General features: G+C 43.1%; 54 protein-coding genes and 1 tRNA gene (1 of these 55 running past the window's edge). 21 read left to right on the top strand and 34 right to left on the bottom strand.

Going from position 1 to position 57,671, the window contains the following annotated elements; genetic code table 11:
* The 3 genes in view from D0T57_RS08560 to D0T57_RS08550 are tightly spaced (at most 2 nt apart) and all read right to left on the bottom strand, a layout consistent with a single transcriptional unit that may run on beyond the window.
* A protein-coding gene (locus D0T57_RS08560; protein WP_163272848.1) for a tetratricopeptide repeat protein crosses the window boundary here: on the bottom strand, positions 1–156 show its start. Its footprint begins 2,838 nt before the window's first position; only the first 156 of its 2,994 coding nucleotides appear in the window; it begins with the start codon at positions 154–156; the stop codon falls past the left edge of the window.
* Positions 153–674 carry an NUDIX domain-containing protein gene (locus tag D0T57_RS08555; protein ID WP_163272846.1) on the bottom strand — a complete coding sequence of 174 codons (522 nt, stop codon included), beginning with the start codon at positions 672–674 and terminating at the stop codon, positions 153–155. The genes D0T57_RS08560 and D0T57_RS08555 overlap by 4 nt, the downstream gene beginning before the upstream one ends.
* 2 nt (positions 675–676) lie before the next feature.
* Complete coding sequence (locus D0T57_RS08550; RefSeq protein WP_163272844.1) at positions 677–1,267, bottom strand: DUF3109 family protein; 591 nt, start codon at positions 1,265–1,267, stop codon at positions 677–679.
* Between the two features lie 228 nt (positions 1,268–1,495).
* On the opposite strand from D0T57_RS08550, the gene D0T57_RS08545 reads away from it, so the two are divergent.
* Positions 1,496–1,567: transfer RNA gene (locus D0T57_RS08545), tRNA-Arg, on the top strand.
* A 60-nt stretch (positions 1,568–1,627) separates the two neighbouring features.
* Here the strand turns inward: D0T57_RS08545 and priA are convergent.
* The 3 genes from priA to D0T57_RS08530 form a co-directional block, all read right to left on the bottom strand.
* A complete protein-coding gene (priA, locus tag D0T57_RS08540; protein ID WP_163272842.1) occupies positions 1,628–4,066 on the bottom strand; it encodes a primosomal protein N' in 2,439 nt (812 codons plus the stop codon).
* A 15-nt stretch (positions 4,067–4,081) separates the two neighbouring features.
* On the bottom strand, positions 4,082–4,705 hold the full coding sequence (locus D0T57_RS08535; protein WP_163272840.1) for a porin family protein: 624 nt from the start codon (positions 4,703–4,705) through the stop codon (positions 4,082–4,084).
* Positions 4,706–4,881: 176 nt separating this feature from the next.
* Complete coding sequence (locus tag D0T57_RS08530; RefSeq protein ID WP_163272838.1) at positions 4,882–6,021, bottom strand: aldose epimerase family protein; 1,140 nt, start codon at positions 6,019–6,021, stop codon at positions 4,882–4,884.
* Positions 6,022–6,274: 253 nt separating this feature from the next.
* Between D0T57_RS08530 and D0T57_RS08525 the strand changes: the two genes are divergently transcribed.
* The 6 genes from D0T57_RS08525 (at position 6,275) to D0T57_RS08500 (ending at position 11,433) form a co-directional block, all read left to right on the top strand.
* Positions 6,275–7,243, top strand: a complete 969-nt coding sequence (locus tag D0T57_RS08525; protein WP_368666908.1) for a polyprenyl synthetase family protein — start codon at positions 6,275–6,277, stop codon at positions 7,241–7,243.
* Between the two features lie 32 nt (positions 7,244–7,275).
* Entirely contained in the window at positions 7,276–7,983 is a 708-nt protein-coding gene (locus tag D0T57_RS08520; RefSeq protein WP_163272834.1) for a hypothetical protein, read from the top strand.
* Positions 7,970–8,740 carry a TatD family hydrolase gene (locus tag D0T57_RS08515; RefSeq protein WP_163272832.1) on the top strand — a complete coding sequence of 257 codons (771 nt, stop codon included), beginning with the start codon at positions 7,970–7,972 and terminating at the stop codon, positions 8,738–8,740. The genes D0T57_RS08520 and D0T57_RS08515 overlap by 14 nt, the downstream gene beginning before the upstream one ends.
* 120 nt (positions 8,741–8,860) lie before the next feature.
* Positions 8,861–9,709 (top strand): sulfite exporter TauE/SafE family protein, encoded by an 849-nt coding sequence (locus D0T57_RS08510; RefSeq protein WP_163272830.1) that lies wholly within the window; start codon positions 8,861–8,863, stop codon positions 9,707–9,709.
* A 4-nt stretch (positions 9,710–9,713) separates the two neighbouring features.
* Positions 9,714–10,127, top strand: a complete 414-nt coding sequence (locus D0T57_RS08505; RefSeq protein ID WP_163272828.1) for a DUF1634 domain-containing protein — start codon at positions 9,714–9,716, stop codon at positions 10,125–10,127.
* Between the two features lie 310 nt (positions 10,128–10,437).
* Positions 10,438–11,433: a M20/M25/M40 family metallo-hydrolase gene (locus D0T57_RS08500; RefSeq protein WP_163272826.1), complete on the top strand. Its 996-nt coding sequence runs from the start codon at positions 10,438–10,440 to the stop codon at positions 11,431–11,433.
* Between the two features lie 7 nt (positions 11,434–11,440).
* Here D0T57_RS08500 and dprA read toward each other — a convergent pair whose 3' ends face one another.
* The 8 genes from dprA to D0T57_RS08460 all read right to left on the bottom strand — a co-directional run bounded on the left by dprA (position 11,441) and on the right by D0T57_RS08460 (position 20,557).
* Positions 11,441–12,562, bottom strand: a complete 1,122-nt coding sequence (gene dprA, locus D0T57_RS08495) for a DNA-processing protein DprA (protein WP_163272824.1) — start codon at positions 12,560–12,562, stop codon at positions 11,441–11,443.
* Positions 12,543–13,235, bottom strand: a complete 693-nt coding sequence (locus D0T57_RS08490) for an ABC transporter ATP-binding protein (protein WP_163272881.1) — start codon at positions 13,233–13,235, stop codon at positions 12,543–12,545. The genes dprA and D0T57_RS08490 overlap by 20 nt, the downstream gene beginning before the upstream one ends.
* A gap of 76 nt (positions 13,236–13,311) precedes the next feature.
* On the bottom strand, positions 13,312–14,631 hold the full coding sequence (locus tag D0T57_RS08485; RefSeq protein ID WP_163272821.1) for a UDP-glucose/GDP-mannose dehydrogenase family protein: 1,320 nt from the start codon (positions 14,629–14,631) through the stop codon (positions 13,312–13,314).
* Between the two features lie 173 nt (positions 14,632–14,804).
* Positions 14,805–16,136, bottom strand: a complete 1,332-nt coding sequence (locus D0T57_RS08480; protein WP_163272820.1) for a TolC family protein — start codon at positions 16,134–16,136, stop codon at positions 14,805–14,807.
* Between the two features lie 12 nt (positions 16,137–16,148).
* A complete protein-coding gene (locus D0T57_RS08475) occupies positions 16,149–17,273 on the bottom strand; it encodes an efflux RND transporter periplasmic adaptor subunit (RefSeq protein WP_163272818.1) in 1,125 nt (374 codons plus the stop codon).
* 32 nt (positions 17,274–17,305) lie between these two features.
* Positions 17,306–18,562, bottom strand: a complete 1,257-nt coding sequence (locus D0T57_RS08470) for an ABC transporter permease (RefSeq protein ID WP_163272816.1) — start codon at positions 18,560–18,562, stop codon at positions 17,306–17,308.
* Between the two features lie 22 nt (positions 18,563–18,584).
* Positions 18,585–19,844, bottom strand: coding sequence for an ABC transporter permease (locus tag D0T57_RS08465; protein WP_163272814.1), 1,260 nt, complete (start codon positions 19,842–19,844; stop codon positions 18,585–18,587).
* Between the two features lie 14 nt (positions 19,845–19,858).
* Positions 19,859–20,557, bottom strand: a complete 699-nt coding sequence (locus D0T57_RS08460; protein WP_163272812.1) for an ABC transporter ATP-binding protein — start codon at positions 20,555–20,557, stop codon at positions 19,859–19,861.
* A gap of 372 nt (positions 20,558–20,929) precedes the next feature.
* On the opposite strand from D0T57_RS08460, the gene D0T57_RS08455 reads away from it, so the two are divergent.
* From D0T57_RS08455 to gldN, 6 genes are all read left to right on the top strand, one after another.
* A complete protein-coding gene (locus D0T57_RS08455) occupies positions 20,930–21,481 on the top strand; it encodes a plasmid pRiA4b ORF-3 family protein (protein WP_163272810.1) in 552 nt (183 codons plus the stop codon).
* A complete protein-coding gene (gene miaA, locus D0T57_RS08450) occupies positions 21,481–22,389 on the top strand; it encodes a tRNA (adenosine(37)-N6)-dimethylallyltransferase MiaA (protein ID WP_163272808.1) in 909 nt (302 codons plus the stop codon). Before D0T57_RS08455 ends, miaA begins: the two co-directional genes overlap by 1 nt.
* A gap of 71 nt (positions 22,390–22,460) precedes the next feature.
* Complete coding sequence (locus tag D0T57_RS08445) at positions 22,461–22,919, top strand: hypothetical protein (protein ID WP_163272748.1); 459 nt, start codon at positions 22,461–22,463, stop codon at positions 22,917–22,919.
* Positions 22,920–23,203: 284 nt separating this feature from the next.
* Positions 23,204–24,154, top strand: coding sequence for a type IX secretion system membrane protein PorP/SprF (locus D0T57_RS08440; RefSeq protein WP_163272806.1), 951 nt, complete (start codon positions 23,204–23,206; stop codon positions 24,152–24,154).
* An 86-nt stretch (positions 24,155–24,240) separates the two neighbouring features.
* On the top strand, positions 24,241–25,665 hold the full coding sequence (locus D0T57_RS08435; RefSeq protein ID WP_163272804.1) for an SUMF1/EgtB/PvdO family nonheme iron enzyme: 1,425 nt from the start codon (positions 24,241–24,243) through the stop codon (positions 25,663–25,665).
* 4 nt (positions 25,666–25,669) lie between these two features.
* Entirely contained in the window at positions 25,670–26,731 is a 1,062-nt protein-coding gene (gene gldN, locus D0T57_RS08430) for a gliding motility protein GldN (RefSeq protein WP_163272802.1), read from the top strand.
* 18 nt (positions 26,732–26,749) lie between these two features.
* On the opposite strand, the gene D0T57_RS08425 is transcribed toward gldN, so the two are convergent.
* From D0T57_RS08425 to D0T57_RS08330, 20 genes are all read right to left on the bottom strand, one after another.
* A complete protein-coding gene (locus D0T57_RS08425; RefSeq protein ID WP_163272800.1) occupies positions 26,750–27,346 on the bottom strand; it encodes a YigZ family protein in 597 nt (198 codons plus the stop codon).
* A 186-nt stretch (positions 27,347–27,532) separates the two neighbouring features.
* Complete coding sequence (locus D0T57_RS08420) at positions 27,533–28,072, bottom strand: glutathione peroxidase (RefSeq protein WP_163272798.1); 540 nt, start codon at positions 28,070–28,072, stop codon at positions 27,533–27,535.
* A 180-nt stretch (positions 28,073–28,252) separates the two neighbouring features.
* Positions 28,253–28,876 carry a 16S rRNA (guanine(527)-N(7))-methyltransferase RsmG gene (gene rsmG / locus D0T57_RS08415; RefSeq protein ID WP_163272796.1) on the bottom strand — a complete coding sequence of 208 codons (624 nt, stop codon included), beginning with the start codon at positions 28,874–28,876 and terminating at the stop codon, positions 28,253–28,255.
* Positions 28,877–28,891: 15 nt separating this feature from the next.
* On the bottom strand, positions 28,892–29,731 hold the full coding sequence (locus D0T57_RS08410; RefSeq protein WP_163272794.1) for an RsiV family protein: 840 nt from the start codon (positions 29,729–29,731) through the stop codon (positions 28,892–28,894).
* 120 nt (positions 29,732–29,851) lie between these two features.
* A complete protein-coding gene (murI, locus tag D0T57_RS08405; protein WP_163272793.1) occupies positions 29,852–30,679 on the bottom strand; it encodes a glutamate racemase in 828 nt (275 codons plus the stop codon).
* Positions 30,680–30,701: 22 nt separating this feature from the next.
* Complete coding sequence (locus tag D0T57_RS08400) at positions 30,702–31,223, bottom strand: OmpH family outer membrane protein (protein WP_163272791.1); 522 nt, start codon at positions 31,221–31,223, stop codon at positions 30,702–30,704.
* A 192-nt stretch (positions 31,224–31,415) separates the two neighbouring features.
* Entirely contained in the window at positions 31,416–34,283 is a 2,868-nt protein-coding gene (gene infB, locus D0T57_RS08395) for a translation initiation factor IF-2 (protein ID WP_163272789.1), read from the bottom strand.
* A gap of 128 nt (positions 34,284–34,411) precedes the next feature.
* Positions 34,412–35,674 (bottom strand): transcription termination factor NusA, encoded by a 1,263-nt coding sequence (gene nusA / locus D0T57_RS08390; protein ID WP_163272787.1) that lies wholly within the window; start codon positions 35,672–35,674, stop codon positions 34,412–34,414.
* 6 nt (positions 35,675–35,680) lie between these two features.
* Positions 35,681–36,151 (bottom strand): ribosome assembly cofactor RimP, encoded by a 471-nt coding sequence (rimP, locus tag D0T57_RS08385; RefSeq protein WP_163272785.1) that lies wholly within the window; start codon positions 36,149–36,151, stop codon positions 35,681–35,683.
* A gap of 114 nt (positions 36,152–36,265) precedes the next feature.
* A complete protein-coding gene (locus D0T57_RS08380) occupies positions 36,266–36,859 on the bottom strand; it encodes a Plug domain-containing protein (RefSeq protein ID WP_163272783.1) in 594 nt (197 codons plus the stop codon).
* 85 nt (positions 36,860–36,944) lie between these two features.
* A complete protein-coding gene (locus D0T57_RS08375) occupies positions 36,945–39,200 on the bottom strand; it encodes a bifunctional (p)ppGpp synthetase/guanosine-3',5'-bis(diphosphate) 3'-pyrophosphohydrolase (protein WP_163272781.1) in 2,256 nt (751 codons plus the stop codon).
* A gap of 94 nt (positions 39,201–39,294) precedes the next feature.
* Positions 39,295–41,268, bottom strand: a complete 1,974-nt coding sequence (locus D0T57_RS08370) for a LysM peptidoglycan-binding domain-containing protein (protein ID WP_163272779.1) — start codon at positions 41,266–41,268, stop codon at positions 39,295–39,297.
* A 142-nt stretch (positions 41,269–41,410) separates the two neighbouring features.
* The gene (locus D0T57_RS08365) at positions 41,411–42,097 is read right to left on the bottom strand and encodes a DUF5683 domain-containing protein (protein WP_163272777.1); all 687 of its coding nucleotides are present in this window, start codon (positions 42,095–42,097) and stop codon (positions 41,411–41,413) included.
* Positions 42,098–42,125: 28 nt separating this feature from the next.
* Positions 42,126–43,034 (bottom strand): ParB/RepB/Spo0J family partition protein, encoded by a 909-nt coding sequence (locus tag D0T57_RS08360; protein WP_163272775.1) that lies wholly within the window; start codon positions 43,032–43,034, stop codon positions 42,126–42,128.
* 47 nt (positions 43,035–43,081) lie between these two features.
* The gene (locus tag D0T57_RS08355; protein WP_163272773.1) at positions 43,082–43,846 is read right to left on the bottom strand and encodes a ParA family protein; all 765 of its coding nucleotides are present in this window, start codon (positions 43,844–43,846) and stop codon (positions 43,082–43,084) included.
* 134 nt (positions 43,847–43,980) lie between these two features.
* Positions 43,981–45,138 (bottom strand): glycosyltransferase, encoded by a 1,158-nt coding sequence (locus tag D0T57_RS08350; RefSeq protein WP_163272771.1) that lies wholly within the window; start codon positions 45,136–45,138, stop codon positions 43,981–43,983.
* 4 nt (positions 45,139–45,142) lie between these two features.
* A complete protein-coding gene (gene hemH, locus D0T57_RS08345) occupies positions 45,143–46,102 on the bottom strand; it encodes a ferrochelatase (protein ID WP_163272769.1) in 960 nt (319 codons plus the stop codon).
* Between the two features lie 81 nt (positions 46,103–46,183).
* Entirely contained in the window at positions 46,184–47,158 is a 975-nt protein-coding gene (locus tag D0T57_RS08340) for a type I phosphomannose isomerase catalytic subunit (RefSeq protein ID WP_163272767.1), read from the bottom strand.
* Positions 47,159–47,474: 316 nt separating this feature from the next.
* Positions 47,475–48,041 (bottom strand): elongation factor P, encoded by a 567-nt coding sequence (efp, locus tag D0T57_RS08335; RefSeq protein ID WP_163272765.1) that lies wholly within the window; start codon positions 48,039–48,041, stop codon positions 47,475–47,477.
* Positions 48,042–48,165: 124 nt separating this feature from the next.
* Complete coding sequence (locus D0T57_RS08330) at positions 48,166–50,304, bottom strand: M3 family metallopeptidase (protein ID WP_163272764.1); 2,139 nt, start codon at positions 50,302–50,304, stop codon at positions 48,166–48,168.
* 252 nt (positions 50,305–50,556) lie between these two features.
* Here D0T57_RS08330 and D0T57_RS08325 point away from each other — a divergent pair, with 252 nt between their 5' ends.
* The 8 genes from D0T57_RS08325 to D0T57_RS08290 all read left to right on the top strand — a co-directional run bounded on the left by D0T57_RS08325 (position 50,557) and on the right by D0T57_RS08290 (position 57,082).
* On the top strand, positions 50,557–50,910 hold the full coding sequence (locus D0T57_RS08325) for a DUF805 domain-containing protein (protein ID WP_163272762.1): 354 nt from the start codon (positions 50,557–50,559) through the stop codon (positions 50,908–50,910).
* A gap of 158 nt (positions 50,911–51,068) precedes the next feature.
* A complete protein-coding gene (locus D0T57_RS08320) occupies positions 51,069–51,515 on the top strand; it encodes a YhcH/YjgK/YiaL family protein (protein WP_163272760.1) in 447 nt (148 codons plus the stop codon).
* 243 nt (positions 51,516–51,758) lie between these two features.
* A complete protein-coding gene (locus tag D0T57_RS08315; RefSeq protein WP_163272758.1) occupies positions 51,759–53,768 on the top strand; it encodes an alpha amylase C-terminal domain-containing protein in 2,010 nt (669 codons plus the stop codon).
* Between the two features lie 36 nt (positions 53,769–53,804).
* Entirely contained in the window at positions 53,805–54,503 is a 699-nt protein-coding gene (gene radC / locus D0T57_RS08310; protein ID WP_163272757.1) for a DNA repair protein RadC, read from the top strand.
* Between the two features lie 134 nt (positions 54,504–54,637).
* Positions 54,638–54,952, top strand: coding sequence for a metal-sulfur cluster assembly factor (locus tag D0T57_RS08305; protein WP_163272756.1), 315 nt, complete (start codon positions 54,638–54,640; stop codon positions 54,950–54,952).
* A gap of 11 nt (positions 54,953–54,963) precedes the next feature.
* The gene (locus tag D0T57_RS08300; protein WP_163272754.1) at positions 54,964–55,779 is read left to right on the top strand and encodes a UDP-2,3-diacylglucosamine diphosphatase; all 816 of its coding nucleotides are present in this window, start codon (positions 54,964–54,966) and stop codon (positions 55,777–55,779) included.
* A gap of 267 nt (positions 55,780–56,046) precedes the next feature.
* Positions 56,047–56,406 carry a CidA/LrgA family protein gene (locus tag D0T57_RS08295; protein WP_163272752.1) on the top strand — a complete coding sequence of 120 codons (360 nt, stop codon included), beginning with the start codon at positions 56,047–56,049 and terminating at the stop codon, positions 56,404–56,406.
* Positions 56,390–57,082: an LrgB family protein gene (locus tag D0T57_RS08290; protein ID WP_163272750.1), complete on the top strand. Its 693-nt coding sequence runs from the start codon at positions 56,390–56,392 to the stop codon at positions 57,080–57,082. Before D0T57_RS08295 ends, D0T57_RS08290 begins: the two co-directional genes overlap by 17 nt.
* Positions 57,083–57,671 lie beyond the last annotated feature (589 nt).

Genomic DNA, 57,671 nt, shown 5'->3' with positions numbered 1-57,671 from the left:
TTCGAGGGTATTGATGGCTCCTACATAATTATTGTCGAGGTACATTTCCTTGCCTTGCGAGTAGAGCCTGTCGGGCATTTCCGTATAGGCAGATTTTTGAGCATAACCTGATTGAACACTGATTGCAACAGCTAAAGCAACAAATAGTTTCTTCATATTTTCATCATTTGTATTTCCTTTACAACTTCTTTCACAGATAGTAAACCAAATAGTTCGGGGTTAAGTTCAGATATTTTTATAAATTGCAGGTTGGCGACATCGTCTTCTGCTTTCATATTCGACAAGTCGTCGACCATGCACATGTAAACCAAATCCAGTGTATGTACTTCAAATCCAGAGTAAACATAAATATTTGGTATCGAAAACAGGTATTTCACTTCATTTACGGTCAAGCCTGTTTCTTCTTTTACTTCACGTATAACAGCTTGCTCGCCTGTTTCGTTCATATCGACAAATCCGCCGGGCAGGTCGAGTGTGCCTTTTACGGGTTCGTGGGCGCGTGTGGCTACCAACAATTCTTTATTGTTGTTGATGATGAGGGCAATGGTTGACGAACATGAGTTGAAGTAATAGACAAAGCCGCACGATTCACATCTTTTCGACTTAAAGTTGTTTTCTACAAAATGGTTTGACCCGCATTTGGGGCAGTACTTGAACTGGGCTAATGGGTGCATGGTTATTCGTTTTTATCCTGATTCTGTTTGTTGTATTCCTGGGCTATTAATACCAACTCGTTGTACCAATCTTCGCCGAAACATCTGATAAGGGGTTCTTTGAGGAACTGATAGATTTTCAGTCCTTCTTTGTTCCCTAATTCTACGGCCGGCTTGCATACGCGCCAACGATGGTAGTTTACGGCTACAAATTCCTTGTATTTTTGCAGGCGGATAGGATAGAGGTGGCACGAAATGGGCTTGTAGAAGTCTGTTTTACCCTCGCGGTATGCTTTTTCTATAGCGCATTTGCATACTCCGGTTTCATCGTAATATGTGAAAACGCAGTCTTTGCCGTTGACGATAGAGGTTACCATCTCCCCGTCGTGGTCTTCATAGGCTACGCCTTGTTGTTCTATTACTTTTTTTGCCGGGTCAGAGAGGTCGTCCCACACTACGGGCAGTAAATCTTCTATAACTTTCACCTCTACATCTAAAAGCGGTGCACCCGAGTCTCCTTCTACACAGCACTCACCTTTGCAGGCACACAGGTTACACAAAAAATTCTCTTCTATAATATCTAAAGAAACAATGGTGTCGTCTATCTGGATCATTTTTTGGGGAATCTCCTTAAATTTTTATTAAAATACGTTGGTGTAAAGATACATTCTTGTATTCAAATGTTAAAGATATTCTGCTGATAATCTTTATTTACTAACATTTTTTAGGGAGATGATACAGAAGAGAATATTGTTGATATAATAAATAATTTTGTACCAATGTTGGCTTATACCGGATTTTCTTTTATTTTTGTACTGCGTTTAAGAAAATGCAAGCCAGATGGCGCAGTAGTTCAATGGATAGAATAGAAGTTTCCTAAACTTTAGATTCAGGTTCGATTCCTGGCTGTGCTACAAAAATACACCGGATACGATGCTCCAGTAGCTCATTCCGGTGTTTTTTTATACTCCTGCTTACTGTGGGTCGACATCGTAATGCAACAATATGCCTTTGAATGATGCGTTGGCGAACAGTTGCGATTGATGATGTATAATAGCATCGCGCACCTTTTGTATCGAAGCGTTATTCTCTACTTTTAGTAAGATAGTGCGGATATATAACGACTGAATACGTGAGATAGGGGGCTTGCCCGGCCCTAATACCCGTTCGCCGAAAGATTGTTTCAAATACTTGGTGAAACTCATAGCTGCTTCATCAAGAACCCGCTCGTCGCGTCCGCGTACAACGATGGAAATGAGCCTGAAAAACGGCGGGTAGCGAAATAGCTTACGTTCATCTATTTGCGACTGGTAGAAAGCTTCGTAATCGTTTTGTCTTACATAAGAAATTATAGGGTGGGAGGGATGAGCCGTTTGCAATAACACAAGCCCTTGTCTGTTCTTTCTTCCTGCACGCCCACTTACTTGCGTCATTAGCTGGTAAGCTTTCTCGTAGGCTCTGAAATCCGGATAATTCATCAGGTTGTCGGCATTCAGGATACCTACTACCGATACCTTGTCGAAGTCTAAGCCTTTCGATACCATCTGCGTACCTATCAATACATTTGTCTTGCCCGTTTCGAAATCGGTAATAATTCGCTCATAAGCCTTTTTGCCACGTGTAGTATCCAAGTCCATACGGGCAATTGCCGCTTCGGGCAGTTGCTCCCTAACCTCTTCCTCCACACGCTCCGTTCCGTATCCGTGATTGTCGAGTTCGGTAGAATGGCAATCGGGACACTCGGCAGGCACGGGATATGCCGCGCCGCAATAGTGGCAAAGCATCATACGCTGTCCCTTGTGGTAAGTGAGGCTTACATCACAGTTTACACAGGTGGGTGTCCACGAACAGCTTTTGCATTCCAAAACGGACGAAAAACCCCGCCTGTTCTGGAACAATATTGCTTGTTCTTGTTTCGATAAAGTATTCTTAAGCCTGTCGAGCAAGGGTGGCGAAAGGATTGATTTCATCAGCTTCTTGCGCCTCAGTTCTTTTGTGTTGACAACCTCGATTTGCGGAAGTTCTATATCTTCGTGCCTTTTGGTTAGCTTTACCAATCCGTATCGTCCTTCAAGGGCATTATAATAAGTTTCTACCGATGGGGTTGCTGTGCCCAGCAATACTTTTGCACCGTACATATTAGCCAACATGGTAGCGGCATTGCGTGCATTGTAGCGGGGGGCGGGCTCTTGCTGCTTGTACGAACCTTCGTGCTCTTCGTCTACTATTATCAGCCCTAAGCTAGTGAAAGGAAGAAATATAGCCGATCGTGCTCCCAATACCACCTGTATCTCACTTTTGGTAAGTAGTTTTGTCCATGTCTCTGCCCGTTCGTTGTCATTGAATTTGGAGTGGTAGACAGCCAGCCGGTTGCCGAATACGGCTTTCAGCCGGTTGGTTATCTGCGTGGTAAGCGCGATTTCGGGCAATAGGTATAGTACTTGTTTTTCCTTGCTTATAGCATCTTTGATAAGCTGGATGTATATTTCTGTTTTTCCGCTCGATGTCACTCCATGCAGGAGGGTTATGTCTTTTTCGGCGAAAGAATCGTTTATCTCACTATATGCCTTCTGTTGATGGGGGTTGAGCGTATATGCTTTATCCAGATTTGTCTCGCCATAATCGAATCGCCCTGTTTCGAAATCGTATATTTGGAGGATATCCTTTTTTACAAGTTCCGACAAAACTGCCGGCGATACCTGTGCCTCATCGAGCAGTTTTTTTTTGAATACAGGCTTATGCGATTCTTGCAGGTGCAGGAATATAGCCAGTAAGTGCTGCTGCTTTTTTGCCCTGCCCAGATCATCGAGCAGTGCGCTAAGTTCGCCATCGGTAAATGCTTTCGACAAACGGACGGCAGGTTGTGTTTTTGCCGAATAAGGGTTGTTTACATATTCGCTTGTATAGGCTGCATGTTTGTCTACCAGAGCCTTTATTACCGGGATTACATTCCGTATGCCTGATAGTTTTTCTATTTCGGATATATTGAGGGCTTTGGTTGCCGATAAAACATAGAAGACCAGCCTTTCTTTTTCCGATAAGGGTTCATCGCTTTCAAAGTCGGGATTCAGTAATATCTGAGTTTCGCTTTCTAGTTTTAGTGCTGATGGCAGTGCTGCCCTGTACACGTCTCCCAGCGAACACATATAATAGAACGATATCCATTTCCAAAATTGCAACTGGGAAGGAGTGACAATCGGGTAGTCTTCGAGGGTAGAGACAATTTCTTTGACGTGCGGTATTTCGCTTTCGGGTTTATATGCCTTGAAAACGATAGCCGTATAAAACCTCTTTTTGCCAAACTGCACAATAACCCTGCTTCCTGCCGTTACTTTGTCTTTTAAGCCGTCGGGAATAGAATAGGTGTAAAGTCCTTGCAGTGAAAGGGGTAATACTACGTCAGCGTATAACATTGGTTGTGTGAAACGTCAGAAAAAGTATGTAAGGGCTACAGACCAAGCCTCGTTTTTCTTGTTTTGGAAGATATCTTCGCTGAAGTGTTCATCTCCGTACTTGTCGGTGAGCGCCCTGCGGTAATACATTCCAACATCGAGGTGGCCTAATAAAGAGACTCCGGCTCCGGCATTCAGCCCGAAAATAAAATTCTTTGTCTTATAGTCATCTATTACGTCGGCTATATGTACCTTGCCGCCACCTACTTTTACATCGCCATATACTCCTGCCGAAATGAATATACCAACCGGAGATAAAGGTCCCAGTCCGAAACGCTTTTTCAGGTTGAGGGGAATGCTTATATAATCGAAGTCGGAAATAGAGATATCTGCCTCTTTGTCGTCTATTTTATATTCTTTGCGGCCATACAGAAGCCCTGCGTCTACACCAAATCCCGAAGCGGGGGATATAAATTCTACCACTGGGCCAACCTGATAGCCTAGCCGGTTTTTTGCTTTTATTATATTCAGGTCGAGCTTATTGCTTATAACATCGAATCCGCCACGAACTCCGACTCTGAATTGGGCATTGGCTTTCTCTACAAACAATACCGAAGAGAGTAACAAGGCGAGGATAATGGAAAATCTGATTGGTTTCATTTTGTTCTTTTTTTATTACTGATAGTACTTATAGTAACAAACATATATAAGAACATGTTTATCAGAAGCAAAAGTAGTAAAAATTACTTGCTCCAAAAGCTTTATCCTGCTATAAAAAAAGACGGTGCCCCAAAAGTAATAAAGGGCACCGTCTTTCCTTATGGAGTATATCCTGTTTATTTATTTACAGAAAATTTGAAAATCGTTTCGCTTTGGTATTTTTCACCCGGGCGAAGTGTAGCCGAAGGCCAGTCTTTCTTGTTAGGAGTATCAGGGTATTTTTGAGTTTCGAGGCAAACAGCGGCGCGTTGTTGATACACGATGCCTTTTTTACCCTTAACTGTTCCGTCGAGGAAGTTGCCTGTATAAACCTGTATTCCCGGCTCGGTAGTATATACATCCAGCACGATGCCTGTTTTAGACGATTCCAGTTTTGCTGCCAGCTTGGTTATATCGCCTTTGGTATTTAGCACCCAATTGTGGTCGTATCCGTTTCCGTTTTTAAGTTGTTCGAATGCATAATTGTCGATTCTTGCACCTACGGCAGTCGGTGTGCGGAAGTCCATGTCTGTATTTTCCACTTTGAGTATCTCGCCCGTAGTCATAAATGTAGAGTCTACCGGAGTGTATTCGTCTCCGTTTATAGTTAGCAGCCAGTCCGAATTTTTTACGTTTGCATCACCGTCCAGATTGAAATACGAGTGGTTAGTCATGTTTACGATGGTCGGCTTGTCTGTTTCTGCTTCATATTTCATGCGGATTGCATTGTCTTGACCCAAGATGTATGTTACCTTGCAAGTCAGGTTGCCGGGAAAGCCCTCTTCTCCGTCTTTGGCAGTGTATGTTAGCTCCAGCACCTTGTCGTCTAGTTGATTTGCATCGAATACTACATATTGGAATCCGTTTGGCCCGCCATGAAGCGTATGTCCGAAGTTGTTTTTAGGTAAATCGTATTTTACGCCATCCAGTTCGAAGGTGCCTTGTCCTATGCGGTTGGCATAGCGGCCTATTGCAGCACCAAAGTCGCTAGGGATGTTTACATAATCTTGTATCGAGTCGAATCCCAATACTACGTCTTTCATGTTGCCGTCTTTGTCGGGCACCATTACAGATACAATGCGTCCTCCGAAGTTGGTGATGCAGACTTCCATTCCGCTGTCGTTTGTCAAAACATACAGGTCGGTTTTCTTTTCTTTCACTTCCGTTTCGAAATTCTTTTTGTTCAGTCCCGATAGCGTAAGTTGCTCTACGGGTTTGTTTTCACCGCAACTGTATAGTAGAGCTGTGCTGATTAATGTCAAAAATACTTTTCTCATGTTTTAATAAATTATATTGAAGATTAAAATGTTATCAATCTGTTTCCGTTTGATTTCCTATTCGTACATAATAGCGATATTTTTTAACGTAAAGCTAAAAAATATTTCGTTTTTTTTAGCTTTTAACAACGTATTATTTTGATTTTTTATACGAATAGCTTAACTTTGCTTGCATACGCAGCGATATTCGCAAAAGACCAGACTCTTTTTCACAAACATAAAATTTATATCAAACATACTCGGAATGAAATCAATATATAGTTTTAATGAAATCTTAGAGATTGTTAATGAGAATATAGGTGAGATAAAATTTGACCATAAACCGGAATCTCTTTACGAGCCTATCTCATATATCCTTTCTCTGGGAGGAAAACGGGTTCGTCCGGCGCTGGTGCTGATGGCATATAATCTTTACGCCGGTAATCTTGAGAAAGCCATACCCACAGCACTAGGCATAGAAACATTCCATAACTTCACCTTGCTGCACGACGACCTGATGGATAATGCCGATATCCGCAGGGGGAAACCGACTGTCCATATCAAGTGGGACGATAATACAGCAGTATTGTCGGGCGATGCCATGCTGATAGAAGCCTATAAACTGATAGGTAAGACCGATGCTAAATATTTCAGCCGGATATTCGATTTGTTTTCGGATACTACGACCGAAATCGTTTGCGGGCAACAGTTCGACATGGAGTTTGAGAAGCGGATGGATGTCACTGTCGACGAATATATAGAAATGATCCGTTTGAAAACTGCGGTATTGTTGGCGTGCGCCCTAAAGTGTGGTGCGATAATAGCAGATGCTTCGGAGCAAGATGCTGACAATTTGTATGAGTTTGGTATCAATATCGGGCTTGGCTTCCAGTTGAAAGACGATTTACTGGATGTATATGGCGACAGCAAAACATTCGGCAAGAGAATAGGCGGAGATATTCTGTGTGATAAAAAAACATACCTGTTGATCAGTGCTTTGAGAGACAATTCTGCCAAAGAGGAACTGGCGGCATGGATCGGCAAGGAAGAATTTGACGAAGAAGAAAAGATAAAAGCTGTTACAGCTATTTACGATAAGCTTGGATTGAAACAGCAATCGGAGCAACTGATTAAAGAATACTATTTGAAAGCCGTAGCCTGTCTGGATAAAGTAGAGGTAGACAAGCAGGTAAAAGCAGAATTGTATAAACTGGCAGAAGATTTGACTTTGAGAACGACATAAACTAACATACACAAACTAAACTACTTGCGCTTATGCCATACAGAAGATTGCCAAATACTGATAATGCGCGTATAAGAGCATTGAGGGCTATTATTGATAAGAATAATGCCCTTTTTGGGAAAAGTGTAGTGTCATATAATATGCGTAATCTGGAGCTCATGCTCCGGAATATAGAAAATGCACAGATGCGCTACAAACTTACTCTGGAAACCCAGGTGGAAGCCAACCGCAAATTTCAGCGATTGATAAAGAATGCCCGGCTGTATGTCTCACACTTTATCCAGGTGCTTAACCTGAGCGTGATAAGGGGCGAGATAAAAAAAGATGCCAAAAAACTTTACGGGATAGATCCCGACTGCTTTGCAGTACCCGACCTTACGAGCAACGAAGCCCTCGTTTTGTGGGGCGATAATATAATAAAAGGAGAGCAAGCCCGCATAGCGCAAGGCGGCGCACCAATATACAACCCGACAATAGCGCGTGTGAATGTTGCTTTTTCGCAATTTAAGGACGCATATTTCACCCAGAAAACCCATCAGGGTTCTACCGCCCGGCAGTTGGACCAACTGAGTTGCCAGCGGCAGGAGATAGACGATGCATTGACTACCCTGTGGAATCAGATAGAGGCTGCATTTGCCGACCTGCCTGCACCCGAACGTATCGAGCGATGCAAGGAGTATGGCGTGGTCTATTACCTGAGGAGGGAAGAAAAACTAAAACTGAAAAGTGAGAATAATTGATACCCATTCCCATATCTACGCAGAAGAATTTGATGCAGATATAGACCAAGTGATAGAAAGGGCTAAAATTGCCGGTGTAGAAAAAATCCTGCTTCCCAATATAGATGTGTCTTCTATAGAGAGGCTGCATGGTCTGGCTAACAGGTATTCCGGATATTGCATCCCGATGATGGGGTTGCACCCGACAAGTGTAGGCGACGATTGGAAAAGCCAACTGTCTGTAGTCGAAAGCCAACTGTCGCAAAGGTCTTATATTGCTATCGGCGAGATAGGTATCGACCTGTATTGGGATAAGACATATGCCAAAGAGCAAGCCCTCGTTTTTGAAGAACAACTCAGATGGAGCATCCGGCTAGGGCTGCCTGTAGCCATACATTCGCGTGATGCTATTGCCGAATGTATAGCCAGCATCCGCAATGTAGGGGCAGAACAACTGAGGGGTGTCTTTCATAGCTTTGGTGGTACAGAGCAGGAATTGGATGATATATTGGCATTAGGCAACTTCATGCTGGGTATCAATGGGGTTGTTACCTTCAAGAATTCAACTCTGTCTCAGGTGTTGAGCAAAACAAGCATCGACAATATTATAATAGAAACAGACGCGCCTTATCTTGCCCCTGTTCCTTATAGGGGGAAACGGAACGAGTCGTCTTATACCATCAAGATTGCAGAAAAATTGAGCGAAATATATAACCTGCCGTTTGATGAAGTAGGTGAGGTTACTACCCGCAATGCCGAAAGGTTGTTTATGCTCTAAAGTCTGTTTAATTTTTATAGCAAATCTTTTTCGTTATTTCAGCCATTTTTCCCATAAATAAACAATTTCCATATTTATAGGTTATTATCTTTGTATAGTTTTTCGACCAACAACATTGAAATGGATTTGAATATTGAGCTTTTTTCACTGATTTTATTTTTCGGAGCATGCTTTGCCGGGCTGATAGGTTCGCTTACAGGCCTTGGCGGAGGGGTTATTGTTATACCCCTGCTCACGCTGGGTTTTGGGGTAGATATGCGTTATGCCATAGGAGCGGCATTAGTAACCTCGATAGCCACCTCGTCGGGTGCGGCGGCAGCGTATATCAAGGAAGGTATAACCAATATGCGTATCGGTATGTTCCTCGAAATAGCTACTACTACGGGTGCAGTGATTGGGGCAATAGTGGCTATGTATCTCGACAAGATGTATATTGCACTTATTTTTGGTGTGGTACTTATATTCTCGGCAGTGAGGTCGGTGATGAAGAAAGAAGACGATATAGACTTTTCAGCACCGGGCGATAAATTGGGAGTTGTGTTGAAACTCAACGGTTCGTACCCTACAAAGGATGGCAAAATAGAAAAATATAATGTACACAACGTTGTGGGCGGTTATTCTCTGATGACATTGGCAGGAGTGCTTTCGGGCTTGCTGGGTATTGGCTCAGGCGCACTGAAAGTACTGGCGATGGACACGGCTATGAAAATTCCGTTTAAAGTGTCTACTACCACCAGCAACTTCATGGTTGGGGTAACGGCCGCAGCCAGTGCAGTTGTATATCTACAGCGCGGGTATATCGACCCCGGATTGGCTATGCCGATTGTAGTAGGGGTGCTGATAGGTGCTTTTTTCGGTTCCAGGATATTGCCGAAAACCAATGTGAAAAAACTTCGCCTGTTGTTTAGTGTAGTCATTTTTGTTTTGGCAATATCTATGATATATAATGGTTTGACGGGTAAACTGTAAAGATATGAATATATTCTCACGGCAATTCTGGACAGAAAGGGATATGGAACTCCTGGTAGGTAAGCTTCTGCGCTATGGCGTGATGCTGGCCTGTGGTATTACTTTGTTTGGCGGGGTGGTTTACCTTTTTCAGAATCATGGAGTTTCGATGGAACACTATAAACCGACACCGGACGGAATGCCTTTTCCCGGTACAGAATATTACCTGCGTGAACTATCTACCATCATTCCCCGGATTTTAGCATTCGACGGGGCGGCGATTATACAGTTGGGTGTATGTGTGTTGATAGCAACGCCAATTCTACGGGTAGCCTTTTCGGTATTGGCTTTCCTTATCGAAAAAGATTATATGTATGTGGCGATTACGTTAATTGTGCTTTGTATCATCATTGCCAATATGCTTTTGGGGCTCCATTAAAATCAATTATTTTCATATTCAAAGAAAAAAGTAACACCTAAATGTGATTTTATTCCTATAATTTTATCTATTATTATATAGGTAATAAGGTTGTTATACGAAAAAGGTAACAGTATTAAAAAACAAGCGAAAAAGTGTTACATGTGTTACTTTTTAACAAAAAAAGAATTGATTATTAGATGAATAACTTATTTTAGGAAAATAGCTGCTGTTACTTTTGCTGCAATTTGTTATTTAAGTCTTATATTTAGTTGATAATTTGCAATAGATACGTTTATACTAAACTTATAAATTAAAACATTAAATAGTTATGCTGCATAGAATTATCGTTCTGTTTCTACTGATTATTCCTGTCTGCTCTTTTTCTCAAACCCCTTTAGAAAAAGGCTTGTCTTCTATAACCAAGCAAAAAGCCGAACTCTATATCGGTTACTTGGCAAGCGACAGCCTCGAAGGGCGCGAAAGCGGTAAACAGGGCGCAAAATTAGCCTCCGAGTACATCAAGGATAGGTTGCAGGAAATGGGAGTAAAACCGTGGAAAGGAAAATATTTCCAGAATTTTGACCCTATGCATGGTGCAGATGCGTGGGCTAAATCGAGACGTGAACCGTATGCCGGGCGCGAAATGCGCAATGTGGTTGGTTGCATTCCGGGAAAGAATACCGATGAAGTAGTTATTATCGGCGCGCATTACGACCATATAGGCATTACCTCTCCCAACAACCTGAATGACAGTATAAATAATGGTGCAGACGATAATGCGTCGGGCGTTTCGGCTGTATTGCAGATTGCCGAGGCTTTTATTGCTTCCGGCCAGAAACCGGAACGTACCGTAGTTTTTGGTTTTTGGGATGCAGAAGAAATTGGTTTGGTAGGATCTTACCATTTCGTCAACGACCACTTTGACAACGTGCCGATACCGCGAATGTTTCCACAGGTTATCAAGGCATATATCAATTGCGATATGATAGGACGCGACAAGGATGCTACAGCGTTCAATCATGTAATAGCGTATTATACCGAGGGAGCTCCGGTTCTGAAAGAATGGATAACCGAGGATATTGCAGTGCATCACCTGAATCTGGCTCCTGAATTTAAGACCGAACAGGGTTTCGGTGGTAGCGACCATATGCCTTTTTCCGAAAAGGATGTACCTTATATATTCTATTTTACCGATTTGCATCCTGACTACCACAGGCCGGGCGACCAAGCGGATAAAATCAATTACAATAAGGTAACGGAAATTACCAAAGTTGCTTTTCTCAATTTGTGGAGGATGGCCAACCTGAAAAAGCTGTATATATAACGGGGCATCAACTCAGGCAGAATAAATTGCCGGGTAGGTTTTTGATTATGCCTTTCATTTCCATTTCGAGCAGTGTGGAAAACAAAGTATAGGTAGGAATACCTAACTCGCGTGCCAATTGGTCGATATGCAACGATTCTGTTTTAGAGAGTGTATCAACTATCTTTTGCTCCTCTTCGGTGAGTACTAAAAATAAGTCTTGTTGGCGTGGAGCCTTCTTCTGTTTGGCAGAAGCTTTGTCCCATCCCATTTGCTGGAGGAAATAGGAGGTGGAGAGAAACAGGTCGGCCTTGTGCGAGGCAATCAGTTTGTTGCAGCCTTTCGAATATTTGTCGGTAGTCTTGCCCGGAGTGGCGAAGACATCTTTGCAATATGAGTTAGCGAAATCCGCTGTAATGAGCGATCCGCCTTTTTCGTCCGATTCTACTACGATAATGGCATCAGCCATACCGGCCACAATCCTGTTACGGCGAACGAAGTTGAAGCGGTCGGGCTGGGTAGTACTGGGGAATTCGGTCAGCAGTCCGCCGTTTGCCAGCATCTCGACAGCGGTTTGCCTGTGCTGCGCGGGGTAGATGATATCAAGCCCGTGGGCGAGAACCCCTATAGTCGGCAGGCCATGTTTCAATGCCGCCCTGTGCGCATTTATATCTATGCCATATGCCAGCCCGCTGATGATAAGTGTGCCGGGCAGCGAAGACGAGATTTCTTCCAGGAATGTGTCGCAGAACTTATTGCCATACGCTGTGGACTGGCGGGTGCCGACAATGCTTATCACTTTCTCATTGTTGAAGTCTACATTGCCTTTGAAGTACAGCGCAAGCGGAGCATCGGAACACTCTTTGAGCCGTGTAGGGTAGGCATCGTCGGCTATGAAATAGAAGGATAGTTTATTCTTGTCGATAAAGTTTAGCTCTTTTTCTGCATTGAGGAGAACCTCTTTCTTTAGGATTTCGTCGGCTATGCGCGCCGGTATGCCTTTGTTTATAAGGGTTTTCCTGTTTGCCTTGAAAATAGCCTCGGCGTCGCCTCCCATCACTTGCAGGAGGTTGCGCCCGATAATATCACCGACTCCTGCTATCTTGGTCAGTGCAATCTGGTAGAGTCTTTTATCTGATGGCTGGCTCATTTGTTTGCAGTAAAGGCATGTTGTCAACAATCATTCCGTCGCGCATATGTATGGTGCGGTCGGTGATGGAGGCGAGGTTTTCGTCGTGGGTCACGATAACGAAGGTCTGTCCAAGGGTATCCCTTAGCTTGAAGAAGAGTTGGTGCAGTTCCTCTTTATTCTCGGTGTCGAGGCTGCCCGAAGGCTCATCGGCGAGTATTACAGCCGGGTTGTTTATCAATGCCCTGGCTACAGCTACGCGCTGTTTTTCGCCACCCGACAATTCATTGGGCTTATGCTCTATACGGTCGGATAAGCCGAGCATATCCAACAGTTCTTTCGCTCTGGTTTTGGCCTGCGATTCTTTTGTCTTTCCTATCAGGGCAGGAATCATGACGTTCTCCAGCGCAGTAAATTCAGGCAATAGCTGATGAAACTGGAATACGAATCCGATGTTCTTGTTCCTGAAGTCTGATAGCTTCGAGTCGTTGAGCTTGTTTACATTTATGCCGTTTATCAGTATGCTTCCGCTATCGGCTTTATCGAGTGTACCGATGATTTGCAAAAGGGTGGTCTTGCCGGCACCACTGGCACCCACTATGGATATTATTTCCCCTTTTCTTACTTCAAGGTCGATGCCTTTAAGGACTCTGAGCGAGCCGAAGCTTTTGGTTATACCTTCTACTTTTATCATTCGGTCTATTTTAAATAAAACAAGCTGCACAAAGATATAAACTTTTATGCAGCCTGTATATTGTTGCCGGAAAGAATTACTGTATGCCGATTCCGAAGTAGTCGAAACCGTTTTCTTCCATTTCCTGTTTGTTATAGATATTTCTGCCATCGAATACTACGGGCCTATTCATCGTTTTCTTGATTACTTCCCATGTAGGCAGGCGGAACTCGTTCCATTCGGTTACCATTAAGATCGCATCGGCATCCAGCGTAGCATCGTAAATGTCTTTTGCATAGATGATAGAGTCGCCCAGATGATGTTGTGCTTCGTTCATAGCAACGGGGTCGTAGGCTCTGACTTTACCGCCGGCTTTGATAATCTGGTCGATCAATACCAGTGAAGGAGCTTCGCGCATATCGTCGGTTTTAGGCTTGAAAGCCAGTCCCCATACAGCGATGGTCTTGCCTTTGATGTCGCCATTGTAGTATTTCATAAGCTTGTCGAAGAGTATATGCTTTTGTTTATCGTTTACCCTTTCCACAGCTTCGAGTATCTGCATATCGTGTCCGAGGTTCTTTGCGGTCTTTATCAATGCTTTCACATCTTTAGGGAAGCAACTACCTCCGTATCCGCATCCTGCATACAGGAACTTAGAACCTATGCGTGCGTCTGCTCCTATGCCCTTGCGCACCATGTTCACATCTGCTCCTACTATTTCGCAGAGGTTGGCTATGTCGTTCATAAAGCTGATACGCGTAGCCAGCATGGCATTGGCTGCATATTTGGTCATTTCGGCCGATGGTATGTCGGTGTATATGATGCGGTAATTGTTGAGGGTGAAAGGTTTGTATAGTTTCTCCATCAATAGCTTTGCTTCTTCCGATTCTACGCCTACTACAACGCGGTCGGGCTGCATGAAGTCGGTGATGGCAGCTCCTTCTTTTAGGAACTCAGGATTAGAGGCCACATCGAATTTGATATCGGATTTCCCCCTTTTGTCCAATTCTTCCTGTATTGCCTTTTTTACCAGACGGGCTGTGCCTACGGGAACTGTACTTTTGGTGACGATAACCATGTATTTGTTCAGGTTTTTACCTACTGTACGGGCAACGTCTAAAACATACTTGAGGTCGGCACTACCATCTTCGTCGGGAGGAGTTCCTACTGCCGAAAATACGATGTTCACGTCGTTGAGGATGGAGCTAAGGTCTGTTGTGAAATGAAGGCGTCCGGCCTTGTAGTTCCGTTCTACCATTTCGTCCAGTCCCGGTTCGAATATCGGTATGATACCATTTTTCAGGTTCTCAATCTTCTTTTGGTCTATGTCTACACAATAGACATCAGTTCCCATTTCTGCAAAGCAGGTTCCTGTAACCAAACCTACATAACCTGTACCAACAATAGCTATTTTCATTTATCTCAAGTAATGTTAAGTAGAAAAAAGTCTTTTAATTAAGGATACAAAGATAATATAAATCTTTTATATTGGCTAATCTTGCCCGAAGCTATTGTCAAATAGTAAAAGCCCTGTATTTCTTTTGGATACAGGGCTTCTTACAGGGTGGTAGTGTTCACTAAACTTGAAAATTATCTTAGGTCTATTTCTTTACCTTGATAGAAATCCAGAATCTTAGCCCTGAATATAAAGTCGTATTTGGCTTGTATTTGCTCCGACCTGCTGGTGAGTAGTTTGGTCTGGGCTTCGTTCAGTTCGAAAACGGTGGATTTGCCTACATCGTAGCGTTCTTGCGCATATTTAAAGGCTTCTTGCGAGGCTTCTAATGCTTTCTCAGTGGAGTTGAATTTTGCCTGAGCCGATGTTGCGCTTTGGTATGCCTGTTGAATTTCTTTGTATAGGGCTAGTTTTATATTGTCTAAAGCTAGTTCCTGGTTTTCGATGCTGAGGCGTGCAGCCCTTACCTGGTTGCGTGTCTGGAAACGGTTGAAGATAGGGATGGACAGGCTTAAGCCGATAGATTCGCCTCCTTCGTTGTTCAACTGGCGGAAAAAACCGGGAGCCGATTCTCCAAAGACTTTATTGTAGGATGTTCTGTAACCAGCCGAAAAGTCCAGTTTAGGCCAGTATCCCGATTGGGCAACTTTTAGTGTTTTCTTACTGCTCTCTACTTTGTATTGGGCTTCTTTTATCTGAGGCTTGATGCCAAGTGCCCTTTGGTAAACCTGGTCGGGAGGTATGATGCTTGATATGTTGTTGTCGATAGGATTCTCCATAGTCGGCTCTATGACATCAAAGTTGTCTTGTTGGGGCAGGTTTAGCGACTGCGACAAATTGAGCAAGGCAAGATCCAGGTCATTTTTCGACATGGTGACATTCAGTTCATCTTTAGCCGATTGTGCTTTGATGTCGTATAGCTGAGAGGCCGGGACTTTACCCGATTGTACTAATATCTGAGTGCGTTCTACTTGCTGGTTGCTAAGGGTTAGCTGATCTTGGTATGCTTTTAGTATTTCCTTTTTGAATAACACTTCAAGAAATAGGGATACGACCTGCAATTCGAGGTTTTCCCTGGCTTTGCTGAGGCCTTCGGTGGCAGCTAGCAGGTTAAATTCGTCTCTCTTTATTTCGTTGCTGATACGGAATCCGGTGAATAAGGGCAGGGAGGTGGAAACCGAAAAGTTAGTTCCCGCAGCATTTCTCGATTCGTAGGTATTTGTGGCATAGTTCATACTACGTCCGAAACCGAAAGACTGGTCTACGCTGGCATTCAGATTGGGTAAGCGGCTGTTTTTACTTGTGCTCAGATCTATTTCGGCATTCTTTACATTCAATGCCTGCTGTTGTAGTTCTATATTGTTTTCTACGGCGTAGTCGACACATTCTCTGAGCGTCCACTTCTTCTGAGCCATTGAAGGCAGGCTCAGAAGGAGTACGGAAGCATATATTATATATTTTCTCATATTATGCTGTTTTTATTTCTTAGCGTTTAAGTTTTGCTTGTCTGATATTTCGTTCCCTCTTATCTTATCACCCAATTTCAGCCCGCTTTTTACTTCTACTTTTATTCCGTCGGACAAACCTATCTGGATGTGTTTTTTCTCAAACTCCTGTTTGTTGTCTGTGGTATCGGTCAGAAGCTGGATGAATGTGGAATCATTGCTGAATGTAAGGGTGCTTTCGGGGATAAACATTACTTTCTCTGCTTTAGCCACAACGATTTCTGCATTGGCGCTATATCCGGCTCTTACAACAACAGTGTCGGGGATTCTGGCGGCAGCTTTGATCTCGAAGAGGATAGCACCGTTTTCTTCTACTCCTTTAGGGGCAATGTATTCGAGAGTGGCATCGAATTTTTGTCCTTCTATTGCACCAACCGATAGCTTTATCGGCATGCCTGTATGTACGCGTCCAACTTCTGTTTCATCTATTTTTCCGATGAATATCATATCGTTCATATTGGCAACAGTGGCTATGGTAGTACCATCGTTGAATGTATTGGCTTGGATAACAGAGTTCCCCGCCTTGATAGGCACATCGAGTATCATCCCTGTTATGGTAGAACGTATCTGCGTGTTGCTGTATTGGGCGGTTTTCTTCGAGATACCTGTCTTTACTATATCGAGGTTGTCTTTGGCATTTTGCAACTCTTCTTGTGCCTTTTTGTATTCGGCTTCCGATTTGTCCATCTCGTCTTTGGCTATAACGCCTTTGTCGAACAACTCTTTCTGCCGGTTATATTCGGCTTTTATTTGCGTCAGACTGATTTGTGCCAATGTAACGCGCGATTCGGCAGAGTTGAGTTGCGAAACATCGGGCACAACTTTTACGGTGGCTATAATATCGCCCACCTTTACATAATCGCCGGCTTCTTTCAATACTTCCGAAACGATTCCCGATATCTGAGGTTTTATCAGGATTTCGTCGCGGGGAGAAACTTTTCCTGTAGCCACAGTTGTATTTTCCACAGTTCCTTCTTCTACTGTGACTATTTCATACACTTGTTTCTTTGGTTGAGATTTCTTAAAAAGGAAAACAAGCGTACCTATAAATATAATCGCTAAGATTGCCAACAGTATGATCCTAAGTGCTTTTTTCATATTATATAATTTTTTATTTGTTCTTTATATGTTTATTCTTCCCTGATAGCATCTATAGCCTTTACGCTAAGTGCGCGCAATGCCGGCATTATTCCGGATAAAACCCCTGCTACAATCAATACTATAAGTGCTTTTATCGCTGTCCAGAATGATACGAAAGGTGGTATAAGCATCGTATCTTCTCCGGCATTCTGGCTCATGGCTACAGAAATTACTTCTATAAGAAGGATGCCTCCGAAGAAGCCTATCAGTCCTGCAATGACGGTTAATACAAGACTCTCGTTCAATATCTGGTTCAATATCACTGTCGGTTTTGCACCTAGTGCCCGCCTTACGCCGATTTCGCGTGTGCGCTCCTTCACTGTTACGAGCATGATGTTACTGATGCCTATAATTCCCGACAGTAGAGCGCCGCCGCCTACAAACCAGACAAGGAAATTGAGCCCGATGAAAAGATAGCTGAATATCTTAAATTCTTTTTCTATGTTGAAACTCCGCATAGCTTTATCGTCGTTGGGGGCAATGTCGTGCGCCGCTTTTACTATTGTTTTCACTTCGTCTTCTACCATCTCTCCCGTATATCCGTTTTTGATGGTGCAGGCAAGGAAGTGTATAATATCTCCTTGGTTGAATGCTCTTTGCATTGTAGAGAACGGAATAAATACCGTAGACTCCACATCTCCCCCGATAGAGGCCTGCGATTTGGGTAAGATTACGCCTATTACCTGAAAGTAGATGCCGTTTACACGTATATATTGCCCTACGGGGGCTTCGCCGGGCTGGAAAAGCGTTTCGTATACTTCTTTTCCAATGACGCATACTTTCCTGAAGTTTTCTATATCGAGGTCGTTGAACAGGCGTCCTGCCAATACATGCTGTTGCTCTATAAGGAAGTGGGCGGGATAAACACCTCTGGTTCCGTACGAACCCGATTTCGGCCCGTGTACTACATTCTTGTCGCCACTATTGCCGAAGAGTACAGGGGATATCAATTCTACCGAACGTGCTTTTTCCCTGATGAGGGTCAGGTCGCGGTTGTTCATATTCCACGATCTCCCCTTGCGGTATCCTTTATGAGCTTCGCCAGTGCGGTCGGTGAAGAAGAAGCACGAATTGGATGCAAACCCGCTGACGTTCTTCAGCATTCCTCCTTCAAAGGAGTTACCCAGTCCGATGAGGACGATGAGCATAAAGATACCCCACGATACACCCAGTCCGGTAAGTACACTACGGAACTTGTTCCGGGTGATGGTCGCCCATATTTCCTGCCAATTATCTAAGTCAAACATTGTGTCTTTTTTAATTCGTTTTTTATTCGGCTCTCATCGCTTCTATCGGGCTTACCCTTGTGGCTTTCAAGGCGGGGATCAGCCCGGCTACTGTACCTGCTATTATCAGGGCAAGGGTTGCTATTACTACAGTGGGCAGGTCGACAGTAGGGTCTTTGAAAATAGAAGGCCCATCAGAACCGCCGCCTGAGGCAGCAATCATATTGCTTATGGCTTCTGTTATCACTACTCCTGCCACCAGTCCCAGATAGCCGGCAATGGAGGTTATCAATATAGATTCTAATATGATAAGTTTTAGCACCGAAAATGGTGATGCTCCCAACGCTTTGCGTATTCCTATTTCGCGCGTCCTTTCTTTTACGGTAATCAGCATGATATTGCCCACGCCTACTATTCCGGCAAGAAGGGATGCTATCCCGATAACAATAATAAATACGGTGATAATGAAAAATATACTTTCGGCTTCGAGCATATCCTGCGCCGTATTCCTTATATAGAGGGCAGAACGGTCTTTAGGGTCGAAGTTGTGAAGCTTAGCCATTTGTTCGCGAAGGCGTTCTATAAATTTCTCATTCTTCTCATTGGTGTCCAGCCCTTTTACTGTAAAATCCATATTGCGGAATCCCCAACCCTTATTATATAGCATCTGTGCTGTAGTAAAGGGGATATAAGCCGGCGGATTGTTGCTGAAATTGTTGGAATCGTCATACACGCCTATTACCTGGTAGGCTATGGTGTTGTCAGCAATTACATATTTGCCGATAGGATCCTGATCCTTGAATAGCACTTTTTTCATGTCGGGGCTGATAACGACTACCTTGCGACGGTTCTGTACATCCATCCTGTTCAGAAAACGTCCTTCACCGTCTTTTACCTCTATATTATTGATGTAAGCAGCTTCTTCGGTAACGCCGTTGAGGCTCCACGAACCATATTCTTTTTCGTATGCTACGGTTGCTGTCTGGCTTACACGTACCGATACATATTCTACTTCGGGAATACGGTTCCTTATCAGGTCATAATCCTTATAGTCGAATTTTATATTCCTGTTGGAAGGCATACCATTGTAAGGCATAGAAGTCCATCCCGGCCATAGTGTCACCGAGTTTTTTGCGCGGTGCGAGAAATTGGCTGTTACACCGTTCTTTAGCCCGTTTCCTGCCCCCAATAGTATAATGAGCATGAAGATACCCCATGCCACAGCTACTCCGGTGAGGAAGGTTCGCAGCTTGTTTTTGCTTATGGTAGAAAGTATTTCGCGAAGCGAGTCGAAATCAAACATAGTTTCTTGTTGAATTACATTTCTATTACTGGATTCTTATTTACCTCAATCGAGCCTATTACTCCGTCTTTTATATGTATTACCCTGTCGGTAGCATTGGCTACGGCTTGCTCGTGGGTTACGATGAGCATCGTTATGCCGTCTTTGGCATTTATCTCCCTGAGCAGTTCCATCACTTCTTTCGAGGTCTTACTGTCGAGTGCGCCAGTAGGCTCGTCGGCGAGTATGATTTGAGGTTGTGCAATCAAGGCACGGGCTATGGCTACGCGCTGCTTTTGTCCTCCCGAAAGTTCGTTGGGCATATGTCCGGCATGGCTTGCCAGCCCCATCTTGCCAAGGTATTCGAGTGCGAGAGCGTTTCTCTTTTTGCGCTTTACGCCTTGGTAATAGAGTGGGAGGGCAACGTTCTCCAGCGCATTTTTGAACGAGATGAGGTTGAATGACTGGAATATAAACCCTATTTTCTTGTTCCTCAATTCGGCAGCATAAGTTTCGCTGGGTTTCTTTATAAGTACATCGTCGAGATAGTATTCTCCGGTATCATAATTGTCGAGTATTCCCAAGATATTCAACAATGTAGATTTACCCGACCCGGAAGCACCCATAATGGATACCAGCTCCCCTTTCTTAATATCCAGATTGATTCCTTTCAATACATGAAGCGGGTTAGGGCCATTATAGTACGATTTGTTGAGGTTGTTGATTCTTATCACGTTTTCCGTCGTTTTGGTACATTTACTGAGTTCCTAGATTTTGTGTAAAGATACTGTTGTAATACAGTTTCGTTCTTTACTATACATATATGTCGCAAAAGAATAAAAAAGGTTACAATATTTTTTTATTTTAACATTTTTAAGTACAGTTGATTCTTAAATAACGTGATAAAGGTAGCATAGTTCAGCTAGTATCCTCCCTGTCATCCTGAATTACGAAGCAATCGGGAACTAAACAGACTAGCCTTTACTCTGCGGTTAATAAAAGTCAACACGATTCCAATGTCAAGACAACGAAAATATCCGGCTATATATGCACTTTCTGAAAAAATTGCTACATTTGAAAACAAAATATAAATAAGGAAATAAGAGATGATATTTCGTTTTTTACTATTATCGGATGAAGTAGACGACTTCAAGCGTGAGATTCAGATAGATGCAGACGCAACATTCTTCGATTTGCACAAAGCCATAATAAAATCGGTAGGCTACAAGGAGGGTGAAATGACTTCCTTTTTCCTTTGCGACGACAACTGGGAAAAAGAAAAAGAGATCACGTTAGTAGAAATGGATACTAGCTCGGAAGAGGATTCTTATACAATGGAAGCTTCTACACTGAATGATTTTCTGGAAGACGAAAGGCAAAAGCTTATGTATGTGTTCGATTACCTTACCGAACGTGCCTTTTTTATGGAACTACGCGAGATAATTACAGGAAAAGACCTCGACGAAGCTGTTTGTACAAAATCAACAGGAGAGGCACCTACCCAGTTTGTAGATTTCGATACCATATCTAGTTCTTCCGATAGCTTCGACCTGGGAGAGAACTTCTATGGCGACGAAAGCTACGATGAAGACGAACTGGACGCAGAAGGTTTCGACGGGCTTGACAATATGGCTGCTCCCGAAGAAGGCGAGTATTGATGAAAAAGCTTATTATGCTGCTTGGCCCTACCGGTGTAGGTAAGACGGAGTTGAGCATAAACCTTGCAGAATATTATAAATCGGCAATTGTATCAGCCGATTCGCGCCAGTTTTTCAGAGGGCTCGAAGTAGGGACTGCTGCTCCTACCCGCGAACAGAAAGAAAGAGTTCCTCATTTTCTGGTGGGTATGCTCGACGTTGCGGATTACTACAGCGCCAGCGAATTTGAACAGGATGCACAGAGAATAATAACAGAGCAACACAAGACGGGCGATGTGGTAATAGCATCGGGTGGTTCTATGCTATATATAGATGCCCTTTGCAATGGGATAGACGAGATACCTACGATAGACGACAACCTACGAAATGAGGTGTATAAGTTGTACGAAGAAGAGGGCTTAGAACCTATCAGGGCGCAACTGAAAGTGCTCGATCCTGATTTCTACAACGAGGTAGATCTGAAAAATTATAAACGTGTAATACATGCTCTTGAGGTATGCCTGATGACGGGCAAGCCTTATTCTTCATTTCGTACCAGAACAAAAAAGCCCCGTCCTTTTCAGGTAATTAAAATTGGACTTAAACGCGAGCGCGAAGAACTTTACAACAGGATAAACAAGCGCGTAGACGAAATGATTAGAGGCGGCTTGTTGGACGAAGCCCGCACATTTTACCCGCAACGCCATCTTAATTCGCTGAATACAGTGGGTTATAAGGAGCTTTTCAAATATCTTGATGGTGAGTGGCCGTTCGATTTTGCCATCGAAAAAATAAAGCAGAATACGCGTATTTATTCCCGCAAACAAATGACATGGTTTAAGCGGGATGAAGAAATCAATTGGGTAAATCTTTCAGAAGTATCGGGAGAAAAGGCGTTGAATTCCATCATAAATATTATTGCCGGTTAAACCAAATGCCCGCTATCTTGTCATATAGTTAAATGACTGATCTTTTTAAATAATTTAAATTAAATATTATCATGAAAACAAGATTATGTAAGTTTTTATTAGTGTCGTTTATTGCAGTAGCCGGGTTTTCGTTTGCGGGATGTGGCGATGACATTACGGAAGAACATTATTGGACCGGTGCTGATACGCATTCTGTAGATTTTACAGTAGAAGCTGATGCCTGGGATTTTAATGAGGTTAAAGAACGCTATGAGTATGAATTTGCTTTTAAAGAATTAGATGCGGATGTATTTAATGATGGAGCTGTTCTAGGATATATATATGTTCAGGAAGGAGGAGTGCTTAAACAAAAGGTACTACCATATCTTCAAACTTATTATGAAGATGGGGAGATTTATACGGAAAATATCGGATTTGAGTTATCGTTAAATCCAAAGAAGATATTATTCTATATACAGTCGAGCGACTTAGGAGGTGTTTATTTACCAACTTATAAGTTTAAAACCACTTTAATCTGGAGAATCGAATAAAACAATAAAGCAATATTAAAAAAAGCAGGCAATTCCAAGCCTGCTTTTTTGTTGCTTTTACCTCTATGAAACAAGGTGATGCCGATTTCCTCTCCATTAAGGAACAGTTAGAAAGAGAGGTAAATCGGAAGCGTTGAAAAAACTCTCAAAATCGACATAACTACACAATTTGCAAAGCTATAAGCCGTTCTTTATTAAAAGCCTGTTTAATATTTGCTGCAAAATTTAAGCAGACTCTAAATAAATTGTCGTTACTTTGCACAGCGATTGACTCTGTTGATTGAATGAAAGTTAGATATATAAAAACACTCATTATATTACTCTGTACCTTCAGTTCTGCTGCCGTCTATGGACAATGGGATCCACAGATAAGCCAGTACTGGAGGATGAAGAATTTCTACAACCCCGCATTCATCGCCGAAACCAATAATATAGAAAGCACCATGCTTCACCGCCGCCAATGGGTAGGGATGGAAAATGCACCCAATACGTCGGTTGTGTCATTTAATATGCCTATGAAATTTCTGGGAAAAGAACATGGCGTAGGGATGATAGTGACAAATGAAAAAGTAGGGCTGTTTTCCAATACCTATACAATGGGGCAGTATGCCTACAAATTCAAATTCAAGAACAATAAGTACCTGCATATAGGCTTGCAAGCAGGGCTGATGAATATAGACTTCAATGCCTCGGAGATACATATTCCCGATAGTGACTACCACGATCCCAACGACCCGGCTAAGCCTACAGGCGGCGGCGATAAGACTATAGATGCCGGATTGGGGGTAGCGTGGATAACTCCCAAATACTATGTAGGCCTTTCTGCTACCCACTTGTGGGATCCGGTTTTCGAACTCGACGATAACCATTCCGGCTATATTGCCCGCACATATTATTTGATGGGGGGATACAATATTGCGTTGGGAAATCCGTTAATAGAATTGCAGCCTTCTGCCTTTTTTAAGACCGATGCAGTCACCTATCAGGTAGACGTTACGGCAAAGGTGGAATATAATAAGACGTTCAACGGAGGAATATCTTGGAGGAAAGACGAAGGTTTTGTATTTTTGTTGGGAGTTAAAATCAGGAATATCGACGCAGGCTATTCATACGACCTTTCCACATCGGCATTGACGAAGGTTAGTAATGGAAGCCATGAGTTGTTTCTGCGTTATAGCATCCCGATTGAAAAGAAAAAACAACCGGGAGCGAGCAAAAGTATAAGAATATTGTAACCAAAGCTTGATTGATCGAAAAAATACAGATATATTTATTTGCAAAATTACAATAACCTAAAACGAAAGCTGATTAAGCATTATATATGAAACAATTGTTTTTTGTTGCGATAACTTCACTCACACTGTTGGCTTCCTGCGGAAAGTCGGTAGGTGGCGGCAGTATAGGAGGAGAAGTTGTCGGAGAAAGAGGCTCGTCTTGGGCCGAACCTGCGCCGCATGGCATGGTATTGGTATCCAGGGGCTCGATAGAAATGGGGCCTGCCGAAAATGATTCGTTGTGGGATATAAAAGCCAACCCGAAAGGAGTTTCTATTGATAATTTCTGGATGGACGAAACCGAAATAACAAACTCCAAATACCGGCAGTTTGTGTATTGGGTGCGCGACTCCATTATCCGCGAACGTCTTGCCGATCCGGCATACGGAGGCGACGAAACCTTCAAGATTACCGAAGACCGCTATGGCGATCCGGTGAAGCCGCATCTTGACTGGAAGAAACCAATCCCCAAACGCCCGTTGGAAGAAGAGGAGAGGGCTATCTATAGTGTAACCACTATCCATCCTATAACCGGAGAAAGGGGCTTAGACCCGAATCAAATGAACTTCTTCTACGAATGGTTCGACCATACCGAAGCAGCAAAGCGCCGCAACAGGCTCAATCCGCAGGAGCGTGTACTGAATACGGATATCGTAGTCGATCCTAATCAGGTGGTGATGATATCGAAAGATACTGCATATATCAACGAGGAAGGCATGCCTGTCAACGAGACGATTGTGCGTCCACTGAGTTCACTCTTCGACTTTGTACACACCAAGATTGTGAATATATACCCCGATACTACCGTGTGGGTTAACGACTTCAACAACGCGTTCAACGAACCTTATATGCGTATGTATTTCTCGCATCCGGGCTATAACGACTATCCTGTAGTCGGAGTGTCGTGGGAACAGGCTACAGCATTTTGCTACTGGCGTACCAAATTCTACCGAATGGGGCAGCCACGCAATGCACGCCCGATAGAGGAGTTTCGCCTGCCAACCGAAGGCGAATGGGAGTTCGCAGCACGCAACGGGCGTACCGAAAACAAATATCCGTGGGACAAAGACAGCACGATGGACGAGAAGGCTTGCTTTATGGCAAACTTTAAGCCGGGCAAAGGCGATTATACCAAAGATGGCAACCTGATACCTTCGCGGGTGGCAGCCTATCATCCAAACCGCTTTGGCATCTACGACCTTGCAGGTAATGTCTCGGAATGGACTTCAACTGCATATACCGAATCGGGTACGGCCTTGATGAACGATATGAATCCTGAATATAAGTACGATGCTGCCAAGGAAGACCCTTATGCAGTGAAGAAAAAGGTAGTGAAAGGCGGATCGTGGAAAGATACCGGACGGAATATTCGCGGCGACTTGCGCGAGGGCGAATTCCAGAACCAACCCCGTTCGTATATAGGGTTCAGGTGTGTGAGGACACAGGTAGGTTTTGCTAAATCGAGGAAATAAAGAAATGAAGAGATTATATTATATATTAGTTATAATTTTCTGCTGTCTCTCAGTCGGACAGGCATACGCTCAGGAACAAGGTTCTTCGCTTCGCGACAGGCTGGCAAAAAAACAGCAACAAGCACAAGGCGAGAATACAGATACGGGTATAAAAGTGCCTAAAGTGTCGGTCAGGGCACAGATGAAAAATGTTGAGAATAATCAAGACTTGTCTAATGCCACATGGAAGAGGGAGGTATATCGTTTTCTCGACCTCACCAAAGGCAAGAATGCGGCATTATATTATCCGGTGCAGCCTATCGAAAAACAGATGAATCTCTATACTATGATTTTCAAGTTGATGGGAGATGGCAATCTGGTGGCTTACGACTGGAACAACTGCGAACCGTTGTTCAACGATAAAATGAAAGTGGATTTCGGCAATGTATTGCGCCGTCTCGAAATACCTTATCAGGTAAACGGCAATGCTTTTGCGTATGATGAATACAGCATACCTAGCAACGAGGCTTTGGGCTATTATGTAAAAGAGGCTTGGTATTTCGACCAAAGCAATTCTGTGGTGGGGGTAAAAACGATAGCTATCTGTCCGGTATTGTTCCGTCAGGATTTTCTTGATGGACTGGATATGGATACACCGGGAGCAGGATTGCGCGAACCTCAGTTTTGGATCAATTACGAGGATATTCGTCCTTATGTGGCACGTATGCCGATTATGATTTCCGATCTCAATAACGTATTGAATAATACGATCGACGACTATTTCCGCCTTCGCTTATACGAAGGTGAGATATTCAAGACTACCAATATGGAGAATAAATTCCTGAGCCAGAAATATCCTGATCCGGAAGCGCTGAAAGCTGCACAGGAGAAAATAGAAGGAGAGTTGAATCAGTTCGACAAAAGTCTTTGGGTGATAAACGATTCGATAAAGGCGATGGAGATAAAGCAACATCAGGCAGCTAAGTCGAAGACTAAGACTCCTAAAGCCAAGAAATCGAAAGCGTCAAAATCGTCGGGTTCTTCACGTTCTTCGGGGGCTACCTACTCGGCGCGCGATAGACGATAAAAGATACATAAAAACGAATCAATCGATAAAATGCAGGCTCTCCACTTTCGAGAGCCTGTTTTTTAATTCCTCGAAGCGTGCTTTGCGTATTTCCAAAGTCATTGAGCAATCCATATCGTAACTCTGCCCTATAATGGCAGGTTCTATATCTTTTACAATCTTCATCACATCATTCATAAATGGGTATTCGAAGCCAAACGATACTTGCATATCTACGGTTTTTTCTACTATTTCGGCCTCAGCAATAGCTTCAGCTGCAGCTTCGCGGTATGCTACTATCAAGCCGCTTGTACCCAGCTTGATGCCGCCGAAATAACGAACTACGGCCACAAGTATATTAGTCAGTTCATTCGAATTTATTTGCCCCAGAATGGGCTTTCCGGCAGTGCCCGAAGGTTCGCCGTCGTCGTTGGAGCGAAACTCCTTGCGGTCGGCACCAAGCATATATGCCCAGCATACATGGCGCGAGTCGTAATACTCTTTGCGCAGCTTGTCAACTTCTGTTTTTACCTCCTCTACAGATTGTATAGGGATGGCGTAAGCAATGAATTTGCTCCGCTTTTCGGTATAGGTAGCTTTCGATATATTGGTTATTGTCTTGAAAGTATCTTCCATACCTGCAAAGGTAATGGTTTTTTAGGATAATAACCTTTTATCTTTAAAACTCCGTGCCCTTCGTGCTTTTCCTTTGTGTCCTTTGTGGTAAAAAAAATAAGATTTAACCACAAGGAACACAAAGTTTACAAAGGAAACCCATAACTGATTGATATCTAGATGCTATTATGTCGAACTCACGTTAATTTATTCTTCTATCCATTTTACTATCCTCTCGCTAAACGGATCTTCGCGCGGAGGGGCAAAATCGGCAAGATGTCCATCGGCATCTACCATAAATTTCTGGAAATTCCATTGCACTTCCGCATCCATTCTCCCGTTTAGGCTTTTCTCTGTAAGCCATTTGTAGATAGGTGCTTTGTTTTTACCTGTGACATCTATCTTAGTCATCATAGGGAAGGTGACGTCGTAGTTGAGGGCGCAGAACGTTTTTATTTCTTCATTAGTTCCGGGCTCCTGTCCGTTGAAATTGTTGGCAGGGAATCCGATTACTACAAAATTGTGGCCTTTATACTTTTCATATAATTCCTGCAACTTGGTGTACTGAGGCGTAAGTCCGCACTTAGAGGCTACATTGACTACAAGTACCTTCTTGCCTTTAAGCGAGGAAAGATCGAACTCTTTACCATCTATATCTTTTACTCTGAAATCGTGTAATGTCTTTGCCTGTCCGTTCATACCTAATGAAATTAAACTGAATATAAAAATGATTGCGAAGTGTTTCATTCCTGTGTATTTTAGTTTATAATATAGAGGTAGAACATTCGCCGAGAGACAAATGTTTACGATTGGCATTATTCTGCTGTATATTTATCTATACAAGAAGAGCCATTGGCTGATAGCGATTAGTTTTTAGCAAGAAAGTAACAATAAAAAAGAGGTTGAAATGTTACTTTTGTTATTTTTTCATTGAATCATAGCATAGACAATCTTCTTTGTCTTGAAGAAATCTTCGTCGAAGTACATAGAAAGGTCGTCTGCTTCGGCTGTTTTCTTGAAAGGCTGAAGCTCACCATCAAGATTGCCACCTTTCAGGCAGATAATACCATTAGGAAGGGCATTATGTTGTTCTTTCGACACGTTCTTTCTCACTATTTTTACCAGATCGGGTAGGGGCATCACTGCACGGCTGACAATAAAGTCGAACTTGCCTTTTTCTTCTTCTGCACGGCAATGGCGAAATTGCACATTTTTCAAGCCAATGGCAGCGGCCACTTCTGTCGCGACCCTGATTTTTTTGCCGATACTGTCTACCAGAAGAAACTCACAGTCGGGAAACATTATGGCTAAAGGTATGCCCGGAAAACCTCCTCCGGTACCTACATCCATAATCTTTGTGCCCGAAGTAAAAGTTATCAGTTTGGCAATGCCTAGCGAGTGCAATACATGATGTGTATAGAGGTTTTCGATATCCTTGCGCGATATGACGTTGATTTTCGAGTTCCAGTCGAAATACAGGTCGTATAAGGCAGCGAACTGTTCTTTCTGTTGCCCGGTTATGTTCGGAAAATATTTCAGGATAATATCCATATAATCAGTGCTTTTTTAGAAGAATACGGCTATGGGTGAATCCTTTTTCAAGATATGGAGTATCTCTTCATACTCGAAGAGTACCCTTGTTTCTCCTAAGCTGGGAACCGAAGATTCTCCGGGATTGAATATATAAGTGATTCCTTTGTCGTCTACCAGGAAGTTGTTGTTTGAAGAAAGGTCTTCTATTCCCCAGAATCCTATTTCGATAAGCTCCTCGGAGTTTTTCCCTTTATATTGGGTCATGATCTTTTTCTTCAGCAAGACGTTCAACGTTTCCTGATAGTCGGCAATGAATATATCCTGCTCATGAAGGGTGTTTCCGGCAGCGAGGTCTATTACTATATTCTTATATGTGGTCGACGAATTTGCTCCTCCTTTATAATCCATCGCAGAGATTTGGTAGGAAGTGATACCCGACTTGTCGAAAAAGACCTTTGTGTCTAGTGTCTTGTAGTATGAGAAATAGTCATTCGGGTCGCCCGATTCTTCCCAGTCGGGAAATTGTTCTTTGGCATCGTTTTTATAGTTTTCGATATAGTCGTCCATATATTGGTTGACGGCATCGGCAGGCGATAACTTTTCGTATTTATCTTCTTCGAGAAGAGCAAAGTTGAGCTCCGACTGAAGCTTAGAAAGTATCTCGGCATTTGCATATTGAGCAGGGTAGAGGTATTTGATTTTCAACGAGCACGAGGGTTTCGTAGAGTCGCCATCAAGATGATAGACCTTTGCTACCGATATGGAATCGTACACAACGGTATTTGCTTCTGTCGCTTTTTTATCAGATTTACAGGAATATAAGACCGACAGGCAAAGGACGATAGCTATTGCGGGAAATAATAAAGTTTTCATATTTCTTCTTTGTTTTAACAATGCAAATATACGACAAAAAGAGTGACTGGCATTTATTGATACAGATTTTTACTAACAAAGATGTTTGATAAACCAGACTGTGAGCTATTGTGAAAGTAATCAATCAATGATAATCCGTTCGACATCAATCTCTTTATTGAGGAAGATACTGGCAGCTCCGGAAAATTTGTCGGCGGCTTCGGTCGTGAAATATCTTGTTGCCTCCTCTTTCGTACAAATAGCCTCCATTTCGGGATGCCGGCTCAGATAGTCTTTGAGGCTTTCGGCTACATATTTTCCTTGCGATATGATATTTATTTGGGGGGAAAGATAATACCTTATTTTGTCGATAAGCAACGGGTAATGTGTGCAGCCAAGTATAAGTGTATCTATCTGAGGATCTTTGAGAAGGATATTATCCAGATTCTTTTTGATGAAATAGTCTGCCCCCGCATTGTTGTATTCCCGGTTTTCGACTAGGGGAGCCCACATCGGGCAAGCTTCTCCTGTGACTTTGATATCAGGGAATAGTTTATGTATTTCGATGGGGTATGACTCCGATTGTATAGTGCCAACAGTGCCTAAGATGCCTACATGCCGGTTTTGGGTCATGTTGCCCACAATTTCTGCCGTAGGACGGATTATTCCGAGAACCCGTTTTTGAGGGTCGATCAGGGGGAGGTCGTTTTGTTGTATTGTCCGCAGAGCCTTTGCCGATGCGGTATTGCATGCCAGTATTACGAGGTTGCATCCCCTGTCGAATAAGGCTAAAACAGCTTGTTTGGTAAATTGATATACTACATCGAATGAACGGTCTCCATACGGTGCCCTTGAATTATCGCCCAGATAGCAATAGTCGTATTGGGGCAATAGTTCCTGTATTTCCGATAGAATTGTCAATCCTCCATATCCGGAATCGAATACACCAATGGGGCCGGGTTTTAACATCTGTTCTTTCTTGGGATGAACTTTATCTTACGCCTAATTTATGCTTAACCAGAGGGTTTGCATCGGTTGCGTCCGGCGTAACGAAGGCTAGGGCAGGATTGGCTAGGTCGTAGATACAGACATATCCCTGCTCGATGCCTACCATATGTATGGCTTCTTTTACACGTTGGCGCAATGGTGCAATGAGTATTCTTTCCTGATTCTCTATGTCTTCCTGAGCCACCTTCATAAAGTCGTTGATGTGGCGTTCGAGTTCATAGAGTTCCTGCATACGGCGCAGGCGTATATTGTCGGCCATTGTTGTTTGATAAGAAATAAAATCGGAGTATTTCTTATTATAGTCGTTTTGGATGACCTGTAGTTCTTCTTTATACTTTTTATTCAGGTCGCTGATTACATTGGATGCGGTAACTTTTTCGGGGATCGCTTCTAGTAATTCATTTGAATTGACATAAGCTATCTGCTGTAAAGACTGGCCATACAAGTTGCTGGCAACTGATATAACAGAGATTAGTATGAGTAAGATTATTGTTTTTTTCATCATGATATAATTGCATATGAGAAATGGGCAACTCGATGAACCTGAAAATAAAAAAGACCCTCAGGAAACCTGTTGATAGTTGTGTGTTTCGGTGGCATGGTTAGTACCACCGATTTCAAGGCAAGATTGCTTGGCAACAACTATCAATTGGTTTTCTTTAGGTTATAAGTACAAAGATAAGTAATATTTTGAATATTACAATGTTTTCTTCACTTCAATCTCTTCGAACGGTTCAATTACGTCGCCAATCTTAATGTCATTGTAGTTGTGTATGTTCAAACCACACTCGTAACCGGCGGCTACTTCTTTCACATCGTCTTTGAAACGTTTAAGTGAACCCAGTTCTCCCGAGTAGATTACAATACCATCGCGGATAAGGCGTATTTTGTTGGCTCGCTTGAGTTTTCCTTCTTTGACCATACATCCGGCAACAGTACCCACTTTGGTAATCTTGAATACTTCGCGTACTTCTACGTATCCGGTTTGTACTTCTTTTATTTCAGGAGAAAGCATACCCTCCATAGCCGATTTAACGTCTTCTATGGCATCGTATATAATCGAATAAAGCCTTACTTCCACACCATCTTTCTCAGCAGCGCGGCGTGCGGCTTGGGATGGACGTACCTGGAAGCCTATGATAATGGCATCCGAGGCAGCGGCTAGTGTTATATCAGATTCTGATATCTGACCTACGGCTTTATGGATAACATTCACTTGTATTTCTTCCGTCGACAAGCGGATCAAAGAGTCGGAAAGTGCTTCTACCGAACCATCCACGTCTCCTTTTACGATTACGTTAAGCTGCTGGAAGTTTCCGATTGCTATACGGCGGCCGATATCGTCGAGGGTAAGTATTTTCTGCGTACGGAGACCCTGTTCGCGTTGCAGTTGCTCGCGTTTGGTTGCGATTTCCCTTGCTTCCTGTTCTGTTTCCAGTACGTGGAATGTATCTCCGGCCTGAGGCGCTCCATTCAATCCTAATACCAGGGCAGGTGCGGCAGGTGCAGCAGCTTCTATATTCTGGTTACGTTCGTTGAACATAGCCTTTACACGTCCGAAGTATGTTCCTGCAAGCAGTATATCACCTTTCTTAAGCGTACCATTCTCTACTAGCACTGTAGAAAGATAGCCTCTACCTTTATCGAGCGATGATTCGATTACCGAACCCGATGCCCTTCTGTTAGGATTGGCTTTCAGTTCCAATAACTCGGCTTCGAGCAGAACCTTTTCTAAGAGTTCATCAACACCTAGGCCTTGTTTTGCTGAGATGTCTTGAGACTGGTATTTTCCACCCCACGATTCTACCAGATAATTCATTCCGGCTAGGGTTTCTTTTATCTTTTCGGGATTTGCTCCCGGTTTATCTATTTTATTAATCGCAAAAACGATTGGTACGCCTGCAGCCGAAGCATGGTTTATTGCTTCTACTGTTTGAGGCATCACATTGTCGTCTGCAGCTACTATGATAATTGCGATATCCGTAACCTTAGCACCGCGGGCGCGCATCGCTGTAAACGCTTCGTGTCCTGGTGTATCAAGGAAAGTGATACGGCGGCCTGATTTCAGTTTGACGTTGTATGCGCCGATATGCTGGGTAATACCTCCGGCTTCTCCGGCAATTACATTTGTCTTGCGGATATTGTCGAGCAATGATGTTTTACCGTGGTCTACGTGTCCCATCACAGTCACGATAGGTGCGCGAGGTTCCAAGTCCTCAGGCCTGTCTTCCTCTTCGTTTATAGCTTCAACAACTTCGGCACTGACATATTCTGTCTTAAACCCAAATTCTTCGGCTACAATGTTTATTGTTTCGGCATCGAGACGCTGGTTGATAGATACCATGATACCGATACTCATACAGGTGGATATTACTTTCACTACAGGAACATTCATCATGTTTGCCAAATCGTTGGCTGTAACAAATTCTGTTATTTTCAGTGTCCTGCTTTCTTGTTCTTGTTGTTCCAGCTCCTCCTGATGGCGTTGAGATACGGCATCCCGTTTCTCTTTCCTATACTTGGCACCTTTGCTCTTATTATTCTTTCCTGTCAGCCGGGCAAGAGTTTCTTTGATTTGCTTTTGCACATCTTCTTCACTTACAGCTTGTTTTACAACAGGTTTGCGCAAGCTGTGCCTTCCCTTTTCGCCGCTATTGTTGGTCGATGCTCCTTTTTCTATATCAACCTTGCCTTTCTTGATGCGGTTGCGTTTTTTCTTTGCAGGATCGTCGCTGTCGTCGTTAGCCTTTTTCTTTTTGGCTTCTTCGTCAGTTTCCTTTTTTAGCAGGCGGACAGTATTCTCTTTTACTTTTTTCTGGTCTTGTTGTTCTTTTTCTAAGCGTTCTTTTCGCTTTTCAGCTTTTGTTTTCTTAGCCGGACGTGTCTTATCATTTATCGTGCTAAGATCAATCGTTCCTTTAACAACAATATTCGACTTCAATGTAGCTTTATTAAGCCTGAAGACTTCATCACCTTCTTCGCTTTCGCCCTTTTGTTGAGAGTCAGTAGTTTCAGCAGTTTCAGGTTTGCTCACAACAACTTCTTCTTGAGTTGCTTGTGGTTCCTCTATTTTATCTACAACTTCCGGCTCTTTTTCTACTACAGGTGCTTCGATAGTTTCAGGCTCCGGTTTCTCTTCTTCTATGGTTTTTTCTATCTGAATCGGTTCCGGTTTTTCTACTTCTTCTTCCTGCTCTGTCTTTTTAGGTTTATTCAAAGCATCCAGATCTATTTTGTCAACAATCTGGAAATGAGGTTTTATTTCTTCCGGTACTTCGGTCTTTATTTCTTCCGGCTCTGCATTAGCTTTCACCTCTTCGGCTTCGGCCTGAACTTCCTGTACCTTTTGAACTTCTTTGGCTTGAGCCTGTTCTTTTTGACGATGGTGGAAAGCCTGAAGATCGGCAGCGTTTCCGAATTCCTTTATAAGTAACTCTTGTTGCTCACTGTCAATTTTAGTATTGGGATTGGATTCTACATCAAATCCTTTTTTTTGCAGATGTTCAACAAGACTGCTGATACCTACATTCAAATCCTTGGATATTCTTATTAATCGTATAGACATATATTCTTTTAAAAATTCTAAATTGAACAGTGAACCCCGAAGCTGTTGATTCTAAATAATCCTTGTTGTAAAGACACCCGTCCGCTGCTCGGAGTACAAAAGTATTAAGAAATCGGACAAAAAACAAATTAAGCTTCGCTTTCGTCGCTAAATTCGGCTTTTAATATGCCCAATATTTCGTCTACTGTGTCTTCTTCTAAGTCTGCTTCCTTTATTATTGCGTCGCGATTCATTGTCAGCACGTTCTTGGCTGTAACGCATCCGATTTTTTTCAATTGGTCGATAACCCATCCGTCTATTTCGTCGCGGAACTCGTCGAGGTAGATATCTTCTTCGTCGAAATCGTCGATGTCGCGGTACACGTCGATAGTATATCCGGTGAGCATGCTTGCCAATTTGATATTGAATCCGCCCTTACCGATGGCCAGTGATACTTCTTCGGGACGCAACAGTACTTCTGCGCGTTTTTCTTCTTCGTTGATTTTCACCGAAGTAATCTTTGCCGGGCTGAGTGCTCGCTGAATATACAGATTCATGTTGGAGGTATAGTTGATGATATCTATATTTTCGTTGCGAAGCTCACGCACAATGCCGTGAATACGCGAACCTTTCATACCCACACAAGCTCCTACGGGGTCGATGCGCTCGTCATACGATTCTACTGCAACTTTAGCTCTTTCTCCCGGTATGCGGGCTATATTTTTGATTGTAATCAGCCCGTCGTTTATTTCCGGAACTTCGAGTTCGAGAAGCCTTTCCAGAAATACAGGCGAGGTTCTTGACAAGATAATTTTCGGATTATTGTTTTTGTTATCTACTCTTTCTACAACGGCACGTACGTGTTCTCCTTTACGGAAAAAGTCGCTAGGGATTTGTTCTGTTTTAGGGAGTAGTAGTTCTTCTTTTTCGTCGTCGAGCAGGAGGATTTCTTTTTTCCATATTTGATATACCTCTCCTGATACTATTTCGCCTATTTTGTCTTTGTATCGGTTGTATAGTCCTTCTTTTTGCAGTTCCAGAATCTTAGATGTCAATGTCTGGCGCAGGTTCAAAATGGCGCGGCGTCCGAAGTCTTCGAAGAATACTTCGTCTGTAACTTCTTCGCCTACTTCAAAATCTTCGTCTATTTTGTGTGCTTCGGTGAGCGATATTTCTGTATTTGGGTCTTCGAGTTCGTCATCGTTTACGATGGTGCGGTTGCGCCATATTTCGAGGTCGCCTTTATCCGGATTGATAATCACATCGTAGTTGTCGTTCGATCCGAAAAGCTTTGCTATAACGTTGCGGAAAGAGTCCTCAAGCACATTTATCATTGTCATCCTATCAATATTCTTCAGCTCCTTAAATTCGGAGAAAGTATCAATCAGACTTATAACTTCTTTTTTAGCCATGGTTTTTTATTTAAATCTAATTAAGTATTTTGTATATTTTACATCATCAAAGTTGAAGGATAGATCTTCGTCTACGGCCACTTTTCTCTTAGCACCTTCCGGTTTTACCATTTTGGTGATGGTGATGACAAAGCCGTTGTCGCCTACATCTTTCAATACACCTGCCAGTTTTTGCCCGCCTTTTGTTAATACTTCCACTTCGTTTCCTACGTTTTTTTGGTATTGGCGAAGCACCCTGAAAGGCGAGGTTATTCCTGCCGATCCAACTTCGAGTTCGAAGTCTTCGACTTCCCTATCCAGTTGCGATTCTATTTTGCGGCTAAGGAGGATGCAATCGTCTATGCTTACCCCGTTGTCGCTATCTATTTCTACTACAATTATATTTCCGGGCCTTACGGAAACTTCAACAAGAAACATATCAGAGGTTTCCTGTAAAAAATTGTTTGTAATATCTTCTATCAGGCTTTTTTCTATCATATTAGTTCGTTTATTGAACGAAAAAGAGGAAGCCTCTGCCTCCTCTTTCCCTTCATTCCGGATGCAAAGATAATAGAAATTATCCCTCATTCCAAATTTTAACAATATTTACAATTAGTGTAGGCTAAAAAAGAACTGCCCTGCATAATTCTCAACGAACAGCAGGGCAATATTCCCTTTTATCGATAACTTTTTTGGTATATCCTCCTTGCTCTTTACAAGAATGGCCGAACCTAAAAAACCGCCATACTGAGAATTCACCCCGCTTTTTACTAACTCCAACGACGACAGGTGGTCGGCATTGAAAAGGGGAAAGAAACTCAATAGATGTCCCGGAGTATAAATTGTGACATCGTTATACACCAACAGGTTTTGCCCGGCATCACCTCCTCGTATATACAGGTTCGAATTTGCATCGCCGGAGGTTTGTACTCCGGGGGTGAGTTCGAGCATTTTTAGCAAATTGGTATTTCCTAATAATGCCGGAAGGCTTTTCACTCCTTCTGCATGTAATGTGATTTTGCCGGATAATGCTCCTGTTATTTTTTGCTGTTTATCCTGTTCTACTATCACCTCCCGCAAAACGACTGTGTCTTTGGCGATTGATGTTTCGTTGTCTTGAGCTACGGCCACGAAGCCAGAACCAAATAAAAAGAAAAGAACGTATAATGCTGTAATAAACCTCTCGGAGGCAAGTTTAAATATCATATTAAAATATGTTGTTTATGCTTTTGGGGGCTTCAGAAGCAGCTATCCGTTGATAATCCACAGACAACATTTTTCACTTCTTGTATTATCCCCCTCTTTGCTTCCGGTTTACTGCTTTTATCCCTTTTATCTTGGTGATCCGGGAACACAAAGTGTGCAAATCGTTCACGTCATGGACATTGACGGTTATCTTTCCGTCGAATACACCATCTTTCGATTCTATATTCAGGCTTCTTATGTTGAGTGAGCCGGCAGTGATAACCTTAGTTATATCATTCAATATACCCATCCGGTCTATTCCGGTTACCAAAATCGTAGTAGTGAAAGGAAACTGTGTATAGCTGCCCCATTCAAGGTTTACAATCCTGTCGCCATGACTCGCTTTTAGCCTCAATCCTACACGACAATGTATATCGTGTACTTCTACCTCGTTATTCTCTTTTATACATCCGAATACCTTATCGCCCGGAATCGGGTTGCAACAAGAGGCCAGGGTAAAGTTTCTGTTGAAAGAGTCTTCTTCGAGTATATATGTCTTTTTTGGATTTATTTTTTCCAGTTCTTCCGGTATCTCTTCTTTTCCTTTGTCGCCTTTCTTGACCACATTGAACGCCCGCTTCATATACCTGACCAAGAGGTTGGATTGTCCTTGCTTGTTCAGAGCCAGCAGTTTTTCTAATTTAGGAGGGAGGATTATATCGTGGTTGCCAATGGCATAGAAAAGGTCTTCTTTGGTGTCTTTCTGGTAATATACCATCATTTGCTGGAGCACTTCGGGAGTAAGGTCGATGGTTGCTTCCATAAAGCCTTTGGTTAGTAGCTCCTCGCCTTGTTTTGCTACTTCGCGTTTCCGTTTCCTGAGTGCATATTCAATTTTAGTCCTTGCCTTGGCTGTTGTTACCAGGCTTAGCCATTCGGCTTTGGGGTATTGGGATTTTGAGGTTAGTATTTCTACCTGGTCTCCACTATTAAGCTTTTCGCTCAAAGGAACGAGCTTATGATTTACTTTAGCCCCTATGCAATGGTCGCCGATATCGGAATGGAGGTCGTATGCAAAGTCGAGTGCAGTAGCACCTTGTGCTAGTGTGCGGAGTTCTCCTTTTGGTGTGAATACGAATATCTCCTGCGAATATAAGTTGAGCTTTATCGTATCGAGGAAATCGAGAGCGTTTGGACTTGGATTTTCAAGTATTTCCTTGATTGTCTTGAGCCATTTGTCAAGTTCGGTATCTTCTTCTATTTTGCCTTCCTTATATTTCCAGTGTGCGGCAAATCCTTTTTCGGCAATGTCGTCCATCCTGCGGCTGCGGATTTGTATTTCTATCCATTGTCCGTCGGGCCCCATTACCGTGAGGTGTAGTGCCTGGTAGCCGTTTGCTTTTGGGCGGCTAACCCAGTCGCGTATCCTGTCGGGACGCAATTTGTATATATCTGTTATTACGGAATATATATCCCAGCAGCGTTTTTTCTCATCTATTCCGGGTTCGTTTTCGAAGATGATGCGGACAGCAAAAATGTCATATACCTCGTCGAAAGGTATGTCTTTGGCCTGCATCTTGTTCCAAATGGAGAATATTGATTTCTCTCTTGCCCTGATTTCATATTTGAACCCCAATTCATCAAGCTTCTCTATTACAGGCTGTGCAAAGTGTTTATATACACTGGCCCGCTCCCGGTGCGATGCTTGCAACTTCAGCTTTATGTCTTCGTAAACACTGGGGTTTTCCCATCTGAAACTAAGTTCTTCCAGTTCTGTTTTAATGGCAAACAGTCCGAGCCTATGTGCCAGAGGAGCGTATATGTACATGGTTTCCCCGGCTATCTTATATTGTTTGGCTGCCGGCATCGATCCTAGTGTGCGCATATTATGCAGGCGGTCGGCTATTTTTACCAGAATGACCCTGATGTCGTCGGACATGGTGAGCAGTAGCTTCCTGAAATTTTCGGCTTGTGCCGACGAAGCTCTTTCGCCAAACATACCTCCGGATATTTTTGTCAGCCCGTCTACAATCTTTGCTATTTTCTCGCCAAAGAGGGCTTGTATGTCTTCTACAGTATATTCTGTGTCTTCTACCACATCGTGAAGCAGGGCTGCACAAATAGAGGTGGAACCAAGGCCAATCTCGCCGCAAACAATACGTGCTACCGCTATCGGGTGGAGAATATATGGTTCTCCCGAACGGCGGCGTGCTCCTTTGTGGGCTTCGTTGGCCAAAGTGAAAGCCTTTGTTATAATCTCTACTTTACGTCGATGATTCGTATTCAGGTAGTCTTGCAGCAGGGCATCAAATTCCTGCTGTATCACTAAATCATCTTGTGTTTGCACATTTTTTTTTACCATAAGCTTTGAGTAAGGCACAAAAATAATAAAATCAATTTTAGTGCGTGTAAATTACTGCTTTAAAATTGATTTTATCTGTCTCAAATTCTGAATACTATGTCGTAGCTTTTTCGTCTTTTTCCTTTTTAGTACTTCTGGCACCGGCATCGCCGATGTTGTTGTTGTCGGAGTTTACTTCGGTGTCTGGCAGGTATATAAGTAGCCTTTGACCTACTTTAGCCATGCCCGAAGGCAGGTGGTTCCACGAAAGGATGTCTTTTTTTGTTACATTGTAGCGGGCGGCTATCTGCGTAACTGTTTCCCCTATTTTTACTTTATGATATATAATTTTTTTATCATCAATACCGGTCGTTCGTCCGGCATCATTGTCGTCGTCGCCCGATTCGATCTGGATGAGCGGCAAGGATGACGAAGAGTTGCTCAGTTCCAGGCTCTTTACGTAGTCGCCCAGAAATTCGGCTGTATATGTGGTGTCAACGGATACGACGGTCAATTCGGGTTCCGGCAATTTTACAGGTTCCTGTATCTCAACATATTCTGTTTTTTCTATTTTCAGGGTTTTTCCTACTATGAGGCTGTTCGATTTCGTATTGTTCCAGGCTTTTATTTGGGCTACAGTTGTTTTGTTCTTTTTTGCGATTCCAGCCCATGTATCACCTCTTCTGATTTTGTAGTACGAGGTAGTAGTTTTAGGTACGCTTACAGTGCGTGTAAGCCCCGAAACGGATATTACGGTAGTGTCGCTTTTGGTTGCCGAAGCAGTGGCATTAGTCGTATTTGCAGCTAATGTTTCGGATTGGGTTTGCTGTTTAGGTGCAGACTTGTAAATCTTTAAACGCCTTCCTACCGATAATCTGTTAGACGATAGTCCATTCCATTGCTTCAACTGTGTAGTGGTTACTCCATAACGGTTGGCAATACGAGCCATAGAATCTCCCCTTTTTACCCTGTATGTAATCATTCCGCTCGAATTTCTACTGCCGCCAACAACGTCTACGCCGGCTGTTTTGCGGTGGGTAAGGTATTGGTTAGACTTGTGGGTAAGTATAGCATCTTTTTTGTCGAGGAATGCACTGACTTTGCCTATCGGCAGGTTTATATTGTAAGGTTTGTATTCGCCGGGAACGATATCATCTTTAAATTGAGGGTTGTATGTGCGCAGGTCGTCGATATCTACGTTCAGCACATCGGCTATTTGTTGAAAGTGTATATGCTTGTCTACTACAACAGAATCCATCGAAGCCGGATGATTGCATTCTCCGGGGCATATATTATGTTCTTCGTAATAATTCATTGCATAGGTGGCGGCAATAAATGCGGGTACATAGCCCCGGGTTTCGCGAGGCAGGTACGGGTATATTGCCCAGTAATCGGTTTGCCCGCCGCTACGGCGCATCGCTTTATTTACATTTCCCGGGCCGCAGTTGTAGGCTGCTATTACCAGGTTCCAGTCTTTATATATATTGTACAAATCTTTCAGGTACCTTGCTGCCGCTTCTGTCGATTTGTGTGGGTCGCGTCTTTCGTCGACAAGGCTGTTGACTTCGAGGTCGTACATCTTGCCGGTTGGCGCCATAAATTGCCAGAGCCCTGTAGCTCCCACTCTCGACCGGGCTATCGGGTTTAGGGCAGATTCTATGACAGGTAGGTATTTCAGTTCGAGTGGTAAGCCGGCTTTGTCAAGCGCTTCTTCGAATATGGGGAAGAAGTATTTTCCTTTTCCGAGCATATAGCTTACCTGGTTGCGCCTGCGTCCGACATACATTTCTATGTAATCTCTGACTACAGGGTTGAACACCAGTTCCATCTGGGTGGGCAATGAGTACAAGCGCTTTATATATACCGAGTCGGGAAACGAAACAGAGCCGCTGCTGCCCGAATGGCAATCGCTGGCATATTTTATTTCTTTGCTCCATTTGGTTAATAGTTCGTCGTAATTACGTTCCATTTCGGTTGGATAAACAATATCTTTATCTGTTATGGTTTCGCGCAACGACGGTTGATTTTGAGCAAGCATAGAGAATGCAAAGCTCATGTATAGTCCTGTAAGTAATAGTCTTTTCAGCATAGGGTTTTATTAAGTACAAAAAATGTATCCATCAAATTGCAACTGACAGAGTTTACGGCACAGCCTTAATAAATAATGGATTATATCTCTAAATAGAAAATAAAGATACAGAGCTTTTGTCGAAATTACAGATAATAGTATGTTAAAAAAATATAGAGCACTGTATTCCAAACGAAGTGGAGGAATAGGAGGTAGGCATTGTTATGACAGGGACAACTCTCATCGAGAGGTCGGGAGACATATCGAAATCGTATAACTGGGCGTCTACATAGGCATCTATCATACACAGCGCGTAAACGCCTACTGCTATGATGATCGCCAAATCCCTGTTGCGGCGGAAGTAGTCTCTTCTGCTTTTGAATAGCGATGTATAATAATCCCTGTTGGAGTTGATCTTGTCTTCGTCGCTAATGAAATCCAGGTAGCTTTTTCCGCTATTGGTAACAAGGTCTCTGTACGCATCGTTGTAATCCGAAAACATGCGCCCGTTCCAAGTAATGGCATATGTAAGCCCTAAGGCCCCTCCGTAGATGATGGGCAGTTTCCAGTATTTGCGGTTGTATATTTGTCCCAATCCCGGGAATATGGCTGAATAGATTACAGCCTTTTTGGAGTCGGGCTTAAATTCTTTTTTGCCTAAAGTAATCGTGATGGTTGAATCCTGAATAAGTACAGGCTTTTCCATCTGTAGGCGAGTTATAGTATCGGCAGAGGCCGAAACAGGAGGAACGGAGTCTTGTGTATTTATTTTCTCTGGTTTCTGGGCATGTAACATTGTAAATATACTACCCAAAAAGAACCACAGACAAATTGCAAACTTTCTCCTCATAATATTTATATACGAAAAACTTTTCCTATTATTTTTTCAACTGGTCAAAGATAGCAATTATTCTCTCTAATTCTTCTTCCGATTTGAACGGAATGCTTATTTTGCCTTTTCCTCCTTCGTTGCAGGTCATTTGTACCTTTGTAGAGAAGAATTTGGATAGGTGGCTTTTCAGTAATTCAAACTCCTGAGGCGTAGCTTTTTTTACTCCCGATTTCTTTACGGTTTCTACTGCTTTTTCTTCTTTGAGCAGGTCTTCAAGCTTTTCGCCACGGCTTATGGCACGTACGTATTCCTCAACTTTGCGGACAGAAAGTCCTTCTTCCAGTATCAGTTCGTAAACTTCGAGTTGGGCAGGAGCATCTTCCAGAGTGACAATGGTGCGTGCATGCGCCATATCTATCTTTTTGTCTCTCAGTCCCATTTGTATTTCGGCAGGGAGCTTGAGCAGGCGTAGGTAATTGGCAATGGTCGTGCGTTTTTTGCCTACGCGTTCGCTGAGTTGTTCCTGGGTAAGGTTGTATGTTTCTATCAGGTTTTGATAGGCTAAGGCTATTTCTATGGCATTAAGGTCTTCGCGCTGAATGTTTTCTATCAACGCCATTTCCATCACGGTTTCGTCTTTGGCTGTTTTTACATATGCAGGAATAGAGGTCAGTCCTGCAATCTGCGAAGCCCTGTAACGGCGTTCTCCGGCGATGATCTGGTATTCGTCGTCGGCTACCTGACGCAGAGTTATAGGTTGGATGACACCTATCTGCCTGATAGATGTGGCAAGCTCCTGCAAGGCTTCTTCGTCGAATACGTGCCTTGGCTGACCGGGATTAGCCTTTATCTTCGATAATTCTATTTCGTTGATGGAAGATGAGCCTTCTGTTTTTACTTCATCAATGGTAATAAGGGCATCAAGCCCCCTTCCTAAAACCATTTTTTTAGCCATATATCTTTTGTTCTATTTGTTTTACTTTGAAACGGTGGGTTGCAAAGTTACGAATTTTTCTCTATTAGTTCTTTTGCCAGTTGTATGTGGTTGTGCGATCCTTTCGATGCGGCATCGTAAAGCAATACGGGCTGTGCAAAACTTTGCGATTCGCTCAGCTTCACATTCCGCTGGATAACTGTAGTAAATACCAAATCCTGGAAATGGCTTTTTACTTCTTCGTATATTTGGTTTGCCAGACGGAGGCGTGCATCGTACATTGTGAGCAGGAAGCCTTCTATTTCGAGGATAGGGTTTAGCTTATTCTTTATTATTTTTATGGTATTCAGTAGTTTGCTGATTCCTTCGAGTGCAAAGTATTCGCATTGCACAGGTATGATAATGGAGTCGGCGGCTGTAAGGGCGTTTACTGTTATCAGTCCCAGCGAAGGCGAGCAGTCTATAAGGATAAAGTCATAATCCTCTTTCAATGGCACAAGTACCTCAGCCATTTGCTTTTCGCGGTTTTCTATATTGAGCATTTCCAGTTCTGCTCCTACAAGGTTGATATGAGAAGGAAGCACTTCGAGCCTGTCTATCTCGGTTTTGATAATGGCTTCTTTTGGCGAAGCAGTCCCGATAAGGCATTCGTATATCGTTTTGTTTACCTTCTTGATGTCGATACCCAATCCCGAAGACGCATTTGCCTGAGGATCGGCGTCTACTACAAGTACTTTTTTCTCTAATGCTGCCAGTGAAGCGGCTAAATTGATTGTTGTAGTTGTTTTTCCTACGCCTCCCTTTTGGTTGGCCAAAGCGATTATTTTACCCATATAGTTTTTTGTAAATTTTTGAGACGACAAATTAAATAATAAAAAACAGGAAGTGGATGTTAAATATGCTAAACATTGCTTTTAATGTTGAAAAGTCCGTATTATTGTTAATAAGTTTTGCTCATGTCTTTAGGTCATATATCCAGCAGATTATAGATATTTTTTAGCCATTTCCCGTATTCGAAGCGGGATGCGGCGTTGTTTAACCCGGCGCTGTACTGCATATGGAGCGAGGGATTGTCCAATACCATCTTTATGCCGTTATATACTCCTTGCGAACTGTTTTCTACCAAGATGCCATATCTCCCATCGTCTACTATTTCGCGAGGGCCTCCGCAATCGGTAGTTATCACAGGTGTGTTCAGTACCATGGATTCGAGTAGCGAAAGAGAGAAGCTCTCCCGTTCGGATATACATAGCGACCATTTAGCTTGCAGTATATAGGGGAAGGGGTTGTCGAGCCGTCCTTTGGGTATTATTGTTTCTTGCAGGTTGTTGTCCTTTATCTGGCTGCGGAGATATTCGTCGTCGATGTCTCCTATTATATATACTCTAAAGTTGTACCCCTCATCTTTCAGCTTGGCCGAGGCGTATATAAGCCTGTCTATCCGTTTTTCGGGCGAGTTGCGTGTGATGAGGGCAAGACTGGTTTGGTCTTGTGGCAGGTTTTCGATTGGCGATTTCGACAATTCTATTATTTTAGAGAAGTCTATGGCATTGTAAATCACCCGTATGTCTTGTTGAGGGATGTTCCCATTGTGCAAGATGTTGATATAGGCATCTTTTGCAGCTTCGGATACACAAACGACCGTATCGAATTTGTTGTAGGAGTGCTGTGTAGCCTTTAGCTGCTTTTTGTTTAACCATACAGAAATCTTTTCTTTGAATGACGTTTCCTCATATTTTCTTTTATATAATATATTATGTATCCAAAGTATTTTGGGCAAATCCATTATAGAAAATATGCGTGCGAAAAATGATTCTTTGAAGCAAACAATCAGGTCGTAATCAGATTGTTTCAATTCTTTTTTCAAAAGCAGGAATAAACGGGGGAAGAAAATCATCAGGTTTTCTTCTGCCTTTTTTTTTAGGTGAGAGCCGGCAGATGGAGACAAATATTTAACAGCAATGCCGGCAGATAATTTCTTCAATAGGATATCCTTGTCGGAAGGGTGGGGGAGTAATAGCGTAATTTCACATTTCTTCTGTTTCAGACTGTTGAGCAGGTCTACAAGAAGGACTTCTGTCCCTCCCATTGTCATGCTGTCGTTGAAAAATAAGATACGCTTCATTTTTTTACAAGATTATTTTGGCTATGTCCTTCACCCAACTGTCATTGTCGTTGAGGCAGGGTATGTAATGGAATGATTGTCCGCCTTCTTTCAAAAACAGTTTCCGGCTTTTTATACTGATGTCATAAAGCGTCTCCAAGTTGTCGGCGGCAAATCCGGGTGCTATTACTGCTACTTTTTTCACCCCGTCTTTTGCCAGTTCTGTGATAGTAGAGTCTAGGTCGGGTTTGAGCCAGTTGCTTCCCATTGCCGAATGATATACCAGCCGTGTTTTGTTGGTGTTCAGTTCCAATTCGCGAAGCACAAGGCGGACCGTTTCTTTGGTCTGGAAGACATAGTCGAAATCGCGCCCTTTTTCCCAACCCTTTTCTACATGGCTGAGCGGCAGGCTATGGAATGTGAAAATCAGCTTGTCGATCCCTTGTTCGAGATATGGGCGGATGCTTTCTGCCAACGACTTAATGTAAGCGGGATGGTTGAAGTATGGTTCTATAAATTTCAGCCGGAAAGGGTAGGGCTGTTTGAAGAATACTTTTCCTACATGATCGACTACCGTTTGGTACGACGAATCTGCATACTGGGGGAATAACGGCAATACTATTACTTCGTGCAACCTTTTGTCTTTTGCCAATAAACGCTCAAAAGCAGCCTGTACACTCGGTTCGCCATAGCGCATGGCTACTTCGGTGGGCATTTCGGTGAGGGTTTCCAGTTTGGATGCCAGGTTTTTTGCATAGTGCAATAAAGGGGAACTCTTGAAGTGCGGGTTCCATATCTGCTGGTAATGCCTTGTAGAACTGAATTGCCTGAGAGGTATTATAATGCCATTGACAAGAATGGGACGAAACCAGTCGGCAACCGTCATCACATAAGGGTCTGACAACATAGACCGGATGAAACACTTCACATCCTGCCTGTTGCACGTAGCCGGGCTTCCCGTATTTATCAGTAGAATACCTTTCATGTCTTCTGTAAAAAAACGAAAACCACTACCTTTTCTATGAAAAGAAAAATCGTGGTAATCGTTTATATCTTCAGTTCAATATTATACGTAAGTCTCAAGAAGAAGGACATCGCCCTGTGGGCTTATGCTTACCGACTGGGTGTCGGCAGGGATAAGTACCGATTCGCCTTGCTTAATATTCAAGTCGTTGCCTTTATTGTCGCGGATATTGCATTCGCCTCCCATGCAGATATATGCAACGAACGAATCTATTTCAGAATAATCCCTTGATATATCTTTAGTTACTTCCAGCAGATTGGTCGTGAAATAACGGCACGACTCCAGTTCTACTGCCTGGTTCTCCTTGCGGGTGTACGATGTTTTGTAATCGTCGTACAGATCGAAGTCGATGGCGTCTTTAGCCAGTTCGGTATGCAATTCGCGTTCGTTGCCGTTCGCATCAGTACGTTTGTAGTCGTAGATGCGGTATGTGATATTCGATGTTTGCTGTATTTCGGCTATGAATGTGCCTGCGCCTATGGCGTGTACACGTCCGGCGGGCAGGAAGAATACATCGCCTTTCTTTACATCGTGCTTTGCCAGATAATCTACGAAAGTATTGTCGTCTATACTTTTGACATACGATTCGGGATTCATCTGTTTTTGGAAACCTGAATACAGGAAAGCTCCCGGGGCTGCGTTTATAACATACCACATTTCGGTTTTTCCGAATGAGTTATGCCTATCTTTAGCCAGTTCGTCGTCGGGGTGCACCTGTATGGAGAGGTTGTCGCGGGCGTCGATAAATTTTATAAGCAAAGGGAATGTAGTGCCGAAAGTTTCGAAATTATGTTTTCCTACCAGTTGTTCTTTATATGTGGTAATTACTTCGGTGAGGTCTTTTCCTTCGAGTTCGCCGTTGGCTATAACAGATACATTGCCATCTACGCTCGATATTTCCCAGCTTTCGCCAACTCCTTCTTGTATAGGGCTGATTCCTTTGAATTTAGATATTTCATTTCCTCCCCAGATAATGGTTTTGAGGATGGGGTTAAACTTTAACGGATATAGTTTCATTGATTATTGATTTTAATATTTTTCAGAGATACAAATTTACCTATTTTTTTGTAATAAGTGAACGATAATATTCACATTTCCCAATTTTTGCTATCTTCGCATCAGTTAAAGACTTAACTCAACTGATTTATACTATGCTTATTTTATTCGGGTCGAGAAGCTACACAAACAAAGACCTCACATATACTGATCTTAAGTGTTGCAATTGTGGGCAGGAGGTGAGTGAAATGGTCGAAAATGGCGTTATCATTGGGATACACAAATAAAAAAAGGATTTGCATCGCAAATCCTTTTTACTTATATAAATAATTAATATTTATCCTTTCACACGTTCTACATACGAACCGTCTTTTGTGCTGATTTTGATTTTGTCGCCTTCGTTGATAAACAAAGGTACACGCACTTCGGCGCCTGTTTCTACTGTTGCAGGCTTTAGGGTGTTGGTTGCAGTATCGCCTTTCATTCCCGGTTCAGTATAAGTAACTTCGAGAATAACGTTTTGAGGCATTTCGGCAGTCAATACGGTTTCTGTTTCTGCATGAACCTGCACTTCTACCATATCGCCTTCTTTGAGGAAAGCAACGCCGTCGATCGAATCTCCGGGTATAGAGATTTGTTCGAATGTTTCGGTATTCATGAAATTATATCCCATATCATCCTGATAAAGGAATTGGTAAGGACGTTTTTCGATACGTACTTCATCCAGTTTTACACCGGCATTGAAAGTCCTTTCCAGTACGCGGCCTGTGGTTACGCTCCTCATTTTTGTGCGTACGAAAGCTGCGCCTTTACCCGGTTTTACATGTAGAAATTCGATAATAACAAAGTATTGCCCATCTATGTCGATGCACATTCCGTTTCTTATATCTGCTGTAGTTGCCATTAATTATATTTTATAATTGGTTAAAATTCTGAGCCGCAAAGATATGAAAAAATCAGTTAGAAATTAAAATGAAGAATTAAGAATGGTGATTCTTTTATTGACCTTTCTAATTTTTAACTCTTCATTATTTTACAAATCCTCTGTTTTTCAACAGGTATTCAGGGTTAGGCTCTGCACCTCTGAATTTTTTGTATAGTGTCATTGGTTCTTCGCTACCGCCTTTCGACAATACATTCTCGCGGAACGATTTGGCGGTCTCCTGATCGAAGATATTTCCTTTTTCTACAAAAGCCTGGAATGCATCGGAATCCAACACCTCAGACCACAGGTAGCTGTAATATCCTGCTGAATAACCTCCACTAAAGATATGCTGGAAGTATGTACTTCGGTAGCGTGGGATGATTTCGGATATCAAGCCGATCTTGTTCATCGCGTCTGCTTCAAATTTGCGTACATCCAGGTTTTTCAGTCCTTCGGCATTCTTAGTATTGTTGTCGCTGGTCATTGAGTACCAGTTCATATCGAGGATGGCCGCAGCAACAAGCTCGGTAGTGCGGAATCCTTGGTTGAAATACCCGGTATTCTGTATTTTTTTGATTAGCTCGTCAGGTATAACGGCGCCTGTATCGTAATGTTTTGCATACATTTTCAGCACTTCCGGTTCGAATGCCCAGTGTTCCATCACTTGCGAAGGAAGCTCTACAAAGTCGCGCGAAACGGCTGTGCCCGATAGTCCGTAGTAGTTGCATTTCGATAATAGCCCGTGCAGCCCGTGTCCAAATTCGTGGAACATAGTCTCTACCTGGTCTATTGTAAGCAATGCAGGCTTGCCGTCGGTAGGAGGATTGTAGTTTCCTACATTGTAGATAATAGGGTGTACAGCCTCGCCTTTGAAAACTTCCTGTTTGCGGAAGCTGCTCATCCATGCTCCCGGACGTTTGCCCTGGCGTGCGAAATCGTCGAAATAGATAATTCCAATAAGAGAACCATCGGCATCGCTCACTTCGTAGGCTTTTACGTCTTGCTGATAAACAGGGATGTCTTCTCTTTGCTTGAATGTGATGCCATACAGTTTGTTTGCAACAGCGAATACGCCTTCGCGCACATTGTCGGCTTTGAAGTATGGTTTCAGAGCTTCCTCATCCAGAGCATATTTCTCTTTACGTAGTTTTTCGGCATAGTACCACCAGTCCCAAGATTCTATTTTGATGTTCTTTCCTTCCTTGTCGGCTATGGCTTGCAGTTCGGCCAGTTCTTTTTTAGCTTGAGGCAGGGCATATTTCCATATACTGTTGAGCAGGTTCATCACATTGGCAGGAGTTTTTGCCATTGTTTGTTCCAATACGTAATCGGCATGGGTATTATAGCCCAGCAGGTTTGCTTTTTCGAGTCTCAGGCTGGCTATCTTTTTGATGCTTTCTTTATTGTCGAACTCGTTGTCATTGTCGCCGCGCATATACATAGCCTTGTATAGCTTTTCGCGGAGGTCGCGGTTGTCTGCATATTGGAGGAATGGTTCCCAGCTTGTCTTATTCAACCCGAACACCCATTTGCCTTCCATGCCTTTTGCGCTGGCTGTTTTAGCAGCTGAGGCAATCAGTCCTTCCGGCAATCCGGCAAGGTCTTCTTTCTTGTCTACAACCAACTCGTAGTTGTCTGTCTCTTTCATTACGTTTTGGCTGAAAGTAAGGCTTGCCTCGCTCAGTTCTTTGTTGATCTCGCGCAGGCGGGCTTGTTTCGACCCGTCGAGCAAGATACCCGAACGCACAAATGCTTTATATTTTTTGTCCAAAAGCATCTTTTGCTCAGTAGTCAGTTTTGCCACGTTTACAGTGTCGTCGTTTACAGCCTTGATGCGTTCGAACAGTTTTTCGTTGAAGTTGATGTTGTCGTAATGCTCAGTAAGCATCGGGGTCATTTGTTTTTCGATGCCTTGGTAAACAGAGTCAGACATTGTTCCGGTCATTACCGAAAGGGCGGCGGTCACCCGGCCTAGCATCCTGCCCGATTCGTCGAGAGCCACTATCGTATTTTCGAATGTAGCAACTTCGGGGTTGTTTACAATAGAATCAATTTCGGCATTGTGTACCTTCATCGCTTCCTCTATTGCAGGCATGAAATGCTCCGCTTTTATTTTGTCGAAAGGAGGAACACCGTTAGGCGTCGTATAATCCGAGAAGAAAGGATTATCATCCTTCGTGCTTGTGGTATTACAAGAATAAACCATAATTAAAATGCTAATAATAAATAGAAACCTCTTCATATAGTTACGTTTAGATAAATATTAAGTTTGAGGCAAAAGTAATTAAAAAATACGGTCGGTAGAATACATTTTGTTGTTGTGCAGATAAAAATTAGAGGAATTAACCAAAAATCCGATTAATTTTATTAAACTTGCTTTGGTAAATTTCTTCGGTTTATCGGTTTTGATGAGGGATAGTGACTACTTAACTGGATGAATATCTTGAGATTTTAAAACTGATTTTTAATTATCAAATAGTAAATACAAACTTTTATGTTTCAAAATCCGTTTTCATTTAGAGGTCGTATTCGCAGGTTGGAATATGGAATTAGCCAGATCATAGCGGTCGTATATATTTATTTTTTCGCATTTGTCCTTCTTTTCTCAGGCTATTCGCTTACACTTTTTCTTCTTCTCCTGATTCCTGCTTATTGGTTTATCTGGGCGCAAGGGGCTAAAAGATGCCACGACCTGGAAAATAGTGGATGGTATCAGTTGATTCCGTTTTATAGATTATGGCTCTTATTTGCCGATGGTGACTATGGCGAAAATTACTATGGTCCCAATCCTAAAGGGTTAGGCAACGTAGAAGAGATGATTGACAATATTGGTAATACCGATCAGTAATAAAAAGCATACGGAAAATATATCTTCAGCGTTGATCTTGTCTTTTAAAAATTGAATTTTAATAAAGACAAAAAGATTTGATGTAGGTCATTTTAAAAAAAATAATGCTACCTTAGGCTATTAAAAAATAAAGAAATATTTAACAATAAAAAAACATCATGATTTTAGACAGTTTGAAAAATGCAGAAGCATACTATAGCCTGCATCCGTTATTTAAAGAAGCATTCGAATATGTTAAATCTGTAGATTTTGCAAAAGCAGAAGTCGGCAAGACAGAGCTTAAAGGCAAAGACCTCTTTGTAGCAGTAAGCGACAGCACTATGAAAACGGAAGACGATGCCAAGATGGAAGTACACAACAAATATATCGACATACAGATTCCTGTGAGCAAGCCGGAAACCTACGGATGGAAAGCCCGCACGGAACTGGAGGAAGAGCGCGACCCGTTCAACGAAGAAAAAGATATCCAGTTCTTCAAAGACAAAGGAACTACATTGGTGACAGCCGTTCCCGGCGATTTTGCAATCTTCTTTCCTCAAGACGGCCATGCCCCATGTATAGGCGAAGGCACGATAAGGAAAGTAGTAGTGAAGATAAAACTATAAAATCAAAACATTTAGATAAAAAGTTATAAGCCAGCAGGCAGGGCAAACGCATGAAATTTATCCGAACTCAATCCTGGGCTTGTAGGGGCGAATTATTATTCGCCCGAAATAGAGAAAACCTGCGGGCGAATGATAATTCGCCCCTACAGTAGTCAAAACCGGAATGTCACTTTTTCATGCGTTTGCCTGGCCAGCAGGGTTTATAACTTTTTATTCATCATTTAATAACATAAATAATTACCCATGCTGAAATTGATCAAAAACGACCAGTGGCTAGAGCCATATGCAGAAGCGATAGAAGGACGTTATAAATACGTCAGCAAAAGAGAAGCCGAACTAACCGGTAATGGAAAAGTGAGCCTTTCGGAATTTGCTTCAGGGCATTTGTATTTCGGCTTGCACAAGAAAGGGCGTTCGTGGATATTCCGCGAGTGGGCTCCCAACGCAACCGATATCTACATGGTCGGCGATTTCAACGGTTGGCAAAAGCAGGAAGATTTCCGCCTCGCCCGTATAGAAAACGGGGAATGGGAAATAAAACTTCCGGCGGGCAAAATCAAGCATGGCGATTTATTTAAACTGATAGTTTGCTGGGATGGCGGCGAAGCCGAACGCATACCGGCATGGGCTACCCGTGTGGTGCAAGACGAACAGACAAAGATATTCAGTGCGCAGGTTTGGGATCCAAAAGAGCCTTACGTGTTTAAGAAAAAAACATTCAAACCAAAGACCGACCCGCTGCTGATATACGAATGCCATATCGGCATGGCTGCCGAAGAAGAAAAAGTGGGCACTTACGAAGAGTTCAGGTTGAACATACTGCCCCGTATAAAAGAAGACGGCTATAACGCCATTCAGATAATGGCCATTCAGGAACATCCTTACTACGGGTCGTTTGGTTACCATGTGTCCAGTTTCTTTGCCCCGTCTTCCCGCTTCGGCACTCCCGACGAATTGAAGCACCTGATAGACGATGCCCATGCGATGGGAATAGCTGTTATTATGGATATCGTTCACTCTCATGCCGTGAAGAACGAAGTAGAAGGCTTGGGGCGTTTCGATGGTTCGTACTCGCAATATTTCCACGAAGGAAGCAGGCGCGAGCATCCGGCTTGGGATTCGCTCAACTTCAATTATGGCAAAGGCGAGGTCGTACATTTTCTGTTGTCAAATTGCCGTTACTGGCTCGAAGAATTTAAGTTCGACGGTTTCCGTTTCGATGGCGTGACGTCCATGCTCTATTACAGCCACGGGCTTGGCGATAATTTTACGGGTTACGCCGACTACTACAATGGAAACGAAGACGATGATGCTATTTGCTACCTCACATTAGCCAACAAACTGATACATGAAGTAAACCCGAAAGCTATAACTATAGCCGAAGAAGTAAGCGGTATGCCGGGACTGGCCACCCAGATAAAAGACGGCGGCTATGGGTTCGACTACCGCATGGCAATGAATGTTCCCGACTACTGGATAAAAATAATAAAGGAGAGGCAGGATGAAGAATGGCATCCTACAGGTATATTCTGGGAGTTGACCAACAGGCGCGAGGATGAGAAAACCATCTCGTACGCCGAGAGTCACGATCAGGCATTGGTAGGGGACAAGACTATCGTTTTCCGGCTGATAGATGCCGATATGTACTGGTATATGTCGAAGCATTACGGCTCGTCGTATATGACCGACAGGGGTATAGCCCTCCACAAGATGATACGTTTGGCTACGGCTTCCACTATCAATGGCGGCTATCTCAACTTTATGGGCAACGAGTTCGGGCATCCCGAATGGGTCGATTTCCCGCGCGAGGGCAACGGTTGGTCGTACAAATATGCCCGCAGGCAATGGTGGCTTGCCGATAACAAAGACCTGAAATACCACTATATGGGCGATTTCGACAAGGCTATGCTCGACCTTATTTCATCGAAAAAGCATTTCGAGAAAACGAAAATCATAAGGCTCTGGGATAAAGACGAAGATCAGGTGTTGGCATATATGCGCGAAGATTTGATATTTGTATTCAGTTTCAATCCTAGCAAGTCGTTTTCCGATTACGGCTTCCTTGCACCCGAAGGAAAATACAAAGTTGTACTAAACTCCGATTCTGCAATATATGGCGGCAATGGATTGATAGACGAATCGGTAGAACACTTTACCGTTTACGACGAATTGTATGCCAAAGACGGAAAAGGCTGGCTCAAGCTTTATATCCCTGCCCGCACGGCTTTTGTGCTGAAAAGGATAGATGATTGACAACTGCAATACTAATTGCCGGAGATAAGCAAACTTGTGGAGAATAAACAAAAACTAAACATTAAAGATTGGGCGGAAGAAGACCGCCCCAGAGAGAAGATGCTGCTAAAAGGTGTAGCAGCATTGTCCGATGCCGAACTTCTGGGCATCCTCATTGGTTCGGGCAACAAGAATGAAACGGCAGTAGAACTGGCGCAACGCATCCTGCATAGTGCATCTAACAATCTCAATGCCTTAGGCAAATTTGCCATAAAAGACCTTATCCGCAATTTCAACGGTATTGGCGAAGCAAAGGCGATAACCATTGCCGCTGCTATGGAATTGGGAAAGCGCAGAAAGCTGTCGGAAGTCATGGTGCAGCCACAGATAACATCGAGCGACGATGTTTATCATATCTTCCATCCCGTACTGGCCGACCTGAATCACGAAGAAGTATGGGTGTTGCTGCTCAACAGGTCGAACAAGGTGATAAAGAAGATGCAGGTGAGCAAAGGCGGCATCAACGGTACGGTAGTAGATGTCCGTCTGATAATGAAAGAGGCGATAGACTCGCTTGCCACGGCTATGATATTGTGCCACAACCATCCTTCGGGCAATTCTAATCCTAGCGGCAACGATAACGAGATAACCCGCAATCTCAAGGAGGCGGGCAGGATAATGGATATACAACTGCTTGACCATATAATAATTTCCGATGGGGATTTTTATAGCTATCTGGACGAAGGAGAGTTGTAGTTGTAAATAAAAAAGATAAGTCCGAAACTGCTAAATTGCCAACTTAATGCTAACTTTGCAATTCCAATATAGAATGGTTATAAACTATCGTACTTATTTGTGTGTTTACAATACACACTGAAAAAATATAGATTATGAGCGACTTATTAGCACTGGAAGGTAAGATAGTAAACATGTTGAAAACAGTTTACGACCCCGAAATACCTGTCAATATATACGACCTCGGGCTTATTTACGAGGTAGATGTAGATGATGATAGCAACGTAACTATCACCATGACGCTTACAGCACCCAACTGTCCGGCTGCCGATTTCATACTCGAAGATGTGCGGCTGAAAGTGGAGTCGATAACAGGAGTGAACAATGTGATTGTCAACCTGACCTTCGAGCCGCAGTGGACAAAGGATATGCTGAGCGAAGAAGCCAAACTCGAACTGGGATTCCTGTAAAATCTGGGCGGGTGGAAAAAAAGAAGATATATTTCCTGTCGGACGTTCATCTGGGTTCGGGTTATCATAAGAAGACTGTCGGTAAACTCCAACAGGCGACTTTGCCCTCGACAAAGGTGGACGATAATTATTTCCCTCAGCTCGAGATAGAACGTAAGCTTTGCCGGTGGCTAGATATGGCAAAGCAAGATGCTGCCGCTATCTACCTGCTTGGCGACATTTTCGATTACTGGTTCGAATATAAGAATGTAGTGCCTCGTGGGTTTGTCCGTTTTCTGGGAAAAATAGCAGAGATAACCGATTCGGGGATTGAGGTGCATTTTTTTATCGGCAACCACGATATATGGGTGACCGATTACCTGCAACGCGAGTGTGGCATGATAGTGCATCTGCAACCTCTTGTAAAAGAAATTTATGGCAAGAAGTTCTTTCTGGCGCATGGCGACGGGTTGGGCGACGAATCCCTTTCTTTCAGGGTTTTGCGAAGCATTTTCCATAGTAAAATATGCCGTGTGCCTTATGCCGCTATCCATCCGCGATGGACGGTAGGTTTTGCGCATTGGTGGTCGAACCGCAACCGCGAAAACGGCGAGATGCCCGATTATTTCGGAGAGAACAAAGAACATCTAGTCCTCTTTGCAAAGAAACATCTGAAAGTAGCCCCCAACATTAACTTCTTTATCTTCGGGCATCGCCATATCATGCTCGACCTGGCCCTGACAAGGGAGAGCCGGGTGGTAATACTGGGCGACTGGCTTACCTATTTCTCATACGGAGTATTTGATGGCGATAACTTTACGCTTGAGATTTTCGAAGAGGAAGTTTAATCCGAAATCTTTGCCAAGGCAACCACATGAAAAAATAATATTCCAGTTTTGACTACAGTAGGGGCGAATTATCATTCGCCCGAAATGGAAAAAAATCTGCGAGCGAATGATAATTGACTCCGTCGATTTTCAATTCGCTCTACAAAGCTCTGAATTGAGTTCAGGTAAATTTCATGCGTTTGCTCCGGAATCTTTGCCCGATTAGAAATCAAAGTATAAAAAAATATCTACCTTTGCACCTGAGTTAATATTAGGAGGTTATCAAAAATGAAAATGGTAAAAGGCATATTTATCATCCTTTTGTTTTATTTTCTGGGCGAGGGTATAAGTTACCTTATAAATGGATTTATCCCCGGGAATATAATAGGGATGATATTGTTGTTTCTCAGCCTTTGTCTCAAGGCTTTCGATCCCGACAATGTAAAAGATGTAGCCAATGCCTTCACGCGCAATATGGCTATTTTTTTTATTCCGGCAGGCGCAGGGCTGCTGGGTTCATACGGGCTTATCAGTAAGTTCTGGATGTCGATACTTATCGTATGCTCGGTAAGCACTATGCTGGTGATAGCGGTGGTAGGGGTTATTCAACAACGAATGGAGAAAAAGAAAGATGAAGGCGCTGTTTGAATCTACAGAATTTACCCTGCTGCTGATTTTCGGCAGCTACCTTTTCGGACAATGGGTGTTCAAAAAGACAAGGATAGGCTTGCTTCATCCTTTGATTATTTCCATAGCCATAATAATAGCGTTCCTTAAAATATCGGGGATAGATTACAGGACATTCGAAGAGGGTAGCCGCTTTGTTAGTTTTATGCTTGGACCTTCGGTTGTCGCTTTAGGATATGTGTTGTACGAGCAGTTGGCTTACCTGAAAGGAAATGTTGTATCCATCCTCACATCTGTGTTTATCGGTAGTGTGGTAGGCATTATGAGTGTTATTGTGCTTGCCAAAATTACCGGAGCCGACCAGATACTTATTTATAGCCTCGAACCCAAGTCGGTGACTACCCCTATAGCAATGAGTATTGCCGAACAATCGGGCGGCAACGTTTCGCTTACGGCGGTCATTGTGCTTTTCTGCGGTATATTCGGCAGCATTGTAGGGCCTCCTATCCTGCGTTTGCTTGGCATAAAAAGCAGCGTGGCTAAAGGTTTGGCAATGGGGGCGTCGGCACATGGTGTGGGCACAGCCAAAGCTATGGAAATGGGTATGATAGAGGGTGCTTTGAGCGGCCTTGCAATAGGATTGATGGGGGTGATGACGGCTCTGCTGATACCGATATTCCATCAACTGTTTGGCTAGGCAACAGGCTCTGATATTTAAAGGCTATTTTTTGTAAAAAAGTTTATCTATAATAGCCTAGCTGTAGGCTGATAGTCACTCGCTTGTAGCCGGGGAAATGTAACAATAGGAAATGATGAAAAAAGCGTTACTTTTGTTACTTTTTGCCACCGCTCTCCCCGCTCTCTCCAAAGGGAGAGAGAGCCGCAAGCCACGACAAGAGAGAGGAAAAGTAACAAGAAAAAAAGGGGAGAAACTGTTACTTTTGTTACTTTTTCTTCCCACCCCCCCCATAAAAGGGAGGACTTAGGTGTAGAGTGAGGGTAGGATATTGTTAACTGGCAACTGTTGACGTTAATCAGTAGTTAAATTAGATGTTCTTTTTTATACTGTATAAAAGCCATCTTGAGTTAAACATTTTCTCTTTAGCTCATGCTGCCGCGCCCTCCTGGGCTTGTCCTTCCTTTTGGCATTGCCCAAAAGGAAGCAAAAGGCTAGTGCTTCGTCCCTCGGCGACCTGTCATCGGTTTGCCGGCAGAAAGGGATAAACGGGCTCCGCCCCATCCCTTTCTCCGCCGCCTTCACCGGACAGGTTCCCGCCTGCGGAACT

It is taken from the genome of Dysgonomonas sp. 511, assembly GCF_010501105.1.
GTDB lineage: Bacteria > Bacteroidota > Bacteroidia > Bacteroidales > Dysgonomonadaceae > Dysgonomonas.
This window is presented reverse-complemented; position numbering and strand designations above follow the sequence as displayed.

Coding starts and splice junctions, on each gene's coding strand:
- D0T57_RS08340 (WP_163272767.1), bottom strand. CDS start 47,158: ATGAAACTATATCCGTTAAAGTTTAACCCCATCCTCAAAACCATTATC.
- murI (WP_163272793.1), bottom strand. CDS start 30,679: ATGTTAAAACCCGGCCCCATTGGTGTATTCGATTCCGGATATGGAGGA.
- D0T57_RS08445 (WP_163272748.1), top strand. CDS start 22,461: ATGAAAACAAGATTATGTAAGTTTTTATTAGTGTCGTTTATTGCAGTA.
- D0T57_RS08420 (WP_163272798.1), bottom strand. CDS start 28,072: ATGAAACACTTCGCAATCATTTTTATATTCAGTTTAATTTCATTAGGT.
- priA (WP_163272842.1), bottom strand. CDS start 4,066: ATGTTATACGCTGACGTAGTATTACCCCTTTCACTGCAAGGACTTTAC.
- D0T57_RS08380 (WP_163272783.1), bottom strand. CDS start 36,859: ATGATATTTAAACTTGCCTCCGAGAGGTTTATTACAGCATTATACGTT.
- D0T57_RS08455 (WP_163272810.1), top strand. CDS start 20,930: ATGATATTTCGTTTTTTACTATTATCGGATGAAGTAGACGACTTCAAG.
- nusA (WP_163272787.1), bottom strand. CDS start 35,674: ATGGCTAAAAAAGAAGTTATAAGTCTGATTGATACTTTCTCCGAATTT.
- D0T57_RS08355 (WP_163272773.1), bottom strand. CDS start 43,846: ATGGGTAAAATAATCGCTTTGGCCAACCAAAAGGGAGGCGTAGGAAAA.
- dprA (WP_163272824.1), bottom strand. CDS start 12,562: ATGAGCCAGCCATCAGATAAAAGACTCTACCAGATTGCACTGACCAAG.
- D0T57_RS08370 (WP_163272779.1), bottom strand. CDS start 41,268: ATGCTGAAAAGACTATTACTTACAGGACTATACATGAGCTTTGCATTC.
- efp (WP_163272765.1), bottom strand. CDS start 48,041: ATGGCAACTACAGCAGATATAAGAAACGGAATGTGCATCGACATAGAT.
- D0T57_RS08440 (WP_163272806.1), top strand. CDS start 23,204: ATGAAAGTTAGATATATAAAAACACTCATTATATTACTCTGTACCTTC.
- D0T57_RS08520 (WP_163272834.1), top strand. CDS start 7,276: ATGCCATACAGAAGATTGCCAAATACTGATAATGCGCGTATAAGAGCA.
- D0T57_RS08330 (WP_163272764.1), bottom strand. CDS start 50,304: ATGAAGAGGTTTCTATTTATTATTAGCATTTTAATTATGGTTTATTCT.
- D0T57_RS08530 (WP_163272838.1), bottom strand. CDS start 6,021: ATGAGAAAAGTATTTTTGACATTAATCAGCACAGCTCTACTATACAGT.
- D0T57_RS08350 (WP_163272771.1), bottom strand. CDS start 45,138: ATGAAGCGTATCTTATTTTTCAACGACAGCATGACAATGGGAGGGACA.
- rimP (WP_163272785.1), bottom strand. CDS start 36,151: ATGATAGAAAAAAGCCTGATAGAAGATATTACAAACAATTTTTTACAG.
- D0T57_RS08500 (WP_163272826.1), top strand. CDS start 10,438: ATGCTGCATAGAATTATCGTTCTGTTTCTACTGATTATTCCTGTCTGC.
- rsmG (WP_163272796.1), bottom strand. CDS start 28,876: ATGGATATTATCCTGAAATATTTTCCGAACATAACCGGGCAACAGAAA.
- D0T57_RS08490 (WP_163272881.1), bottom strand. CDS start 13,235: ATGATAAAAGTAGAAGGTATAACCAAAAGCTTCGGCTCGCTCAGAGTC.
- D0T57_RS08475 (WP_163272818.1), bottom strand. CDS start 17,273: ATGAAAAAAGCACTTAGGATCATACTGTTGGCAATCTTAGCGATTATA.
- D0T57_RS08290 (WP_163272750.1), top strand. CDS start 56,390: ATGAAGGCGCTGTTTGAATCTACAGAATTTACCCTGCTGCTGATTTTC.
- D0T57_RS08360 (WP_163272775.1), bottom strand. CDS start 43,034: ATGGCTAAAAAAATGGTTTTAGGAAGGGGGCTTGATGCCCTTATTACC.
- infB (WP_163272789.1), bottom strand. CDS start 34,283: ATGTCTATACGATTAATAAGAATATCCAAGGATTTGAATGTAGGTATC.
- D0T57_RS08480 (WP_163272820.1), bottom strand. CDS start 16,136: ATGAGAAAATATATAATATATGCTTCCGTACTCCTTCTGAGCCTGCCT.
- hemH (WP_163272769.1), bottom strand. CDS start 46,102: ATGAAAGGTATTCTACTGATAAATACGGGAAGCCCGGCTACGTGCAAC.
- D0T57_RS08315 (WP_163272758.1), top strand. CDS start 51,759: ATGCTGAAATTGATCAAAAACGACCAGTGGCTAGAGCCATATGCAGAA.
- D0T57_RS08375 (WP_163272781.1), bottom strand. CDS start 39,200: ATGGTAAAAAAAAATGTGCAAACACAAGATGATTTAGTGATACAGCAG.
- D0T57_RS08425 (WP_163272800.1), bottom strand. CDS start 27,346: ATGGAAGATACTTTCAAGACAATAACCAATATATCGAAAGCTACCTAT.
- D0T57_RS08295 (WP_163272752.1), top strand. CDS start 56,047: ATGAAAATGGTAAAAGGCATATTTATCATCCTTTTGTTTTATTTTCTG.
- D0T57_RS08305 (WP_163272756.1), top strand. CDS start 54,638: ATGAGCGACTTATTAGCACTGGAAGGTAAGATAGTAAACATGTTGAAA.
- D0T57_RS08435 (WP_163272804.1), top strand. CDS start 24,241: ATGAAACAATTGTTTTTTGTTGCGATAACTTCACTCACACTGTTGGCT.
- D0T57_RS08485 (WP_163272821.1), bottom strand. CDS start 14,631: ATGAAAATAGCTATTGTTGGTACAGGTTATGTAGGTTTGGTTACAGGA.
- gldN (WP_163272802.1), top strand. CDS start 25,670: ATGAAGAGATTATATTATATATTAGTTATAATTTTCTGCTGTCTCTCA.
- D0T57_RS08325 (WP_163272762.1), top strand. CDS start 50,557: ATGTTTCAAAATCCGTTTTCATTTAGAGGTCGTATTCGCAGGTTGGAA.
- D0T57_RS08550 (WP_163272844.1), bottom strand. CDS start 1,267: ATGATCCAGATAGACGACACCATTGTTTCTTTAGATATTATAGAAGAG.
- D0T57_RS08555 (WP_163272846.1), bottom strand. CDS start 674: ATGCACCCATTAGCCCAGTTCAAGTACTGCCCCAAATGCGGGTCAAAC.
- D0T57_RS08400 (WP_163272791.1), bottom strand. CDS start 31,223: ATGATGAAAAAAACAATAATCTTACTCATACTAATCTCTGTTATATCA.
- D0T57_RS08535 (WP_163272840.1), bottom strand. CDS start 4,705: ATGAAACCAATCAGATTTTCCATTATCCTCGCCTTGTTACTCTCTTCG.
- D0T57_RS08365 (WP_163272777.1), bottom strand. CDS start 42,097: ATGAGGAGAAAGTTTGCAATTTGTCTGTGGTTCTTTTTGGGTAGTATA.
- D0T57_RS08465 (WP_163272814.1), bottom strand. CDS start 19,844: ATGTTTGATTTCGACTCGCTTCGCGAAATACTTTCTACCATAAGCAAA.
- D0T57_RS08410 (WP_163272794.1), bottom strand. CDS start 29,731: ATGAAAACTTTATTATTTCCCGCAATAGCTATCGTCCTTTGCCTGTCG.
- D0T57_RS08470 (WP_163272816.1), bottom strand. CDS start 18,562: ATGTTTGACTTAGATAATTGGCAGGAAATATGGGCGACCATCACCCGG.
- D0T57_RS08320 (WP_163272760.1), top strand. CDS start 51,069: ATGATTTTAGACAGTTTGAAAAATGCAGAAGCATACTATAGCCTGCAT.
- D0T57_RS08510 (WP_163272830.1), top strand. CDS start 8,861: ATGGATTTGAATATTGAGCTTTTTTCACTGATTTTATTTTTCGGAGCA.
- miaA (WP_163272808.1), top strand. CDS start 21,481: ATGAAAAAGCTTATTATGCTGCTTGGCCCTACCGGTGTAGGTAAGACG.
- D0T57_RS08505 (WP_163272828.1), top strand. CDS start 9,714: ATGAATATATTCTCACGGCAATTCTGGACAGAAAGGGATATGGAACTC.